Annotated in this window: 42 protein-coding genes and 8 tRNA genes (1 of these 50 running past the window's edge); 14 read left to right on the top strand and 36 right to left on the bottom strand. The window is 68.1% G+C overall.

Annotated elements, in window-relative coordinates:
• The 6 genes from EV683_RS07265 to rluD form a co-directional block, all read right to left on the bottom strand.
• Positions 1 to 603, bottom strand: partial view of a ParA family protein gene (locus EV683_RS07265; RefSeq protein WP_131862333.1) — the 5' portion only. It extends 432 nt beyond the left edge of the window; 603 of the gene's 1,035 nt are visible here — the first part of the coding sequence; its start codon is at positions 601 to 603; its stop codon lies off the left edge, out of view.
• 228 nt (positions 604 to 831) lie between these two features.
• Complete coding sequence (locus EV683_RS07260) at positions 832 to 1,923, bottom strand: ribonucleotide-diphosphate reductase subunit beta (RefSeq protein WP_207910418.1); 1,092 nt, start codon at positions 1,921 to 1,923, stop codon at positions 832 to 834.
• 42 nt (positions 1,924 to 1,965) lie between these two features.
• Positions 1,966 to 2,550, bottom strand: coding sequence for a hypothetical protein (locus EV683_RS07255; protein WP_131862332.1), 585 nt, complete (start codon positions 2,548 to 2,550; stop codon positions 1,966 to 1,968).
• Positions 2,551 to 2,698: 148 nt separating this feature from the next.
• Positions 2,699 to 5,545, bottom strand: a complete 2,847-nt coding sequence (locus EV683_RS07250; protein ID WP_131862331.1) for a ribonucleoside-diphosphate reductase subunit alpha — start codon at positions 5,543 to 5,545, stop codon at positions 2,699 to 2,701.
• Between the two features lie 469 nt (positions 5,546 to 6,014).
• Positions 6,015 to 6,794, bottom strand: a complete 780-nt coding sequence (gene pgeF / locus EV683_RS07245; RefSeq protein WP_131862330.1) for a peptidoglycan editing factor PgeF — start codon at positions 6,792 to 6,794, stop codon at positions 6,015 to 6,017.
• Positions 6,769 to 7,869, bottom strand: a complete 1,101-nt coding sequence (rluD, locus tag EV683_RS07240) for a 23S rRNA pseudouridine(1911/1915/1917) synthase RluD (RefSeq protein ID WP_131862329.1) — start codon at positions 7,867 to 7,869, stop codon at positions 6,769 to 6,771. Before rluD ends, pgeF begins: the two co-directional genes overlap by 26 nt.
• Between rluD and EV683_RS07235 the strand changes: the two genes are divergently transcribed.
• A complete protein-coding gene (locus EV683_RS07235) occupies positions 7,868 to 8,659 on the top strand; it encodes an outer membrane protein assembly factor BamD (RefSeq protein WP_131862328.1) in 792 nt (263 codons plus the stop codon). The two genes, rluD and EV683_RS07235, sit on opposite strands and share 2 nt — an antisense overlap.
• Before the next feature lie 62 nt (positions 8,660 to 8,721).
• Here the strand turns inward: EV683_RS07235 and pgaD (EV683_RS07230) are convergent, their stop codons facing one another.
• The 8 genes from pgaD (EV683_RS07230) to EV683_RS07195 form a co-directional block, all read right to left on the bottom strand.
• Positions 8,722 to 9,168 (bottom strand): poly-beta-1,6-N-acetyl-D-glucosamine biosynthesis protein PgaD, encoded by a 447-nt coding sequence (pgaD, locus tag EV683_RS07230; protein ID WP_131862327.1) that lies wholly within the window; start codon positions 9,166 to 9,168, stop codon positions 8,722 to 8,724.
• A 26-nt stretch (positions 9,169 to 9,194) separates the two neighbouring features.
• Positions 9,195 to 10,460 carry a poly-beta-1,6-N-acetyl-D-glucosamine synthase gene (gene pgaC, locus EV683_RS07225; protein WP_066609596.1) on the bottom strand — a complete coding sequence of 422 codons (1,266 nt, stop codon included), beginning with the start codon at positions 10,458 to 10,460 and terminating at the stop codon, positions 9,195 to 9,197.
• Between the two features lie 12 nt (positions 10,461 to 10,472).
• On the bottom strand, positions 10,473 to 12,428 hold the full coding sequence (pgaB, locus tag EV683_RS07220) for a poly-beta-1,6-N-acetyl-D-glucosamine N-deacetylase PgaB (protein ID WP_131862326.1): 1,956 nt from the start codon (positions 12,426 to 12,428) through the stop codon (positions 10,473 to 10,475).
• Between the two features lie 226 nt (positions 12,429 to 12,654).
• On the bottom strand, positions 12,655 to 13,095 hold the full coding sequence (pgaD, locus tag EV683_RS07215; protein WP_066609592.1) for a poly-beta-1,6-N-acetyl-D-glucosamine biosynthesis protein PgaD: 441 nt from the start codon (positions 13,093 to 13,095) through the stop codon (positions 12,655 to 12,657).
• The gene (gene pgaC, locus EV683_RS07210) at positions 13,092 to 14,366 is read right to left on the bottom strand and encodes a poly-beta-1,6-N-acetyl-D-glucosamine synthase (RefSeq protein WP_131862325.1); all 1,275 of its coding nucleotides are present in this window, start codon (positions 14,364 to 14,366) and stop codon (positions 13,092 to 13,094) included. The genes pgaD (EV683_RS07215) and pgaC (EV683_RS07210) overlap by 4 nt, the downstream gene beginning before the upstream one ends.
• A gap of 15 nt (positions 14,367 to 14,381) precedes the next feature.
• Positions 14,382 to 16,160: a poly-beta-1,6-N-acetyl-D-glucosamine N-deacetylase PgaB gene (gene pgaB / locus EV683_RS07205; RefSeq protein ID WP_131862324.1), complete on the bottom strand. Its 1,779-nt coding sequence runs from the start codon at positions 16,158 to 16,160 to the stop codon at positions 14,382 to 14,384.
• 2 nt (positions 16,161 to 16,162) lie between these two features.
• On the bottom strand, positions 16,163 to 18,598 hold the full coding sequence (gene pgaA, locus EV683_RS07200) for a poly-beta-1,6 N-acetyl-D-glucosamine export porin PgaA (RefSeq protein ID WP_131862323.1): 2,436 nt from the start codon (positions 18,596 to 18,598) through the stop codon (positions 16,163 to 16,165).
• A 194-nt stretch (positions 18,599 to 18,792) separates the two neighbouring features.
• Positions 18,793 to 19,131 (bottom strand): P-II family nitrogen regulator, encoded by a 339-nt coding sequence (locus EV683_RS07195; protein WP_066609581.1) that lies wholly within the window; start codon positions 19,129 to 19,131, stop codon positions 18,793 to 18,795.
• A gap of 154 nt (positions 19,132 to 19,285) precedes the next feature.
• On the opposite strand from EV683_RS07195, the gene purL reads away from it, so the two are divergent.
• Positions 19,286 to 23,230: a phosphoribosylformylglycinamidine synthase gene (purL, locus tag EV683_RS07190; protein ID WP_131862322.1), complete on the top strand. Its 3,945-nt coding sequence runs from the start codon at positions 19,286 to 19,288 to the stop codon at positions 23,228 to 23,230.
• Positions 23,231 to 23,353: 123 nt separating this feature from the next.
• The gene (locus EV683_RS07185) at positions 23,354 to 25,561 is read left to right on the top strand and encodes a patatin-like phospholipase family protein (protein WP_066609578.1); all 2,208 of its coding nucleotides are present in this window, start codon (positions 23,354 to 23,356) and stop codon (positions 25,559 to 25,561) included.
• Positions 25,562 to 25,637: 76 nt separating this feature from the next.
• Here EV683_RS07185 and trpC read toward each other — a convergent pair whose 3' ends face one another.
• From trpC to yjgA, 4 genes are read right to left on the bottom strand one after another with little or no spacing between them, the layout of a single operon-like run.
• Complete coding sequence (gene trpC / locus EV683_RS07180; RefSeq protein WP_131862321.1) at positions 25,638 to 26,426, bottom strand: indole-3-glycerol phosphate synthase TrpC; 789 nt, start codon at positions 26,424 to 26,426, stop codon at positions 25,638 to 25,640.
• On the bottom strand, positions 26,386 to 27,405 hold the full coding sequence (locus tag EV683_RS07175; RefSeq protein ID WP_131862320.1) for a YheT family hydrolase: 1,020 nt from the start codon (positions 27,403 to 27,405) through the stop codon (positions 26,386 to 26,388). Before EV683_RS07175 ends, trpC begins: the two co-directional genes overlap by 41 nt.
• Positions 27,402 to 27,983, bottom strand: coding sequence for a molybdopterin adenylyltransferase (gene mog / locus EV683_RS07170; RefSeq protein ID WP_131862319.1), 582 nt, complete (start codon positions 27,981 to 27,983; stop codon positions 27,402 to 27,404). The genes EV683_RS07175 and mog overlap by 4 nt, the downstream gene beginning before the upstream one ends.
• Positions 27,980 to 28,525 (bottom strand): ribosome biogenesis factor YjgA, encoded by a 546-nt coding sequence (yjgA, locus tag EV683_RS07165; protein ID WP_066609572.1) that lies wholly within the window; start codon positions 28,523 to 28,525, stop codon positions 27,980 to 27,982. The genes mog and yjgA overlap by 4 nt, the downstream gene beginning before the upstream one ends.
• Before the next feature lie 87 nt (positions 28,526 to 28,612).
• Here yjgA and pmbA point away from each other — a divergent pair, with 87 nt between their 5' ends.
• From pmbA to EV683_RS07145, 4 genes are all read left to right on the top strand, one after another.
• A complete protein-coding gene (gene pmbA, locus EV683_RS07160; RefSeq protein WP_131862318.1) occupies positions 28,613 to 29,956 on the top strand; it encodes a metalloprotease PmbA in 1,344 nt (447 codons plus the stop codon).
• Complete coding sequence (locus EV683_RS07155; RefSeq protein ID WP_131862317.1) at positions 29,956 to 30,579, top strand: DNA-3-methyladenine glycosylase family protein; 624 nt, start codon at positions 29,956 to 29,958, stop codon at positions 30,577 to 30,579. The genes pmbA and EV683_RS07155 overlap by 1 nt, the downstream gene beginning before the upstream one ends.
• A 108-nt stretch (positions 30,580 to 30,687) precedes the next feature.
• Positions 30,688 to 31,845, top strand: a complete 1,158-nt coding sequence (locus EV683_RS07150) for a patatin-like phospholipase family protein (protein WP_131862316.1) — start codon at positions 30,688 to 30,690, stop codon at positions 31,843 to 31,845.
• Between the two features lie 10 nt (positions 31,846 to 31,855).
• A complete protein-coding gene (locus EV683_RS07145) occupies positions 31,856 to 32,350 on the top strand; it encodes a disulfide bond formation protein B (protein WP_066609560.1) in 495 nt (164 codons plus the stop codon).
• A 79-nt stretch (positions 32,351 to 32,429) separates the two neighbouring features.
• Here EV683_RS07145 and EV683_RS07140 read toward each other — a convergent pair.
• The 7 genes from EV683_RS07140 to EV683_RS07110 all read right to left on the bottom strand — a co-directional run bounded on the left by EV683_RS07140 (position 32,430) and on the right by EV683_RS07110 (position 33,076).
• Positions 32,430 to 32,506: transfer RNA gene (locus EV683_RS07140), tRNA-Val, on the bottom strand.
• Between the two features lie 7 nt (positions 32,507 to 32,513).
• Positions 32,514 to 32,590: transfer RNA gene (locus EV683_RS07135), tRNA-Asp, on the bottom strand.
• 17 nt (positions 32,591 to 32,607) lie between these two features.
• Positions 32,608 to 32,684 (bottom strand) — tRNA-Val (locus EV683_RS07130).
• A gap of 7 nt (positions 32,685 to 32,691) precedes the next feature.
• Positions 32,692 to 32,768, bottom strand: a tRNA-Asp gene (locus tag EV683_RS07125).
• A 6-nt stretch (positions 32,769 to 32,774) separates the two neighbouring features.
• Positions 32,775 to 32,851, bottom strand: a tRNA-Asp gene (locus EV683_RS07120).
• 70 nt (positions 32,852 to 32,921) lie between these two features.
• A tRNA-Asp gene (locus EV683_RS07115) sits at positions 32,922 to 32,998 on the bottom strand.
• Positions 32,999 to 33,000: 2 nt separating this feature from the next.
• Positions 33,001 to 33,076, bottom strand: a tRNA-Val gene (locus EV683_RS07110).
• A gap of 290 nt (positions 33,077 to 33,366) precedes the next feature.
• Between EV683_RS07110 and EV683_RS07105 the strand changes: the two genes are divergently transcribed.
• Positions 33,367 to 34,332: an acetyl-CoA carboxylase carboxyltransferase subunit alpha gene (locus tag EV683_RS07105; RefSeq protein WP_066609559.1), complete on the top strand. Its 966-nt coding sequence runs from the start codon at positions 33,367 to 33,369 to the stop codon at positions 34,330 to 34,332.
• The gene (gene tilS, locus EV683_RS07100) at positions 34,304 to 35,650 is read left to right on the top strand and encodes a tRNA lysidine(34) synthetase TilS (RefSeq protein ID WP_131862315.1); all 1,347 of its coding nucleotides are present in this window, start codon (positions 34,304 to 34,306) and stop codon (positions 35,648 to 35,650) included. Before EV683_RS07105 ends, tilS begins: the two co-directional genes overlap by 29 nt.
• 45 nt (positions 35,651 to 35,695) lie before the next feature.
• On the opposite strand, the gene EV683_RS07095 is transcribed toward tilS, so the two are convergent.
• Complete coding sequence (locus tag EV683_RS07095) at positions 35,696 to 36,388, bottom strand: Bax inhibitor-1/YccA family protein (RefSeq protein ID WP_131862314.1); 693 nt, start codon at positions 36,386 to 36,388, stop codon at positions 35,696 to 35,698.
• A gap of 185 nt (positions 36,389 to 36,573) precedes the next feature.
• Here EV683_RS07095 and EV683_RS07090 point away from each other — a divergent pair.
• A tRNA-Leu gene (locus tag EV683_RS07090) sits at positions 36,574 to 36,658 on the top strand.
• 425 nt (positions 36,659 to 37,083) lie between these two features.
• Here the strand turns inward: EV683_RS07090 and EV683_RS07085 are convergent.
• The 6 genes from EV683_RS07085 to trkA are packed head-to-tail and all read right to left on the bottom strand — an operon-like array spanning position 37,084 to position 45,291.
• Positions 37,084 to 38,316 carry a 2-methylaconitate cis-trans isomerase PrpF family protein gene (locus tag EV683_RS07085; protein ID WP_131862313.1) on the bottom strand — a complete coding sequence of 411 codons (1,233 nt, stop codon included), beginning with the start codon at positions 38,314 to 38,316 and terminating at the stop codon, positions 37,084 to 37,086.
• The gene (locus EV683_RS07080; protein WP_131862312.1) at positions 38,313 to 39,545 is read right to left on the bottom strand and encodes a multifunctional CCA addition/repair protein; all 1,233 of its coding nucleotides are present in this window, start codon (positions 39,543 to 39,545) and stop codon (positions 38,313 to 38,315) included. The genes EV683_RS07085 and EV683_RS07080 overlap by 4 nt, the downstream gene beginning before the upstream one ends.
• Positions 39,545 to 40,492 carry a complex I NDUFA9 subunit family protein gene (locus EV683_RS07075; RefSeq protein WP_131862311.1) on the bottom strand — a complete coding sequence of 316 codons (948 nt, stop codon included), beginning with the start codon at positions 40,490 to 40,492 and terminating at the stop codon, positions 39,545 to 39,547. Before EV683_RS07075 ends, EV683_RS07080 begins: the two co-directional genes overlap by 1 nt.
• 26 nt (positions 40,493 to 40,518) lie before the next feature.
• Positions 40,519 to 42,375: a lytic transglycosylase domain-containing protein gene (locus EV683_RS07070; protein ID WP_131862310.1), complete on the bottom strand. Its 1,857-nt coding sequence runs from the start codon at positions 42,373 to 42,375 to the stop codon at positions 40,519 to 40,521.
• Positions 42,376 to 42,387: 12 nt separating this feature from the next.
• A complete protein-coding gene (locus EV683_RS07065) occupies positions 42,388 to 43,902 on the bottom strand; it encodes a TrkH family potassium uptake protein (protein WP_207910417.1) in 1,515 nt (504 codons plus the stop codon).
• A 9-nt stretch (positions 43,903 to 43,911) separates the two neighbouring features.
• On the bottom strand, positions 43,912 to 45,291 hold the full coding sequence (gene trkA / locus EV683_RS07060) for a Trk system potassium transporter TrkA (RefSeq protein WP_131862309.1): 1,380 nt from the start codon (positions 45,289 to 45,291) through the stop codon (positions 43,912 to 43,914).
• A gap of 203 nt (positions 45,292 to 45,494) precedes the next feature.
• On the opposite strand from trkA, the gene EV683_RS07055 reads away from it, so the two are divergent.
• Positions 45,495 to 46,232 (top strand): glutathione peroxidase, encoded by a 738-nt coding sequence (locus tag EV683_RS07055; protein ID WP_131862308.1) that lies wholly within the window; start codon positions 45,495 to 45,497, stop codon positions 46,230 to 46,232.
• A gap of 142 nt (positions 46,233 to 46,374) precedes the next feature.
• Positions 46,375 to 47,766: a dihydrolipoyl dehydrogenase gene (locus EV683_RS07050; protein ID WP_131862307.1), complete on the top strand. Its 1,392-nt coding sequence runs from the start codon at positions 46,375 to 46,377 to the stop codon at positions 47,764 to 47,766.
• Between the two features lie 68 nt (positions 47,767 to 47,834).
• Here EV683_RS07050 and EV683_RS07045 read toward each other — a convergent pair whose 3' ends face one another.
• From EV683_RS07045 to EV683_RS07035, 3 genes are read right to left on the bottom strand one after another with little or no spacing between them, the layout of a single operon-like run.
• Positions 47,835 to 49,154: an MFS transporter gene (locus tag EV683_RS07045; RefSeq protein ID WP_066609543.1), complete on the bottom strand. Its 1,320-nt coding sequence runs from the start codon at positions 49,152 to 49,154 to the stop codon at positions 47,835 to 47,837.
• Between the two features lie 47 nt (positions 49,155 to 49,201).
• The gene (ccoS, locus tag EV683_RS07040) at positions 49,202 to 49,405 is read right to left on the bottom strand and encodes a cbb3-type cytochrome oxidase assembly protein CcoS (protein WP_131862306.1); all 204 of its coding nucleotides are present in this window, start codon (positions 49,403 to 49,405) and stop codon (positions 49,202 to 49,204) included.
• Between the two features lie 18 nt (positions 49,406 to 49,423).
• Positions 49,424 to 51,910, bottom strand: coding sequence for a heavy metal translocating P-type ATPase (locus tag EV683_RS07035; protein ID WP_131862305.1), 2,487 nt, complete (start codon positions 51,908 to 51,910; stop codon positions 49,424 to 49,426).
• 84 nt (positions 51,911 to 51,994) lie between these two features.
• On the opposite strand from EV683_RS07035, the gene EV683_RS07030 reads away from it, so the two are divergent.
• Entirely contained in the window at positions 51,995 to 52,975 is a 981-nt protein-coding gene (locus EV683_RS07030) for an NAD(P)H-quinone oxidoreductase (protein ID WP_131862304.1), read from the top strand.
• A gap of 81 nt (positions 52,976 to 53,056) precedes the next feature.
• Here EV683_RS07030 and EV683_RS07025 read toward each other — a convergent pair whose 3' ends face one another.
• On the bottom strand, positions 53,057 to 53,689 hold the full coding sequence (locus EV683_RS07025) for a YceH family protein (RefSeq protein WP_066609539.1): 633 nt from the start codon (positions 53,687 to 53,689) through the stop codon (positions 53,057 to 53,059).
• A 271-nt stretch (positions 53,690 to 53,960) separates the two neighbouring features.
• Between EV683_RS07025 and katG the strand changes: the two genes are divergently transcribed.
• The gene (gene katG / locus EV683_RS07020) at positions 53,961 to 56,156 is read left to right on the top strand and encodes a catalase/peroxidase HPI (protein ID WP_131862303.1); all 2,196 of its coding nucleotides are present in this window, start codon (positions 53,961 to 53,963) and stop codon (positions 56,154 to 56,156) included.
• The last annotated feature ends 396 nt before the right edge of the window (positions 56,157 to 56,552 follow it).

Here is a 56,552-nt window from a genome sequence, read left to right as displayed (position 1 = left end):
TCTGTCTAGTATGGATGATAAGGTTTTAATCGCTTGAACATTAAATCTATCGGCGGCGACTGGAACGAAAAATGCATCGCATGCTAATACTAAGCTGCGAGTGAGAGCTCCTGAACTTGGGCCTACATCAATTAACACGCAGTCGATTTTGTTTTTCTCGGCAAAGCGCACAAGGAAGTCGCCCAAGGCAACGTAATTTCTTTTTTCGTGTGTTTTTGATGAGAAGCGCTGGATGTGTGACTCTGCGAGTTTATCCTCGATGGAGGATAGGTCGACGCTGCCCCGTATAAGTAATAGATTTTTATTTATTTCTATCGCTTGAGCGCGCTCTATATCCACGCTCGCCTCTTCGCCATCTAGGCGAGGAGATAGTATTTCAAGTAATGAATTGCCTGGAATTGCGATCGGCTTTGAGCTTGCCTCTTCTTCCTCATCAAGCTCATTTAATTTATTTGCTAATAGAAGTTCAGTAATGTTGCATTGAGGGTCGCCATCTACAACTAATGTTCGCTTATCATTTTTTGCTAAATAATGGGCAAGATTGAAGGTGGTTGTTGTCTTGGAGACGCCGCCTTTGTGATTGTATAGGCAGAAAATAATCATCTTGAAGTCAATTGCCTTATAGGTAAAGTAGATTAATTTTATTGGCTAGGGTTCTGGTTTGGGTGTGCTAGCTATGTAGATATTTTATGGTGGGTTTATGAAGATGTTTCCATTTTCAATCTGGTCCCGCCTTTCTGGCGGACTATATATGCCGTATTCCGATGGCAAATACAAAAGGCACACCATGGTGTGCCTTTTGCATATTTTATCTCGGAAAAAGATGTCAAATCAATCCCAGCTCAACGCCCCGCCGGTCTGGTACTCGGTCACGCGCGTCTCGAAGAAGTTCTTCTCCTTCTTCAGGTCGATCATCTCGCTCATCCACGGGAACGGGTTGGTCACGCCCGGGAACAGCGGGTCGAGGCCGATCTGCTGCATGCGGCGGTTGGCGATGAAGCGCAGGTATTCCTTGAACATGTTGGCGTTCAGGCCCAGCACGCCGCGCGGCATGGTGTCTTCGGCGTAGGCGTATTCGAGTTCGACCGCGTGCTTGAACAGGTTGGTGATCTCGGCCTTGAATTCCTCGGTCCACAGGCCCGGGTTTTCCAGCTTCACGGTGTTGATCAGGTCGATGCCGAAGTTACAGTGCATCGACTCGTCGCGCATGATGTACTGGTATTGCTCGGCGGCGCCGGTCATCTTGTTCTGGCGGCCGAGCGCGAGGATCTGCACGAAGCCGACGTAGAAGAACAGGCCTTCCATGATGCAGGCGAACACGATCAGCGACTTGAGCAGTTTCTGATCGGCTTCCGGGGTGCCGGTCGTAAAGTGGGGGTCGGTCAGCACGTCGATGAACGGGATCAGGAATTCGTCCTTGTCGCGGATCGACTTGATCTCGTGGTAGGCGTTGAACACTTCGCCTTCGTCGAGGCCGAGCGACTCGACGATGTACTGGTAGGCGTGGGTGTGGATCGCCTCGTCGAAGGCCTGGCGCAGCAGGAACTGGCGGCATTCCGGCGCGGTGATCTGGCGGTAGGTGCCGAGCACGATGTTGTTGGCGGCGAGCGAGTCGGCGGTGACGAAGAAGCCGAGGTTGCGCTTGACGAGGCGCATTTCGTCTTCGGTCAGCTGGCCGGTCTTCCACTGCTCGATGTCGCGCTGCATGTTCACTTCTTGCGGCATCCAGTGGTTGGCGCACTGCGCCAGGTACTTTTCCCACGCCCACTTGTACTTGAACGGCACCAGCTGGTTGACGTCGGTCTGGCCGTTGATGATGCGCTTGTCGGTGACGTTGACGCGGCCGGTGCCGTGCTCGTTCAGGCCGTTGCGCATTTGCGGGGCCGGAGCGGGGGTGGTGATGTCGCTGTCGAAGTCGAGCATGGGTTTTCCTTATCTGTTTCCGTTGTTTCGTGTGGGCCGCGCTCAGCAGCCGCCGCCGTCGGCGAGCGGGCTGACGCGGACCCGATTCAGATCGTCGGCGCCGACCTTCCAGACGCGCGCCATGTGGCCGAAATCGCGCGCCTGGCTGTTTTTCAGGATCAGCTCGGGCCGGTACGAGATGTCGACGCGGATCTCGCCGAGGTAGACCGTTTCGCCGGCGGCGACGCAGAAGTCGCGGCCTATCGGCAGCCGCACGCTGCGCGCCGAGCTGCCGCCGAACGGGAAGCCGCCGTCCGGGTCGTCTACGGTGGAGCCGAACGCCTCGACGAAGCGGTAGCGCCCCGGCGGCAAGGTCAGCAGTTCGAGCCGGCCTTCGACCGGGCTCGTGCCTTCGGGGCCGAACACGGTGTCGGTGTTGAGGCTCGTGTAGACGCTGCCCTGGACGCCGTTCGCTCCCCGGTAGGTGACCTGGGCGCGGGTGGCGTCGGGCTCGAAGGCCAGCGCGGTCAGCGAGACGACGGCGTAGCCTTGGCCGGCCGGCGGGTCGAGCCGCCCGTCGAGCTTGCTCGCCATGCTGGCGCAGCCGGTCAGGAAGGGCAGGGCAAGCAGGGTCGTTCGCAGCCACATGGCGGGCTCCTTCGCTGGTGTCTTGCATACCGTGCGCCGAGACGGAAGCGGGCTGGGGTCAGCCCGCTTGGGTATCGGGGCAAGGGCTCGGCCAACCTTGATTAGAGCGGCAAGGTTGGCCGAGGTTTTGCGCTGTGTTACGCCGGCCTTACTGGCAAGCCTCGCAGTCGGGGTTGTCGATCGAGCAGAACTTCGCGTCGGTCGCCGGGGTGGTGTCCACCGGCGCGGCGCCGGTCACGCCGCCGGCCACCGGCACCGCGTTCAGCTCGCCACCGCGGCCGGTCGATTTCTCGGCGTTGGACGCGGCCAGCGTGCGCAGGTAGTAGGTGGTCTTCAGGCCCTTGACCCAGGCGTGTTTGTACAGCTCGTCGAGCTTCTTGCCCGAGGCGCCTGCCATGTACAGGTTCAGCGACTGCGCCTGGTCGATCCACTTCTGGCGGCGCGACGCGGCCTCGACCAGCCACTTCGGGTCGATCTCGAACGCGGTGGCGTAGATGTCGCGCAGGTCCTGCGGCGCGCGGTCGATGCGGCCGAGGCTGCCGTCGAAGTATTTCAGGTCGGCGACCATCACCTCGTCCCACAGGCCGCGCGCCTTGAGGTCGCGCACCAGGTATTCGTTGGTGACGGTGAACTCGCCCGACAGGTTGGACTTGACGAACAGGTTCTGGTAGGTCGGCTCGATGCTCGCGGACACGCCGATGATGTTGGCGATGGTCGCGGTCGGCGCGATCGCGAGGCAGTTGCTGTTGCGCATGCCGTGTTCCTTCACGCGCTCGCGCAGCGCGTTCCAGTCCATGCGCTCGGTGCGGTCGACGTCGAGGTAGCCGCCGCGCTCGGCCGCCAGCAGGTTGTTGCTGTCGTGCGGCAGGATGCCGCGGTCCCACAGCGAGCCCTTGTACGACGGATAGCGGCCGCGTTCCTCGGCCAGCTCGGTCGACGCCCAGTACGCCCAGTAGGCGACGGTTTCCATCGACGAATCGGCGAACTCGACGGCTTCTTGCGACGCGTACGGGATGCGCTTCATGTGCAGGCAGTCCTGGAAGCCCATGATGCCCATGCCGACCGGGCGGTGCTTCAGGTTCGAATTACGCGCCTTCTTGACCGGGTAGAAGTTGATGTCGATCACGTTGTCGAGCATGCGCATCGCGATCTTCACGGTGCGGCGGATCTTCTCGCCGTCGAGCTGGCCGTCGGCGGTCATGTGGTTGACGAGGTTGACCGAGCCGAGGTTGCACACGGCGATCTCGTCTTCGTTGGTGTTCAGCGTGATCTCGGTGCAGAGGTTCGAGCTGTGCACCACGCCCATGTGCTGCTGCGGGCTGCGGATGTTGCACGGGTCCTTGAAGGTGATCCACGGGTGGCCGGTTTCGAACAGCATGGTCAGCATCTTGCGCCACAGCGAAAGCGCCGGGACCTTCTTGAACACCTTCAGCTCGCCGCGCTCGCCCTTGGCCTCGTAGGCGGTGTAGGCCTTCTCGAACGCCTTGCCGACCAGGTCGTGCAGGTCCGGGCATTCGGACGGCGAGAACAGGCTCCATTCGCCGCCTTCGATCACGCGCTTCATGAACAGGTCGGGAATCCAGTTCGCGGTGTTCATGTCGTGCGTGCGGCGGCGGTCGTCGCCGGTGTTCTTCCTCAGTTCGAGGAATTCCTCGATGTCGGCGTGCCAGGTTTCCAGGTAGGCGCACACCGCGCCCTTGCGCTTGCCGCCCTGGTTCACGGCGACGGCGGTGTCGTTGACCACCTTCAGGAAGGGCACGACGCCCTGCGATTTGCCGTTGGTGCCCTTGATGTGGCTGCCCATCGCGCGCACCGGGGTCCAGTCGTTGCCGAGGCCGCCGGCGAACTTCGACAGGAGCGCGTTTTCCTTGATGCCTTCGTAGATGCCGTCGAGGTCGTCGGCGATCGTCGTCAGGTAGCACGACGACAGCTGGCTGCGACGGGTGCCGGAGTTGAACAGCGTCGGGGTCGAGCTCATGAAGTCGAAGCTCGACAGCACGTTGTAGAACTCGATCGCGCGTTCTTCGCGGTTGACCTCGTTGAGCGCCAGGCCCATCGCGACGCGCATGTAGAAGGCCTGCGGCATCTCGATGCGGGTGCCGTCGATGTGCAGGAAGTAGCGGTCGAACAGGGTCTGCAGGCCAAGGTAGCCGAACTGCAGGTCGCGGCTGGCGTCGAGCGCGGCGCCGAGCTTCTTCAGGTCGTACTCGGCGAGGCGTTCGTCGAGCAGCTCGGCCTTGATGCCCTTTTTGATGTAGTCCGGGAAGTAAACCGGGTATTGCGCCGCCATCTCTTCCTGGCTGATCGCCTCGCCGAGGATCTCGAGGCGGATGTTTTCCAGCAGCAGGCGGGCGGTGACGTAGTTGTACGCCGGGTCCTTCTCGATCAGCGCGCGCGCGGCGAGGATCGACGACTTGTTGACCTCTTCTTCGGACACGCCGTCGTACAGGTTCTTCAGCGTTTCGGTCAGGATCGCGTCCGGGTCGGTCTCGGCCAGGCCTTCGCAGGCGGACACGATGGTCGCGCGCAGGCGGGCGATGTCGAGCACGCGGCGCGTGCCGTTCTTCTTCACCACGTTGATGGTGATCTGCGTCAGCGCCTCGCCGCGCGCGGCGCGTTCCTGCGCGCGCTGTTCGCGGTACAGCACGTAGGCGCGGGCGACGTCGTGTTCGCCGGCGCGCATCAGCGACAGCTCGACCTGGTCCTGGATGTCTTCGATGTGGATCGCGCCGCCCTCGGGCTTGCGGCGCATCAGCGCGGACACCACCGCCTCGGTCAGCGAGGCGACCTTGTCGCGGATGCTGGCCGAGCTGGCGCCTTGCGCGCCGACCACGGCGAGGAAGGCCTTGGTGACGGCGATCGAGATCTTGACCGGCTCGAACGACACCACGGCACCGTTGCGGCGGATGGTCTTGTACTGGCTGAAGTCGGCCTGCGGCGCGGCTTCGCGGCCCAGTTCGGCGGCGGTGTGCCCTTCGGAAGTGGTCAATTGCATGGTCTCGTGCCTCGTCGGGTAAAGAAGATTCGTGCTCGCGCCACCCGTTCCGGGCGGCGGGCCGTCCGCGCGGACGGCCTGTGGAAAACTGTGTGCACAAGCTGTGGGTCTCGTGTTGATAAACACAAGATATATGGCTTGATGCGTTTTTAGACCCAAATTCTAGTGGTCGGAGGGGGGCGCAACAAGTCTTGACAGTCCGCCAAAATGGGCCGGATTGCGCCAATTCCAGGCGGGGCAAGGCTTTGCGCCCGATTGAATTTTTTGTGATGTCCGCGGGGGTGTTCGCCACAGCCACGGGCCGGGCCCGGCCCGGCAAGGGCCCCGGTCGGCGGCCGGGTGTGGCGGCGCTTCGGCGCATGCGCGTCACTGTGGCGGGCGCGCCACCGCAGCACGGCGGCATCGCCGCTGCCGTGCCGCACGAAAAAGCCGCCCGGAGGGCGGCTTTGCGCAGGCCGCGGCCCCGTGTCTAGGGCTTGAGCCAGACGCAGCTGGCCATGCGGCCGGTGACCTTGTCGCGCCGGTAGGAGAAGAAGCGGTCGCGCTCGATCGCGGTGCAGGCGTCGCCGCCGGCGATCCGGGTGACGCCGAGCGCAGCCAGCCGCAGCCGCGCCAGCGCGTAGATGTCGGCGAGGTACTTGCCGTCGTCGATCGGCGTGAAGGCGGCGTCGGCCGCCGCGTCGTGCGCGACGAAGGCTTCGCGCACTTCGGGGCCGACCTCGAAGGCGTCCGGACCGATCGCCGGGCCGAGGTAGGCGACGAGCTTGTCGCCCGGCACGCCCATCGCGGCGACGGTGGCCTCGATCACGCCGCCCGCCAGCCCGCGCCAGCCGGCGTGCGCCGCGCCGACAACGGTGCCGTCGACGTCGGCCAGCAGCACCGGCAGGCAGTCGGCGGTCATGATCGCGCAGACGACGCCGGGCGTGCGGCTGACGCTCGCGTCGGCGTCCGGCACGGCTCGGCCAACCTTGTCGGCCGCGACGACCGTCACGCCGTGCACCTGGTTCAGCCACACCGGTTCGGACGGCAGCAGGGCGGCGAGACGGCGGCGGTTCTCGGCGACCGCGGCTGCCTCGTCGCCGACATGTTGGCCGAGGTTGAGGCTGTCGTAGGGCGCGGCGCTGACGCCGCCCGAGCGCGTGCTGACAAAGGCGCCGACGCCGGCCGGCGCGTCCCAGACCGGCGCGAAGCCGAGCGCGCCGTCGTCGGCCGGCGGCGTGCCGTCAGCGGACGTAATGAACTTCGACATCGTAATCATCGTCGTCCCACTCCTCGTCGTCGTCCTGCTCGGTCCACACCGGGCGCTCGGTGCTGTGCCCGCCGGCCATGCCGGCGTCGTCGCGCAGGATGGCCAGCAGGTGCTTCATGTCGGCTGGCAGCCGGGAGGTCCAGCTCATCGTTTCGCCGGTGGCCGGGTGGACCAGCGACAGCGAGAAGGCATGCAGCGCCTGGCGACCCAGCCCCTTGACGGCGGCGATCACGTTCTCGCCGGCCGGGTGGCGCGGGTTGCCGTACAGCGGGTCGCCGGCCAGCGGGTGGCCGGCCTTCTTCATGTGCACGCGGATCTGGTGCGTGCGGCCGGTTTCGAGCCTGCACTCGATGTAGCTGTGGTTGGCGTACTTCTCGAGCACGCGCACATGGGTGACGGCCGGCTTGCCGCCGAAGTTGACCACCGCCATGCGCAGCCGGTTGTGCGGATCGCGGCCGATCGGCGCGTTGATCACGCCGTCGAAGGGCACCACGCCGTCGGCGATCGCGCGGTAGATGCGCGACACGGTGCGCGCCTGCAACTGGCGCACCAGGTCGGTCTGCGTGAGCAGCGACTTGGCGACCACCATCAGGCCGCTGGTTTCCTTGTCGAGCCGGTGGACGATGCCGGCGCGCGGCACGGCGGCGAGCGCCGGGCAGTAGTGCAGGAGGCCGTTTAGCAGCGTGCCCGACCAGTTGCCGGCCGCCGGGTGAACGACGAGGCCGGCCGGCTTGTCGATGACCAGCAGATGCTCGTCCTCGTAGACGATGGCCAGCGCCATCGGCTCGGGCGCGAACGCCATTTCCTCCGGGCTGTGCGGAATCTCGAGCTCGAGTTTTTCGCCGCCGAGCAGCTTGGTCTTGGGCGCGGTCTGGACCGCGCCGTCGATTTTCACCAGCCCGTCTTTCACCCATTGCGCGAGCCGGCTGCGGGAGTATTCGGGCAGCAGGGCGGCGAGGACGGCGTCGAGACGGTTGCCGGCGAGGTTTAGCGGGACGGCCGACTGGCGCGTCTCGGATGTTTCGTTTTCCGACAGATCGTTATAATCTTCGGAATCTGCGTAAGGATCGCTCATGAAGAAAATTGTTGCTGCAACGTTGCTGGCGTTGGGTTTGGCCGCTTGCGCGACCACGGAACCCAAGGATGAAACACGGGGCTGGACGGTCGAGAAGCTCTACAGCGAGGCCCGTGACGAACTCAATAGCGGTAATTATACGCGCGCCATCAAGCTCTACGAAACGCTCGAGGCGCGTTTTCCGTACGGCCGCTACGCGCAGCAGGCCCAGATGGACCTGGCCTACACCCATTACAAGGACGGCGAGCCCGAGCAGGCGATCGCCGCGGCCGACCGCTTCATCAAGCTGCATCCGGCGCACGCCAACCTCGACTACATCTACTACCTGAAGGGGCTGGTCTATTACAACGACGACAGCTCGGTGCTGGCCAAGTGGGCCGGCCAGGATCTGTCCGAGCGCGACCCCAAGGCGACCCGCGAGGCCTTCCTGGCGTTCCGCGAGCTGGTGTCGCGCTTCCCGGACAGCCAGTACGCGCCGGACGCGCGCGACAAGATGCTCAAGCTGGTCAACGCGCTGGGCGGACACGAGATGCACGTCGCGCGTTATTACATGAAGCGCGGCGCCTACCTGGCCGCCGCCAACCGCGCGCAGTCGGTCGTCAAGGAGTACGCCAACACGCCGTTCGTCGAGGAGGCGCTGGCGCTGATGGTGTCCGCCTACGACAAGCTGGGCATGAAGCCGCTGGGCGACGACGCGCGCCGCGTGCTGGCGCTCAACTACCCGAACAGCGCCTATCTGCAAAAGGCGTGGTCGGTCGAGGAAATGCCGTGGTGGAAGTTCTGGAAGTAAGAACGTCGTAAGACGAAAGCCGACGGGGCCGCGCGAGCGGCCCCGTTGTTTTTGCGCCGCCGTCAGCGCGGGCGGGCTTCGATGGCGACGATGCGCCCCGTATTGTCGTGGTGGACGACGACGATGGCGGCGTCGCGGCCGGCCGCGACCTGGTCCGGGTCGGCGCCGAGATCGCGCGCGTAGTCGGTCGGCGACGGTTCCCGCTCATGGGGGCGCGGTTCGGCCGGCGGGCGACGCTGGCTCAGCCGGGCCCACAGCCCGAGCGCGCCGGCGGTCGCCAGCAGCGTCAGCAGGTGGCCGGACAGCGTGTGCGGCAGACGGTAGGCGGCCGGCTGAGCCACAAGGTACAGCAGGCCGCGCAGGCCGCCCAGCCGGGCGAGCAGGCCGAGTGCCGGCAGCCACAGCGAGAGCCACAGTCCCCACAGCAGCGCGGTGAGGCCGCGTGACAGCAGGCGCTGCGGCCGGGTCAGGTGGTGGCGGGCGTCGATGATCAGGCTTGAAGTTTCCATGGCGTCGGATTCGGGGTCGGTCGGTTTCAGGCGCGGATGCCGCGGTCGGGGCTGATCCAGCGCGCGCGCTGGCCGCGCCGGCGCAGCAGCGCCTTCGGGAGGGCGGCGACGGTGGTCGCGGTGTTGATGATCCAGAACACCAACGGGTACCAGATCATCCAGTAGTAATTGCGGCCCAGCCCGCGGTCGTAGCGGCTGTCCAGCCATTTGGACAGCGCGAACTGCGCCAGACAGGTGGCGCCGAGCAGCAGGCCGTTCGAGGCCGGCAGCAGCGGCGAGTCGAGCGCCGGCAGCAGGCCGGCCGGGGCTAACGCGTCGAGCAGCCACAGCAGCGTCAGCAGCAGCATCGCGTAGGACCAGGCGACGCTGAGGCTGTACTCGACGTAGAGCGGCCACAGGCTGGCGAGCCGGGGTTGGCCGAGCACGTCGGCGTTCTTCAGGAGCACCTGCGCGCCGCCCTGCGCCCAGCGCAACCGCTGCTTCCACAGACCCTTGAGCGTTTCGGGCATCAGGATCCACACCAGCGCGTTCGGCTCGAAGGCGATGTCCCAGCCGCGCCGCTGCAGCTTCCACGAGATGTCGATGTCCTCGGTCATCATGTCGCTGCTCCAGTAACCGACGTCGCGCAGCGCGCGCTTGCGAAAGGCGGTGATGACGCCCGACACGGTGAACAGCCGGCCGTAGCTCATCTGCGCGCGCTTGATCATGCCGACGATGGACGAGAACTCGCCGACCTGTACGCGCCCGAGCAGCGTCGAGCGGTTGCGGATGCGCGGGTTGCCGGTCACCGCGCCCATCCTCGGCTTGTCGACGAAGTGGCGCACCAGCCAGTGCGCGGCGCGCGCATCGAGCAGCGCGTCGCCGTCGATGCACAGCAGGATGTCGTACCGCGCGAGCAGACTGCCGCTGGTCAGCGCCACCGCCTTGCCCTGGTTCTGGGCCAGATGCACGACTTTCAGTCGTGGCTGTTGCGCGGCGAGGCGGTCGAGTACCGCGCCGGTGTTGTCGCGACTGCCGTCGTTGATCGCGATCACCTCGAACTCGGGGTAGTCGAGCGCGAGCGCCTGCAACACGGTCTCCTCGGCGTTGTCGCCCTCGTTGTAGCAGGGGATCAGCACGCTGACGGGCGGGCTGTCCGGCCGCCGCACCGGCTGGCGGAACGGCGGGTCGAAGCGTTCGCGCCGCCAGTAGTAGAGGGCCGCGCCGAGCATCCACAGGTAAGACATCAGCAGCGGGTAGTAAAAGACGTAGCCGAGCAGGAAGCCCCACAGCGACGAAAGGGTCGGATTCATCGGTCGGCGGCCTTACGGTTGCAACTGCCCGGTGGGGCTCATGGTCGCGAAGGCGTCGCGTAGCGTCGCCGGGTCCGGGTGGCCCTTGAACGGGTCGTCCGGGTAGTAGCCGACGTGGCGGGCGCCGCGCCGGTAGAGCGTGCGGATGGTCTCGGCCAACTCCGCGTTCGGCACCGCCCGGCCATGGCGCCAGTCGGTTGCCTGCAGTTCGAACACCGTCTTGTCGAGCGCGCCGGGGTGCTCGGCGACGCGCTCGAAGAGGTCCTGCATGAAGCGCGCCGGGTCTTCGGCATTTTCCATATACGGCATCGCCATGATCGCGGTGTAGTCGTAGTTCGCCAGCGAGTTGTCGAGCGACTGTGCGTACCAGGTTTCCGCGCGCGGGTTCAGCACGACCTGCGCGTACAGGTTGCGCGCGGTCTTGAGCGCCGGGTGGGAGATGCGCACCACGTCGGCCAACTCGCGTGCGAAGGCGTCGAGCGCGTTGATCTTGAGGATGGTCCAGCGGCCGAGCAGGTCGTCGTCGCCGCGCAGCGCCTCGATGTCGTCGGGCAGGCCCCAGCGACGGTAGGTGGCCAGCGCGGCCGGGCTGGCGTCCTCGTAGTCGGACAGCGTCACGTCGTCGTGGAACAGCAGGCCTTCGAACGGCGCGGCGCGACCCAGGTCGTCGAAAATCTCGCGGATGACGCGGCGCGCGCGCGGCGAGAACGGCGACAGGCGCGGATAGCCCATCGCGACGTGGCCGGTGGCCGCGTGCGGGCGCGTGACGACGACGTCGCGGGCGGCCGGATGGGCTTTGGGCAGCTCGAACGCCAGCATCGGCATCCATGCGTAGACCGCCTTGACCGGCGTGCGCTTCTTGATCTGCCAGGCGACGCGGTTGAACAGGTCGGCGCGGACCGGCAGGTGGCGGTTCGGGAAGTAGGCCGCGTCGGCCGCGCCGTTGCCGTCCGGGTCGGAAAAGGCCTGCAGGTAGACGGTGTTCACGCCCATCGCGGTGATGCGGTCGAGCAGCAGGCCGATATTGCGCTCGGTCTGCGCCGGGTCCGGGTCGTACAGATAGTCGAGGTCGACGTGCATGATCTTGCCGGGGCGTTCGCTGACGGGCGTGTCGCGCTCGCGCAGCGCCAGCTCGCGGGCCAGGTCGGGCAGCGTGGTCGAGCTCTCCATCAGCAGGCGGCGCAGCTTCCACAATGGCGTGGTGCGGTCGTTGGGGCCGTCGTCGAGCGTCAGGCCGACCGGCATGCCCTGGCGGTCAGCCGCCTCGGCGACGTCGCGGCTGTAGCTGCCGTACGGCCAGACCATCACGCGCGGGCTGCGGCCGGTCATCTTGCGCAGCAGCGCGTTGTTGCGCGCGAGGTCGGCCTCGACGCGTCGCAGCTGCTCGCGCGGCGTCTCGTAACGGCCGGCCCGGTAGCGGCGGGTCGTCGCCGCCGGCTGGCTGTTGCCCTGCGGGTTGGCCGAGACCCCCTCGTGCAGCGCGTAGCTATGGCTGGCGAATTCGACCAACCCTTCGGCCTGCATCTGGCGGATCTGCGCCCAGGACAGGAAGGCGCTGCGCGGCGCCATCTCGTCGCCGTAGCGAACCTGCCCGCCGGACGGTTCCAGCCAACTGCCCACCAGCGAAACCACGGCCGGCGCTCCGAACATCTTCAGCACCGGGTAGGCCTGGGTGTAAAAGTTCTCGTAGCCGTCGTCGAAGGTGATCAACACGGCTTTATCCGGCAGCGGCTTGCCGCCGGCGCGGTCGGCCAGCAATTCGTCGATGCCGACGAAGCGGTAGCCGTTGTTTTTCAGCCAGTCGAGCTGGCGCACGAAGTTGGTCGGCGAGACCGCGTAGGCGGGTATACGGGCGTCGGCCGGGTTGGCGATCTCGTGGTAGTTCAGGATGTGGAGCCGCTGGGCGTTGGCGGCTTGCAGGGTTGTCAGGGCCAGCAGGCCCAGAATGAGGGTCAGTATGCGTCGCATGTCGAGATGACCGGGGTCGGGTTGCGGGTGGCTGTTTGGCCGGGGTGGCGGGGGTGGTTGGGCGCCACGCCGGCGTCAGCAGTCCGCGCGGATTCTAGCAAGCCGGCGCGGCGCGCATGGTGGGGGACGGTATCCGATTGTTACCGGGGGCGAAGGCGAACGGGGAAGGGCGGCTGGCTGCGTCGTTGCGGCGACAAAATGCCCCGCCCGGTCGGGCGGGGCGGGCTCAGCGTCGGACAATCCTGACGACGTGGCCGCGGTCGGAATGGTGGACGACAACCGTCTGCGTCTGCTGTGCGGCGAGCAGGTCGGACGCGGAGAGCCGGTAGTCGGCAGCCAGCTCGTCGGGCGTCGCATCGGCGACCCGGCGCCGTTTCTCGCGATTGTGGAACCGCCGGTAGTTGAGGCGGGCCCACAGGATCAGCAGCCCGCTTGTCGCCCCGATCACGATGGCGTAGACGAGCATCAGGCTGAACAGCTTGTCGACGCCTTCGCGCACCAGCATCTCCTCGTAGAAGAGCTTGACGCCCGCCAGCCACGCCAGGACGCTCAGTACGGGCAGGCAGAGATAGGCCCACAGCAGCCAGAGCAGCGCGGTGAGGGAGCGTGCCGCGAAGCGTTTGGTTGCTCCGATCCGGTGCTCGGCGTTGATGATGGTGTCTTTCATGCTTTGACCCCCCTGTCGGGACTCGTCCAGCGTGCGCGCAGGCCACGGCTGTGCGTGATGGCTTGCGGCAGCGCGACGACGGTGGTGACGATGTGAATCATCCAGAACACCAGCGGATACCAGATCATCCAGAAGAAGTTGCGTCCGGTGCCGAAATCGTAGCGCCGATCCAGCCACTTGCTGAGCATGAACTGGAACAGGCAGGTCATCCCGAGCACCAGACCATGCCAGCCTGGAAGCAGCGGGGACGACATCTGCATCCACCCGAACTGCGGCAGCAGCAGACCGAGAGCCCAGACCACGACAAGCAGCGCCATCACGTAGGCCCAGATCGCGCTGAACAGATACTCGGCGTAGATCGGCCACATGCGGCGCTTCTGCCAGCTTCCGATGGCGCCCGCGTTGCGCAGGAGGACCTGCAGACCGCCCTTGGCCCAGCGCAGCCGCTGTTTCCAGAGGCCTTTGAGCGTCTCGGGCATCAGGATCCAGGCTTGGGCGTGGGGCTCGAAACGGACGTCCCAGTGCGCGAGCTGGAGCTTCCAGCTCATGTCGATATCCTCGGTCAGGACGTCGTCGCTCCAGTAGCCGGCCTGTCGCACCGCCGTCTTGCGAAAGCCGGCGATCACGCCGGAGAGGGTGAACAGGCGCCCGTAGGTGCGTTGCGCGCGCTTGATGATGCCGATGATCGACGAGAACTCGCCGACCTGGACCTTGCCGAGCAAGGTGGAGCGGTTGCGGATGCGCGGGTTGCCGGTGACCGCGCCGACCCGGGGGCTGCCGATGAGCTGCCTTACCAGCCATTTCGGGGCGTGCGGCTCGAGCAGGGCGTCGCCGTCGATGCAGACGAGGTGCTCGTGCTTCGCGAGCAGACAGCCGGTGTTCAGCGCGACCGCCTTGCCCTGGTTTTCCGCCAGATGGACGACGCGCAGTCTGGGGTCTCGTTGCGCCGCCTCGTCGAGCAGCCGGGCGGTGGCGTCGGTGCTGCCGTCGTTGATCGCGACGACTTCGAATTCCGGATAGTCGACGGCGAGGGCGTAGCGCAGGGTGTCGGCGAGGTTGTCTTCCTCGTTGAAGCACGGGATCAGGATGCTGATCGGCGGGTAGTCCAGCTCCGGCGGTTCATCCAGCGGCGGTTCTTTCCGCTCGTAGTGGAAGTAATAGTGCAGGGCGCCGACCATCCACAGATAGGCCATGAACAGCGGGTAGTAGAAGGCATAGCCGAGCAGGGCGACCCAGACCCAGTGCAGGAAATCTACGGGGAGCGGAAACATGGTCTATCCCTCCATTCATCGTTCGGGCTGGCTGCGCAGCGAGAAGGCCCGTTTCAGCGTTGCCAGGTGCGGCTGCCTGTCGATGCCTTCGTCGTGGGTGTAGGCGATGTGATGCGCGCCCAGGGTGTGCAGCGTGGTGATGGCGCGAGCCAGGCTGCGGCTGTCTAGCGCCCGCAGGCCGGAAGCGTCGCGGCTGGGCAGTCCGAACACGATCTTCCGGGACGGTTGCGGCGTGCTGGCCGATGCGACGGCGAATGCCTGCCGCAGCCAGGTTTCGTCGGCCGGTGTGCCGCTGGCCGGGGCCAGTTCGACGTAGTCGACGCGCGGCAGCGCCTTGGCCATGGCGTCGGAGAGGCGGGAGGCTTCACCATCGTTTCCCAGCCGGCCGGCGTAGACGGTGATCACCGATTTGAACTCGGGCTGGTAGGTGCGCGCGGTACTGAACTGTTCCGAGGCGAGTTCGAGCAGGGCGTTGGCGCCGGGCTCGGCCAAGGCGGGTTTGCCGGGGTCGTCGCGCAGCAGCAGGCCGGTGAAGCGCGCCGAGGCGCCGAGGTCTTCGACCAGTTCGCGGGCCACACGCCGCTCGCGTGCGCCGGGTGCTGCCGCGACCATGGTGCGGTCTGCGAGTCCGAACGATTGCAGGGGGAGGCTGGCGTAGACCTGGACCATCGCGCGGGTCCTCAGTTGCCAGGCGGCCCGGTTGAACAGGTCCGCCCGCATCGGTACGTGTCGGTTCGGGAAGTACACCGTGTCGGGCTGGCCGTCGCCGTCGGCATCGCCGTCCGCCTGCAGGTAGACGACGGTCGCGCCCATCTCCAGCACCCGGTCGAGGAGTTGGCCGAGCTTGTGTTCCTGCGCGGCCGGGTCGGGGTCGTATATCTGGTCGAGAGAAACGTGCATCGCGCGGGTGAAGGCGGGCGGAAGGCCGTCCTGCTCGTGTTCGCGCACCCGGATTTCGTTGGCGAAGTCGGTCAGCGTCATATTGGCGTCGACGAGTACGCGGCGCAGCTCGGCCAGCGGCGTCGAGCGTTCGTTGACGCCGTCGTTCAGGGTCAGCGTGATCGGCATGCCGTTGCGGCGAGCGATCTCGAGCAGCGGTTGCGAATAGCTGCCGTACGGCCAGACCATGATGCGCGGTTTCTTGCCGGTGAGCTTTTCGATGGTGGCGTTGTTGCGCGCCAGGTCGGTCGCGACGCGGCGTTGCTGGTCGGCGAGCGATTCGTAGCGTGTCCCCTCGAAGCGCAGCGCCGTGGCGGCCGGTTGCACGTTGCCCTGCGGGTTGGCCAGGATGCCGCGGTGCAGGTCGTGGCTGTGGTTGGCGAATTCGATCAGCCCGCTGGCCTGCATTTCGCGGATTTCCTCCGGCATCAGGAAATCCTCGCGGACCAGACGGGTACCCGGGATCTCGGCTCCCTTGGCTTCTTCGAGCCAGCCGCCGACGAGGGCGACCACGGCGGGTGCCTTGTAGAGTTTGAGGATGGGGAAGACATGCTTGTAGAGGCTGCGGTAGCCATCGTCGAAAGTCAGCAGGACCGCTTTCTCGGGCAGGGGGCGGCGCCCTTCGCGCTCGGCGAGCACGTCGTTCATGCCGACGAAGGTGTAGCCGTGCGCGCGCAGCCACTCCAGGTGGTCGACGAGGCTGCGGGTGTCGACGGCGAAGGGGTCGCTGGGCGGTTGATTGTGGACCACCTCGTGGTAGCACAGCGCGATCAGCTTCGAGGCCGCTTGTGCCGGGACGAAGGGGGCGATCCCCAGAGCGGCGATCAGGCAAAGTTTCCAGAGGCGGATTTTCATGATCAGAAGCGCCAGTCGAGGTTGAGATAGAGGCGGTTGCTCACATCGCTATCGCCGTCGTAGGGGTGGACGCTGTGGGCGAAGCCGTAACGTAGTCCGGCCCGCGGCGTCCAGCGCCATTCGTGCTCGTAGAAGACTGCCGAGGCGAGTTTGCTGCCGTAGCCCTCCTGCCAGTAATTGGCTGCGTACAGGCCAAGCCGGTGCCGGAGGCTGGTGTCGTAGCGGCGCCAGAGCAGCCAGTCCGGCAGCACGGTCACGCCGACTTCGCTGTCCTTGCCCGGGTTGAAGTAGTTGGTGCCGACGACGTTGCGGTTCTTGCTGGCGCCGGCCGAGAGAATGGTGTCCAGCGTATAGGTGGGTTGTGCGATCCAGCGCTCGGTCCACGAGGTGCGCAGGCGTTGCCGCAGGTTGCCGTCGCTGAGGTCGAGGCCGGACAGGGCCGCGTCGAAGCGGCGCTGGTCGTCGACGCGGTAGCTGAATTCAGCCGCCAGCCGTTTGCCGTCGACGTTGTCGCGGCGTGCGCGCATCGGGACCTCGTCGCTGTCGTGCTCGTAGCGCAGGCCGAGGCTGAACCTGTCGTCGAAGGTGCGGGTCAGCGCGAGCAGGCCGCCGGTGTCGTTGCGGCCGTCGAGGCTGCCGGTGAGCGCCGCCTCGGCCTGCCAGCGCGGATCGCGGTATTCGGCGCCGAAGCCCAGGGTGTCCCGGCTGAGCCGGCCATCGCCGACGTAGTCGGCGCGCGCGTTGTACGAGCGGGCGAAGATGCGCCATTGCGACGCGATCAGCGCGCTGTAGAGGCGGGTCTCGACGGCCCAGCCGCTGTCCAGCCCTTCGCCTTGCCCGCCCGACAGCTCGTGTTCGGCGTCGACGACCAGCTGCGGGCGGTTGCTCCACCGCCAGCGTTCGGACAGGCGCTGGGTTGCGCGGCTTTCCGGCGCCAGCGCGACGACGTCGGCAATCAGCGCCGGTGCATCAGAATAACGGTGGGTGTCCAGATAGGCGACGGCAAGGCCGCGCTTGGCTTCTACCGCGCGTGGCTCGTCGACCAGCCGGCGGGCGAAGATGCCTTCCGCCGTGCGCGGGTGACCGCGCAGCAGTTCCAGTTCGCCGTCGTTCTGCCGCAGTTCGCCGTTGAACGGCGCGTCGTCGAGCAGGGTGTCCAGCTTGGCCCGTGCGACGTGGGTTCGGCCAACGTAGGCGTCCAGCATCGCGTCCAGCAGCATGACCTGCTGGTAGTCGGGGTTGTAGCGGTTCTGGCCGCTGGCGGCGTCGTGGCGGATGCGCTGCACGTCTTGCTTGAGCCGTTCGACCTCGTCGCGCGCCTCCTTGGGTTGTTCGGCCTCGAGATGGGCGTAGACGAGGACGATACGCCAGTCGATGGGGGCGCGCTGGCGCGGCATGTCGGCCATCGCGAGCTTGGACAGGCGGATCGCCTCTTGCGGATTTTCCTCGGCCAGATACGCGCTGGCCGCGGCGGCCAGCGCGTAGGCGGGCAAGGCATCGTTCTCGTGTTGCCGGTAAAGGGCGACCGTATCGCGATAACGGGCGCGCTGCTCCAGCATGACGAGCCGGTCCGCGATCGCGGTTTTCATGTAGGTCGCGTCTTCGGGGTGGAGGCTCCGGGTGATGCCCTCGTTGAGCGCCAGCGCGGCATCGGTCTGCCGGAAGCGGCTCTCGCCGACTTCCAGCCGGGTCTCGCTGCGTCCCCAGCGGGTGGCGGTTGCCGCCTTGTCGAGGGAGAGCTGCTTGTAGAGCTCGGGTGCTTCGACACGCCGGCTTTTCAGGTAGGCGTAGGCCTGGTGCGGGGCGCCCATGCGCACCAGCAAGGTGGTGTAGGCGCGGGCGAGCTCGGGGTCGTCCGGGTGTCGTTCGAGCAGGGTTTCGAGCTGGCCGAGCGCGGCCGTGTGCTCCTCGGAGAAGGTCAGCAGGTAGGCTCTGGCGCGGTCCAGGGTCAGCCGGTCGGCCGGGGTACGCGCCGGCGTCGCGTCGAGTAGGGCCAGGCCGGCGCCGGCCTGGCCCGCTTCGGCCAAGGTCATCGCCAGGCCGGCCTGGGCGGTGGCGGTCGGCCGTCTGGCCAGCGACGCTCTGTACAGCGCTTCGGCTTGCGCAAGCCTGTTTCGATCGCGCTGGTAGCGCGCCAGTGTGTTCAGCGCGTCTTGGCCGAGGGAGGCGGGCGGGTAGCGGTGCTCGAGAAGGGCGATGGCCTCTTCGCCGCGCTGGTCCCAAACGAGCAGGGTCAGGTAGTCGTCGAGCAGTGGCTGCTGCAGCGTGCCCGCCTGGTGGAGCGGCTCGAGCATGGCGAGCGCGGCGGACGGGGCGCCGTCGCGTGCCGCGCGGATCGCCTGTTCGTAGCCGGGTTGTTTCCACAGCGGTGCGGCGAACGTCGGCAGCGACAGACAAACCAGGCTGGCTGCGACCCCCTTCACGATGAACTTCGGCATGGCGCGCCTCTTGACAATTGGTTTTTTGGGCGATCTCTCTTTAGTCAAGATAGTTCAGTAATGACAGAGTAGTTAGCCAGAAATGGTTTTTCGATTGATTCGGAAGTCGTTGTGGGTATTTAAATCAAGCCGTTATGGGGGCGGGCATGAAAAAGCCCGCGAAGCGCGGGCTGTGGGGAGGGTAGGGGGAGCGTCTAGATCGCCGCTTCGTTGGTCTCGCCGGTGCGGATGCGCACGACTTGCTCGACCGGGGTGACGAAGATCTTGCCGTCGCCGATCTTGCCGGTGCGGGCGGCGTTGATGATGACCTCGATCGCGCGCTCGACCAGGTCGTCGGGGATCACGACCTCGATCTTGACCTTGGGCAGGAAGTCGACCACGTACTCGGCGCCGCGATACAGTTCGGTGTGGCCCTTCTGGCGGCCGAAGCCCTTGACCTCGGTGACGGTCAGGCCGTTGATGCCGATGTCGGAAATCGCCTCGCGCACTTCGTCGAGCTTGAAAGGCTTGATGATCGCTTCGACCTTTTTCATGTCGCTTCTCCTTGTCCTGTGGGTTTCGGTTCGATTGTGGGCAGTCGTGCGGCAGGGCGGCAAACCCGCGCCGTCCAAGGGTTTTACCGCCTGATGCGAAGGCAGGGGATGGCGTATTATTACGTGCTTTCCTGGTCCTTGTCGCGGGTGTCGAATGTCCGTCATTCTCACGTTGCGGGGCGGGGTCGCCCTGTCTCGTTTCCGTCTGGAAAAACTCCTTGCCGCGGCCCAAGCCGCGCGTCTTCCCGAGTTGTCCCTCTCTGCCGAATTCTGGCACTTCGTCGAAAGCGAAAAACCGCTCTCTCCCGAACATTCCGAACGCCTGTCGGCCTTGCTCGATAGCGGCGACGCGCGTCTGTCCGAAGCCGATGCATCGGGCGAACTGTTTCTCGTCACGCCGCGCCCCGGCACCGTGTCGCCGTGGGCGTCCAAGGCGACCGACATCGTCCGTCACTGCGGCCTGGGTGAGGTGCGGCGCATCGAGCGCGGTACCGCGTTCTGGGTCAAGGCCGCCGCGCCGCTGTCGGCCGACGAGCGCGCGCGCCTGGCCGCGCTGCTGCACGACCGCATGACCGAGTCGGTGTTCGACTCGCTCGACGCGGCGGAGCGGCTCTTCGTGCACGTCGAGCCGACCAGCTTCGCCACCGTGCCGGTGCTGGCCGAGGGCCGCGCCGCGCTCGAGCGCGCCAACGCCTCGCTCGGCCTTGCATTGTCCGACGACGAGATCGACTATCTGGTCGAGAACTTCGTCAAGCTCGAGCGCGACCCGAGCGACGTCGAACTGATGATGTTCGCGCAGGCGAACTCCGAGCACTGCCGCCACAAGATCTTCAACGCCGAATTCGTCATCGACGGCGAAAAACAGGCCAAGTCGCTGTTCCGCATGATCCGCGACACGCACGATGCGCACCCGGAAGGGACCCGCGTCGCGTACAAGGACAACGCGTCGGTGATCGAGGGCGCGACCGTCGAGCGCTTCTACCCGCAGCCGGGTAGCCACGCCTACGCCTACCACCGCGAGCCGACCCACATCCTGATGAAGGTCGAGACGCACAACCATCCGACCGCGATCTCCCCGTTCCCGGGCGCTGCGACCGGCGCCGGCGGCGAGATCCGCGACGAGGGCGCCACCGGCCGCGGTTCGCGCCCGAAGGCGGGTCTGACCGGCTTCACCGTGTCGAACCTGAACCTGCCGGACATGCCCGAGCCGTGGGAAAACTACCGCGACACCGGCGCGGGCTACGGCAAGCCGGGGCGCATCGCGTCGGCGCTCGACATCATGATCGAAGGGCCGATCGGCGGCGCGGCGTTCAACAACGAATTCGGCCGCCCGAACCTCGCCGGCTACTTCCGCACCTTCGAGGAGGAGTTCGGCGGCGAGATGCGCGGCTACCACAAGCCGATCATGATCGCCGGCGGCCTCGGCAACATCCAGGAACGCCAGATCCACAAGGCCGGCATTCCGCCGGGCGCGCTGCTGATCCAGCTGGGCGGCCCCGGCATGCTGATCGGTCTCGGCGGCGGCGCGGCCTCCAGCATGGGTACCGGCGACAACAGCGAGGCGCTCGACTTCGACTCGGTGCAGCGCGGCAACCCGGAAATCGAGCGTCGCGCGCAGGAGGTCATCGACCGCTGCTGGCAGATGGGCGAAGCCAACCCGATCCTGTCGATCCACGACGTCGGCGCCGGCGGCCTGTCCAACGCCTTCCCCGAGCTGGTCAACGACGCCGGCCGCGGTGCGATCTTCGAGCTGCGCGAGGTGCAACTCGAGGAAAAGGGCATGAGCCCGATGCAGATCTGGAGCAACGAGGCGCAGGAGCGCTACGTGCTCGCGATCCTGCCCGAATCGCTCGAGCTGTTCACCCGCTTGGCCGAGCGCGAGCGCTGTCCGTTCGCCGTGGTCGGCACCGCGACCGACAACGGCTGGCTCGAGGTGCGCGACGAGGCGTTCGGCAACAACCCGGTCGACCTGCCGCTCGACGTGCTGCTCGGCAAGCCGCCGAAGATGGTGCGTGACGTCAAGACCGCCGAGACCCCGGTGGCGCCGTTCGACGCCTCCGACCTGGACCTCAAGGACTCGGTCTACCGCACGCTGCGTCTGCCGGCGGTGGCGAGCAAGTCCTTCCTGATCACCATCGGCGACCGTACCGTCGGCGGCATGACCGCGCGCGACCAGATGGTCGGCCCGTGGCAGGTGCCGGTGGCCGACGTCGCGGTGACGACGATGGGCTTCGACACCGACCTGGGCGAGGCGATGGCGATGGGCGAGCGCACGCCATCCGCGCTGATCGACGCGCCGGCCTCCGGCCGCATGGCGTTGGCCGAGGCGATTACCAACCTGTCGGCCGCGCACTACGGCACGCTGTCCAAGGTCAAGCTGTCGGCCAACTGGATGGCCGCCGCCGGCCACCCGGGCGAGGACGTCAAGCTGTACCGTACCGTCGCGGCGGTGTCCGAGCTGTCGCAGGCGCTCAAGGTCAGCATCCCGGTCGGCAAGGATTCGCTGTCGATGAAGACCAGCTGGCAGGACGGCGAGACCGCCAAGTCGGTGACCGCGCCGCTGTCGCTGATCGTCACCGCCTTCGCCGCGGTGACCGACGTCAAGAAAACCGTCACCCCCGACCTCAAACCGGTCGACGGCAGCGAGCTGGTGTTCGTCGACCTGGCCGGCGGCCGCCAGCGCCTCGGCGCCTCGGCGCTCGGCCAGGTGCACAAGCGCATCGCCGGCGCCGCGCCGGACCTCGACGACGCGGGCGCCTTCGCCCGTGCGATCGAGCTGGTGCAGGGCCTGATCGCGGAAGGCCGCGTGCTGGCCTACCATGATCGCGGCGACGGCGGCCTGATCGCCACCGTGGCCGAGATGGTATTCGCCGGTCGTCAGGGCGTGACCGTGACGCTCGACTCGTTGATCGAGCGCGCGACGCAGACCGACGCGCCGGCCGGCCTGTCCGCCGACGCCGCCCGCCGCGACGCGGTGGCCCGCGCGCTGTTCAACGAGGAGCTGGGTCTGGTGCTGCAGGTCAGCTCGGCCAACCTGGTCGAGCTGGAAGCGCGCTTCGCCGCCGCCGGCCTCGCCGCCGCGGTGCACCGCCTCGGCCAACTCGCGGCCGGCGAGAGGCTGACCGTGACCGTCGCCGGCCAGACCGTGCTGTCGGAGTCGCGCGCCGAATTGGAGGCTGCCTGGAGCCAGGTCAGCCACCGCATCCAGAAGCTGCGCGACAACCCGGCCTGCGCCGACGCGGAGTTCGCCGGCATCGCCGCCGAGCGCCGCGGCCTGTTCGCCGAACTGACGTTCGACGTCAACGACAATCCGGCCGCGCCCTTCGTCGCGACCGGCGCGCGTCCGAAAATCGCGATCCTGCGCGAGCAGGGCGTCAACGGCCAGATCGAAATGGCCGCCGCCTTCGACCGCGCCGGCTTCGCCGCCGTCGACGTGCACATGAGCGACGTGATCGCCGGCCGCGTGAATCTGGCCGACTTCAAGGGCCTGGCAGCCTGCGGCGGCTTCAGCTACGGCGACGTGCTGGGCGCCGGCGAGGGCTGGGCCAAGAGCATCCTGTTCAACGCGGCCGCGCGCGACGCGTTCGAGGCTTTCTTCGGCCGCGACGATACCTTCGCGCTGGGCGTGTGCAACGGCTGCCAGATGATGTCGAACCTGGCCTCCATCATCCCGGGTGCCGAGCACTGGCCGCGTTTCCGCCGCAACCTGTCCGAGCAGTTCGAGGCGCGCTTCGCGATGGTCGAGGTGAGCGACAGCCCGTCGATCTTCCTCGCCGACATGGCGGGTAGCCGCCTGCCGGTGGTGGTCAGCCACGGCGAAGGCCGCGCGGTGTTCGCGCCGGGTCACCAGGACGCGGTCCGCGTCGCGCTGCGCTATATCGACGACGCCGGCCGGCCGGCCGCGGCCTATCCGGCCAACCCGAACGGCTCGCCCGACGGCATCACCGGCGTGACCACGGCCGACGGCCGCTTCACGATCATGATGCCGCACCCGGAGCGCGTGTTCCGCACCGTGCAGAACAGCTGGCATCCGGCGAACTGGGGCGAGAACGGCGCCTGGTTCCGCATGTTCGCCAGCGCGCGCCGCTGGGTCGGTTGATCCGCCGTGTGCCTGCAAGGCCGCCCTTCGGGGCGGCTTTTTCGTGTCCGGCGGCTCGGCCAACGTTCGCAGCGCGCGAACAGTCGCTAAAATGCCGCCATGATATTTACGGGGTTCGTTCTGATGAAACGCTGGCTTGTCGCGGGCGGCTTGGCGCTGTCGCTGTCGCTCGCCCACGCGGCGCCATCCCCCGAGGTCACGCCGCGCATCGGCGTCGTGCTCGGCGGCGGCGGCGCGCGCGGCTTCGCCCACCTGGGGGTGCTTCGGGAGCTCGAGCGGCTGCGCATCCCGGTCGCCTGCATCGCCGGCACCAGCGCCGGCTCGTTGATCGGCGGCATGTACGCCAGCGGCGTGTCGCTCGACGAGATGGCGCGTGCCTTCCGCGCCGCCGACTGGGAGCAGATGCTGTCCGGAAGCCCGCGCCGCGCTTCGGTACCCTACGACCGCAAGCGCGACGACTACAAGAACTACTTCAACCTGACGCTCGGTCTGCGCGACGGCGCGATCCGCGTGCCGCGCAGCGCGATCAACTCGCAGGAGATCGACCTTTTCATCCGGCGCCTGGTGCGCGACCGCAGCGCGCCGGATTTCGATACGCTGCCCATTCCGTTCCGCGCCGTCGCGACCGATCTGGAAACCGGCGACGCGGTGGTGTTCGACAAGGGCGACCTCGCGACCGCGATGCGCTCCAGCATGGCGGTGCCCGGCGTGTTCGACCTGGTCGAAACCGGCGGGCGGCTGCTGGTCGACGGCGGTCTGGCGCGCAACCTGCCGATCCGCGAGGTCAAGGGGCGCTGCGCCGACCGGGTGATCGTCGTCGACGTCAGCTCGCCGACGCTGAAAAAGGACGAGATCAACTCGCTGTTCGACATCGTCGCGCAGACGACCAACCTGATGGTGTCGCGCAATATGCGCGAGGAGCTCGCGCGCCTCGAGCCCGGCGACATCGTGATCCGGCCCGAGCTCGACGGCTACAGCGCGGCCGACTTCGCCAAGAACGCCGAAATCGCCGAGCGCGGCCGGCTGGCGGTTGCGCCGCTGGCGGCGCAGTTGGCCGAGCTGTCGGTGCCCGAAGCCGCCTGGCGCGCGTGGCAGGCGCGGCTGACACCGGTCGAGCCCAAACCGATCGACGCGGTGCGGGTGGCGCCGACCCGCTTCGTCAACGCCGCGGTGATCGAGCGCCAGCTAAACGACGAGGCGGGCCGACCGCAGGCGCTGGAAACGCTGCAGGGCAAGCTCGAGACGGTATTCGCCGGCGGCGACTTCGACCGGCTCGGCTACCAGCTCGGCGAGGAGGACGGTCGCCGCGTGCTGACGGTGACGCCGACCGAGCGCACCGTCGGCCCCAACTATCTGCGTTTCGGCCTTGATCTCAAGAGCAGCACGCCAGGCGACGCCGACTTCACCTTTCTCGCCGCTCACGAGCGGGTCTGGGTGAATCGCGCGGGCGGCGTGTGGCGCAACGACGTGCAGCTGGGCGACGACAAGCTGTTCCGCACCAGCTTCCGTCAGCCGCTCGAGGCCGGCAGCCCGTGGTTCGGCTACGCATCCTACCAGCTCAGGAAGGAGCGCTTCCCGGTTTTCCTCGGCGGCCACGTACGCCTTGCCGACTTGCAGATCGATACCAACCGCCTCGAGTTCGGCGGTGGTGCGGGCCTGGGCGAGTTCGGCGAATTCCGCGTCGGCGCTTACCAGCAGCGCCTGTCCGCCGGCGTCCGGGTCGGCGACCCGGCGACCTTCGAGGCGCTGACGGCCGAGCCGACGCGGTCGCTCGGTCTGTCGGCCAGTCTGGTCGCCGACCAGTTCGACAATCCGCGCTGGCCGCGGCGCGGTTACTACGTCAGCGGCGCCTACGATTACGAAATCGACCGCGATTCGCGGCGCAGGACGCAGTTGCTCAACGGTATGGCCGACGGGGTCTACACGCTGGGCGACAACAGCTTCCGGCTGACCGCCAAGTACAAGGACAACCTCGGCGGCGAACTGGTGAGCAGCGTGCCGCCGACGCTGGGCGGCTTCCTGAACCTGTCCGGCTACCAGCAGGACGAGCTCTTGGGCGAGCGCGCCGCGCTGGCGCGGCTGATGCTGTACCGCCGCGTCGCCACGCTGCCGTCGGCGCTGGGCAGCGGCCTGTACGTCGGCGCCTCGCTCGAGGCCGGCAAGGTGTGGGGCTGGTTCGGTGGGCCGGTCGAAGGCGGCGACACGCGCTGGATCACCGGCGGTTCGCTGTTTGTCGGTGCCGACACGCTGCTCGGCCCCTTCTTCGTCGGCGTCGGCAACGCCAAGGGGGGGCAATTGACCAGCTACCTCTTCCTCGGCGTCGACTACTGAGCCGGCGCGAGGTGCCGCCAAACACAACGCCCACCGTTTCCGGTGGGCGTTGTGTTTTAAGCGGGCCGTTTCGGGCTTAGCCGAAGAAGCGCTTAAGCGCGGCGCCCGGCTCGGTTTCGCGCATGAAGGCTTCGCCGACGAGGAAGGTGTGCACCGCGTGATCGCGCATCAGCGCGACGTCCTCGGGCTTGAGGATGCCGCTTTCGGTGACGACGATGCGGTCGTCGCCGATCTGCGGCAGCAGGTCGAGCGTGGTCTGCAGGCTGACGTCGAAGGTGCGCAGGTTGCGGTTGTTGACGCCGACGAGCGGCGTTTGCAGCTGCAGCGCGGCGTCGAGTTCCTCGGCGTTATGCACCTCGACCAGCACGGCCAGGCCCAGCTCGCGCGCGAGCGCCTCGAAGTCCTGCATCTGCGCGAGCGGCAGCGCCGCGGCGATCAACAGGATGGCGTCGGCGCCCATCGCGCGCGCCTCGTAGACCTGGTAGGCGTCGACCATGAAGTCCTTGCGCAGCGCCGGCAGCGCGCAGGCGGCGCGCGCGGCCTGCAGGTAGTCGGGCGAGCCCTGGAAGTAGGGCGCGTCGGTCAGCACCGACAGGCAGGCGGCGCCGCCCGCCTCGTAGCTGGCGGCGATCGCTGCCGGGTCGAAGTCGGCGCGGATCACGCCCTTGGACGGGCTGGCCTTCTTCACTTCGGCGATCACCGCCGCGGCGCCGGCGGCGTGTTTGGCGCGGATCGCGCCGACGAAGTCGCGCGCGTCGCGGCGCGCTTCGGCTTCGGCGCGCACGGCGGCCAGCGGGGTCTTGAGCTTGGCCGAGGCCACTTCCTCACGCTTGGTGGCGAGGATCTTGTTCAGGATGTCGGACATGGTTCTGTGGCGGATCTATGGGCCGGCGCGCGGCCGGCGGGTCTTCGAAAAAGGCGAGCAGCCGCTCGGGCAGCCAGTTCAGCCGCCCCGGAAAGCGCCCGGTCACGAAACCGACGTGGCCGCCCTCGGCCGGCAGCTCGAGCGTGACGGCGTCGCTGACCTCGTGCGGGCGCGGCAGCGCGTCCGGCGGCAGGAAAGGGTCGTTGACCGCGTTCAGGAGCAGCGTCGGGCGCGCGATGTGGCGCAGCAGCGGTTTGCTGCTGGCGCGCGCCCAGTAGTCGCGCACGTCGCGGTAGCCGTGCAGGGGCGCGGTGACGAGGTCGTCGAACTCGCCGAAGGTGCGCGCGCGGCGCACGCCGTCGCCGTCGAACAGGTCGGGGTGGCGGATCAGCTGCGCCATCGCCTTGGGCTTGAGCGTGCCGAGGAACATACGGGTGTAGACGTGGCGGCCGAAGCCGGCGTCGAGCCGCGTGCTGGCGGCGGCGAGGTCTAGCGGCACCGACACCGCGGCGCAGGCGGCCGGCAGCGCCGCGGCGCCGGCCTCGCCGAGATATTTGAGCAGCATGTTGCCGCCCAGCGACACGCCGGCGGCGAACAGGGGTTGGCCGAGGTCGGCGAATTTTTCCAGCAGCCACGCGACTTCGGCCGAGTCGCCGGCGTGGTAGGCGCGCGGCAGGGTGTTGCTGACGCCGCCGCAGCCGCGAAAGTGCGGCACCGCGCCGCGCCAGCCGCGCTCGGCCAAGGTGGCCATCAGCGCGCGCGCGTAGTGGCTGTCGCTGCTGCCTTCGAGGCCGTGGAACAGCACCACCAGCGGCGCGCTACGCGGGCCGTCGACGAAGTCGACCGCGATCTGGCCGCCGTCGGGCGTCGGCCACAGCTCGCGCCGGTAGGGCGGGCGCGGCAGCGTGATGCCGACGGCGGGCCAGATGGTCTGGGCGTGGCCGCCCCTGAGCCAGCGCGGCGCGCGGTAGTGGCTCATGCCTTGGGCTTTTGCGCCGACTTCGGACGGAAGGCCTTGACCACCGCCTCGTCGGTTTCGATGTAGGGGCCGCCGATCAGGTCGATGCAGTAGGGCACCGCGGCGAAGATGCCGGACACCGCGACCTGGCCGTTCTCGTCCTTGAGGCCCTCGAGCGTCTCGCGGATCGCCTTCGGTTGGCCGGGCAGGTTGAGGATCAGCGACGACTTGCGGATCACGCCGACCTGGCGCGACAGGATCGCGGTCGGCACGAACTTGAGGCTGACCTGGCGCATCTGTTCGCCGAAACCCGGCATTTCGCGGTCGGCGACCGCCAGCGTCGCCTCGGGGGTGACGTCGCGCGGCGCCGGGCCGGTGCCGCCGGTGGTCAGCACCAGATGGCAGCCCTCGTCGTCGACCAGCGCCTTGAGCGTCGCCTCGATCACGGCCTGCTCGTCCGGGATCAGGCGGGTGACGGTCTCGAACGGCGAGGTCAGCGCGCGCGCGAACCATTCTTCGAGCGCCGGAATGCCCTGATCCTGGTAGACGCCCTGGCTGGCGCGGTCGGAGATCGAAACCAGACCGATTTTCAGCGTCATGCTTCTTCGTCCTCGTCTTTCTGGCGGGTCGGCAGACCCGGTTCGGGAATCACGTCCTTCATCGCCTGGAACAGCGCGCGGTAGGACTTGGGCGGCTTGTTGTCCTGCTTTTCGCGGCGCGCGTTGCGGATCAGCGTGCGCAGCTGCTGCGCGTCGGCGCCCGGGAAGTCGGCGATGAAGGTCGACAGCATCGCGTCGTCGCTCATCAGGCGGTCGCGCCAGCGCTCCAGAAGGTGCAGCCAAGCGTTGTGTTCGTTCGATTCGCCCTTGACGATCGACAGTTGCTTCTCGATCGGCTCGGGGTCGACGTCGCGCATCAGCTTGCCGATGTACTGTTTCTGGCGCTTGATCGCGCCGTGGGCGGTGAAACGCTTGCAGTCGCGGATCGCCTGGAACAGGTCCTCGGGCAGGTCGAATTTCTTGAGCGTGTCGATCGACAGCTTGACCAGTTCTTCGCCCAGGTCCTGGCGCGCTTCGACGTCGCGCTTCTTCTGGCTCTTGCTGACCCATTCGTCCTGATCGTGCGGCTTGGTATCGCTCATCGTTGTTGCATCTCACAAAGATTCAAGGCTGGTATGATACAAGAAGCGTAGCCCCTCGGGCTTGTCGACGGCGACTCGAAAGCGAACATGGCAGACTCCTCCTTCAGTTTTTCCCAGACCCAATTGCAATCCCTCGCGCAGGACGCGCTCGACCTGGCGAAGAAGGCCGGTGCGAGCGCCTGCGAGGTCGACGTTTCCGAAGGGCGCGGCCAGACGGTCACCGTGCGGCTGTCCGAGGTCGAGACCATCGAGTACAACCAGGACAAGGGCGTCGGCGTCACCGTCTACTTCGGTCAGCGCAAGGGCCACGCCAGCACGTCGGATTTTTCGCCGACGGCGCTGGCCGACACGGTCGCGGCGGCGGTCAACATCGCCCGCTTCACCGCCGAGGACGATTGCGCCGGTCTCGCCGAGGCTTCGTCGATGGCGACCGAGTTTCCCGATCTCGACCTCTACCACCCGTGGGGTGTGTCGGTCGAGGAGGCGATCGAGCTGGCGCGCGAGGCCGAGCGCGCCGCGCTGGCGGTGGACAAGCGGATCGCCAACTCCGAGGGCGGCACCGTGTCGACGCAGACCAGCCAGTTCGTCTACGCCAACAGCCATGGTTTTCTCGCCGGCTTTCCGACGTCGCGTCACAGCCTGTCGGTCGCCGCGGTCGCCGAGGCCGGCGGCGCGATGCAGCGCGACTACTGGTACAGCGTCGCGCGCCACGTCGACGACCTCGACAGCGCGCTGGCGGTCGGCCGCAAGGCCGGCGAGCGCGCGGTTGCGCGCCTGAACGCGCGCCGGGTGAAAACCGGCCGCTACCCGGTGCTGTTCGAGGCGCCGGTCGCCGCGTCGCTGATCGGCCACTTCGTGTCGGCCGCCAGCGGCGGCAGCCTGTACCGTCGTTCGAGCTTCCTGCTCGACGCGCTCGGCCAACCGGTGTTCTCCGATCGCGTCACCATCGACGAGGACCCTTTCCTGCTGCGCGGCCTCGGCAGCAGCGCGTTCGACAACGAGGGCGTGGCGACCAACGCGCGCCGTCTGGTCGACGCCGGCGTGCTGGAAGGGTATTTCCTGTCGAGCTATTCGGCGCGCAAGCTCGGCGCCGCCACCACCGGCAACGCCGGCGGCCCGCATAACCTGATCGTGCACAGCACCGGCGAATCGTTCGACGAGCTGTTGGCCGAGCTCGGCACCGGCCTGCTGGTCACCGAGCTGATGGGGCAGGGCATCAACCTCGTCACCGGCGATTATTCGCGCGGCGCGTCCGGCTTCTGGGTCGAGAACGGCCAGATCGTCTACCCGGTCGAGGAGATCACCATCGCCGGCAACCTGCGCGACATGTACCGGCAGATCGTCGCCGTCGGCGACGATGCCCTCAACCGCGGCGCCAAGCTGGTCGGCTCGATCCTGGTCGAGTCGATGACGGTGGCCGGCGAGGCCTGATGACGCCGGCGGACTGGCAGCGCGCCGCCACCGAGCTGGCCGCGCGCGATGCGCGGCTGGCGGCCCTGATCGAACGCTTTCCCTCCTCGCGACTCGTCACCCGCGGCGAGCCGTTCCAGACGCTGCTGCGAGCCATCGTCGGCCAGCAGATCTCGATGCGTGCCGCCGACGCGATCTGGTCGCGTCTTAGCGTCGCCTTCGATCCGCGCGACCCCGCCGCGTGGGCCGCTGCCGAGGTCGAGACGCTGCGCGCCTGCGGCCTGTCGCAGCGCAAGGCCGAGTACGTACGCGACCTGGCGAGCCATGCCCTGGCCGGCGGGGTCGACCCGGTCGCGCTCGCAGCGCTCGACGACGAGGGCGTGGTCCGGGTGCTGACCGGCGTACGCGGCCTCGGGCGCTGGAGCGCCGAGATGTTCCTGATCTTCAACCTGGCGCGGCCCGATGTGTGGCCGGTCGGCGACGTCGGCCTGCAAAAGGCGCTGTGCGTGCACGGCTGGCTCGCGCCCGGCGACAAGCCGCGCCGCGCCGAACTGGTCGCGCTCGGGGAGCCGTTCCGGCCGTGGCGCACCGTCGCGACCTGGTATTTGTGGCGCAGTCTCGATCCGGTCGAAACCGTCTATTGACCGGTCGCGACTCGACCGGGCTGCCGCGTCGGCCATCAATCTGGCATGATCGGGCTATGAATCCAACAACCATGTCACAGTAATGACGTCGTGGGCAGGAGAGGGCGTATGGCAGCCAATACCGCGTTGATCCTGGCCGGGGGCGGCGCGCGCGCGGCCTACCAGGCGGGGGCGCTGATGGCGATCGCGCGCATGCATCCCAGGGGGGCGCCCAGCCCGTTCGACATCCTGTGCGGCACGTCGGCCGGCGCGATCAACGCCGCCGCGCTGGCGTCGGGCGCGCACAATTTCCGTCGTGCCAGCGTCTACCTGGCCAATGTGTGGCGCGAGTTGCACGTCGAGGATGTCTACCGTAGCGAGTTGCCTTACTTCGTCAAGGCCTTCCTGCGGCTGGGGGCGTCCATCGTCACCGGCGGCCGGCTGGTCGCCAGCCCGCACAGCCTGCTCGACAACGCGCCCTTGCGCGGCCTGCTCGAACGGGTGATGGACTTCGACGCGGCCGAGGCGGCGATCGAGGCGGGCAGGCTGCGCGCGCTGGCGCTGACGGCGTCCTGCTACAGCTCGGGCATGTCGGTCACCTTCTTCGACGGAGGCGAGGGTGTCGAGGGCTGGCAGCGGACCTTGCGCGTCGGCACGCGCACGCGCCTGACGGTCGACCACCTGATGGCGTCGGCGTCTATCCCGGTGCTGTTCCCGTCGGTGCGGGTCGGCGATCTGTACTTCTGCGACGGTGCGATCCGGCAGATGGCACCGCTGTCGCCGGCCCTGCATCTGGGGGCCAGCAAGTTGTTCGTGATCAGCCTGGTCGGGCGCGCTCAGTCGCTCGGCGCCGAGCGCCCGGGCGGTGCGGAATACCCGACCTTGGCCCAGGTGTTCGGCCACTTGCTCAACAGCATCTTCCTCGACGGCATGGCGACGGACATGGAGCGGCTGATCCGTATCAACCATACCGTGTCGCTATTGAGCGAGGAGGCGAAACTCGAGCACAAGACCGCGCTCAAACGCGTGGAGGTCTTCACCTTGTCGCCGAGCCGCTCGCTCGAGGAGATCGCCTTCCGGCACGCCGAGTCCTTTCCGCGCGTGCTGCGCTTTTTCATGCGCGGCGCGGGGGCGATGCGGCAGCGCGGCGCGACGCTGGCGAGCTATCTGTTGTTCGAGCCGGCCTATTGCAAGGAACTGGTCGATCTGGGCTATCGCGACGCGATGGACCAAAAGCAGGCGATTCTCGCCTTTCTGAACGGCGAGACAGCCCGCGAGGGTTTTTGAAGGGGGAAACATGACGAAGACGATAGGCGTGCGCGCGGTTTTCGCGCTGCTGACGCTCTCTTGCGCGGCGGCGCTTGCGTTCGCGCTCTACTTGCAGCATGCGGTTGGCCTCGAGCCTTGCCCGCTGTGTATCTTCCAGCGGGTCGGCGTGATGGCGCTCGGCGTCTTCAGCCTGCTGGGCTGGCTGTTTGCCGGCAGCCTGCGCGCCGCGCGGCCGTGGGCGGCGCTGTCCGCCTTGTCGGCGCTCGGCGGCGGCGCGGTGGCGGCCTGGCACGTGCGCCTGCAGCACCTGCCGGCCGACCAGGTGCCGTCCTGCGGACCCGGGCTCGACTACATGATCGAGACCATGCCGTTCACGGCGATGCTGGCCAAGGTGTTCAAGGGTAGCGGCGAATGCGCCGTGGTCGACTGGACCTTCGCCGGTCTGTCCTTGCCCGAGCTGACCGGCCTCTTTTTCGCCGGTGCGCTGGCGCTGGCGGCATGGAATCTGTTCCGGCGAGCCTGAGGGGGAGGGAGGCTTCATGCCTCCCGATTTTTGGCGGGGGAAAAAGCGAAAAGCCTGGTCGAAGACCAGGCTTTGCGTTTGGTGGGTGATACTGGACTCGAACCAGTGACCTCTGCCGTGTGAAGGCAGCGCTCTACCAACTGAGACTAATCACCCGAATTGTTGGCGGAGTGGACGGGACTCGAACCCGCGACCCCCGGCGTGACAGGCCGGTATTCTAACCAACTGAACTACCACTCCAGTACCGCTACAAGCTTTGGTGGGTGATACTGGACTCGAACCAGTGACCTCTGCCGTGTGAAGGCAGCGCTCTACCAACTGAGACTAATCACCCGAATTGTTGGCGGAGCGGACGGGACTCGAACCCGCGACCCCCGGCGTGACAGGCCGGTATTCTAACCAACTGAACTACCGCTCCAGGTGTTGGCGGAGTGGACGGGACTCGAACCCGCGACCCCCGGCGTGACAGGCCGGTATTCTAACCAACTGAACTACCACTCCGCTAACGGTAAAACTTGCTTGCCGGGCGCTGAATCGAGCGCCCGCCAAGGAATGCTGCATTGTGCGAGGTTGGCGGAGTGGACGGGACTCGAACCCGCGACCCCCGGCGTGACAGGCCGGTATTCTAACCAACTGAACTACCACTCCGCTGGTGGGTGATGACGGAGTCGAACCGCCGACATTCTGCTTGTAAGGCAGACGCTCTACCAACTGAGCTAATCACCCGAAACCTTCGTCTTTTCTCGCTGTTTCGCTGTTGCGTCTTGCGAGGAGGCGAATTAAATCACAGGCGACTGGGCTGCGCAAGCGTTTTAGTGAAATTTTTTGAAATGCCCATTTTTTGAGCAATAAATAAAGCGATCGCCCGCGGTCTCGTCGTCATTCATGGCGAAACGGGCGCGGTTTTCACTCTATAGATGCGGGCAATGGCGATTGCATTTTGTCGGACATGCGCGTGACGCCGTCGCAGACCCTCATGTATGATTTCGCGATTCCCTTATCGGACGACCAGAAGCATGAAGCCGACCTTTCTCGATTTTGAGCAGCCGATTGCCGAGCTCGAGAACAAAATTGAAGAGCTGCGATTTGTCCAGGACGACTCGGTGCTGGACATCTCGGAAGAGATCTCGCGCCTGCAGAAGAAGAGCCAGGAGCTGACGCGCGCCGTGTACGCGAAGCTGTCGCCGTGGCAGATCTCGCAGGTGGCCCGCCATCCGCAGCGCCCTTACACGCTCGACTACCTGGCTGGCCTGTTCACCGACTTCCACGAACTGCACGGCGACCGTGCCTTCGCCGACGACCCCGCGATCGTCGGCGGTCTGGCGCGTCTGAACGGCCAGGCGGTGATGGTGATCGGCCACCAGAAGGGCCGCGACACCAAGGAAAAGATCTACCGCAATTTCGGCATGCCGCGCCCCGAGGGCTACCGCAAGGCGCTGCGCCTGATGAAGTTGGCCGAGCGCTTCGGCCTGCCCATCCTGACCTTCGTCGACACGCCGGGCGCCTACCCGGGCATCGGCGCCGAGGAGCGCGGCCAGTCCGAGGCGATCGGCCGCAACCTGTTCGAGATGCCCAAGCTCAAGGTGCCGGTGATCTGCACCGTGATCGGCGAGGGCGGCTCGGGCGGTGCGCTGGCGATCGCAGTCGGCGACTACGTGAACATGCTGCAATATTCGACCTACTCGGTGATCTCGCCGGAGGGTTGCGCGTCCATCTTGTGGAAGACCGCCGAGCGCGCCAACGAGGCCGCCGAGGCGCTGGGCATCACCGCCAGCCGCCTCAAGACCCTCGGCCTGGTCGACAAGGTGGTCGACGAACCGCTCGGCGGCGCGCACCGCGACCACGGTCAGATGATGAACAATCTGAAGCGCGTGCTGCAGGAGCAACTGAAGGAGCTGCGCGGCAAGCCGATCGAGACGCTGCTGGATGCCCGCTTCAAACGCCTGATGAGCTATGGCCGCTTCAAGGAAGACGCCGCCTGACCTCGTCGAGTGCCTGACCCAGACCTGGCCGGACCGCGTGTCCGGCCATTCTGTTTTGGCGCTCGGCCTGTCGGGCGGGCTCGACTCGGTCGTGCTGCTGCATCTGATGCGCCGCTGGCGAGACGCCGGCGGGCCGGCCTTTTCGGCGCTGCACGTGCACCACGGCCTGAGCGCGTACGCCGACGACTGGGCGGACTTCTGCGCCGCGCTGTGCGCCGACTGGGACGTGCCGTTCGCCGTCGCGCGCGTCGAGGTTGGCCGAGCCGGCGGCGAGAGTCTGGAGGCCGCCGCGCGGCAGGCGCGCTACCGGGCCTACGCGGCGGGTTCGGCCGACGTGATCGCGCTGGCCCACCATCTGGACGACCAGGCCGAAACGGTGCTGCTGCAACTGTTGCGCGGCGGCGGCCCGCACGCGCTGGCGGCGATGCCGGTCTGGCGGCGCGAGGGGGGGCTGGCGCTGTGGCGGCCGTTGCTCGGCGTCGCGCGCGGCCAGTTGCGCGCCTACGCCGAGGCGCACCGGCTGGGCTGGGTCGACGACGACAGCAACGCCGACCCGCGCTGGCGACGCAACTGGCTGCGCCTCGTCTGGCTGCCCGAACTTGCGCGCTCGCAGCCGGACTACCGCCAGGCCTTGGCACGGGCGGCGTCGAACATGGCCGACGCGGCGGCGATGCTCGACGAGTTGGCCGAGCAGGATACGGCGGCCTGCGTGCGCGACGGCCGGGTCGAGCTGGCGGCGCTGGCCGCGCTGTCGGCGCCGCGGCAGCGCCAGCTGCTGTTGCGCTGGGCGCAGGCGCAGGGCCTCGGCGAATCGTCGCCCGCCGCGCTGGAGGAATTCCGCGCCCAACTGTGGTCGGCGGCGCCGGACCGCAACCCGGGCTGGCGTCTGTCGCGCGGGCAGGCGCAGCGCTATCGCGGCGAGGTGTGGCCGCTGCCGCTCAGGATGGCGGTCGCGCCGGACGCCGAGACGGTCTGCTTCGCGCCGGGCGCCGAACTCGTCCTGCCGGCCTGGTGCGGGGCGCTGTCGTGGCAGCGGCGGCCGGGTGGCCTGCCTCTGCTCGAAGGACAGCCGTTGCTGCTGTGCCGCCGCCGTGGCGGCGAACGGCTGCGGCAGGCCGTCGGCGCCAAGCCGGTCAAGACCTTGTTGCAGGAGGCCGGCGTACCGCCGGCCTGGCGCGAGAGCTGGCCGCTGATCCACGACGCGGCCGGGCGCCTGCTGGCGCTGCCGTCGGTGGCGGTGGACTCGGAATCTGCGAGGGCGGAGGAAGGCTGGTGGCCGGTATGGCGGCTGCGCACCGGGGCGGTCGAGGAGAAATAAAAAAAGCGCCGGGCTTGCCGGCGCTTTTTTCGTGGTGGAGCAGGGTCAGTCGCGTTCGCCGCCGAAGGCCATCAACAGTTGCAGCAGCGAGCTGAACAGGTTGTAGATGCTGATGTACAGGGTCAGCGTGGCCGACACGTAGTTGGTCTCGCCGCCGTCGACCACGGCCTTGACCTGCCACAAGATCATCAGCGAGCTGAACAGCGCGAAGCCGGCGCACAGCGTCAGGTGCAGGGCGGGCAGTTGCAGGAAGAGGTTCGCGATCACCGCCACCATCAGCACGATGGCGCCGACGGTCAGGAACTTGCTCATGCCGCTCAGGTCGCGCTTGGTGGTGGTGGCGATGCCGGCCATCACGAAGAACACCGCGGCGGTGGAGCCGCCGGCGAGCATCACCAGCTCGGCGCCGTTCGACAGCTTGAGAGCCACCTGCAGCAGCGGGCCGAGCAGCACGCCCATCACCAGCGTCAGGAGCAGCATCAGCGCGACGCCGAGGCCGCTGTCCTTGTTTTTCTCGATGGCGAAGAACAGGCCGTAAATGACCGCCAGCATCAGCAGGCTGGACACGATCGGGCTGCCGGCCATGAAGGCGAAGTTCATGTTGGTGCCGACGACGGCGCCGATGACGGTCGGTACCAGCGAGAGGGCCAGTAGCGCGTAGGTGTTGCGCAGAACCTTCTGGCTGGACCCGGCGGCGACGGTGGTCGTCTGGTAGGCCGTGTTGAGGTTCGGTTGCATAGTTGCAGTCTCCATCGACTAGGGGTTGCAAATTGTGTGTATTGACAGGGGTTGTCAGCGATTAGTTTCTTAAAGACCTGCGCCAAAAGCAAGCGACCTTGCCGCGAAACCGTCGCTTCATGTATGCTTGCGGCCTTGCCGGTCGCATGACAGTATCGGCGGCGCGTTCGCGCATTTCACCCGATGCGAGGGTGGCGGAATTGGTAGACGCACTGGATTTAGGTTCCAGCGCCGCAAGGCGTGAGAGTTCGAGTCTCTTCCCTCGCACCACGGATGTAATTCAATACCAATAAAATCTCTGCAAATCCGCTTCCGACCACGTCGGCGCGGCAGCCGGCGCATTCCGTAGGCCAACGTCGTCGACCGTGTCGCCGCCACGGCCTCGCCCCAGCCTGGTCGCCGCCATGGCGACGACGCCGGCCCCGTCCGTCAGCCGCCTGTTCGTGCGCGGCGTCCGCCCTCCCTTGCCGCCGCTGCCGGCCGGGATCGCCCGCCGCGATCGCTTGCTCGTCCGCGCTGCGCGTTCGGGCGGACGAGCCGCACAAGGCGGTGGCGGCGTGCGCCTTGCTGCCTGAACAAGCGTATGCGGCAGCGCCCGCGAGTGGGCGCCGGATCGAACGGCAGGGTTAGAGCCGTACCGGCATGAGCACGGTCGCTCAAACGGCTCGGCCAACCTTGGCGGTTGGCCGAGCCGTTTATTTGCCGTCGGGCTTGGGTCGGGATTTGGGCTTGCGCGCCGCCGGCTTGCGTTTGGGCTTGGCCGGTGCGGCTTCGGGCGCCGTGCCGGCGCCCGCCTCGGCGGCCTCGACGGCGGGGGGCGGCGCCGGTACGAACACTTCGCCGGCCATCAGCGGGCGCGCGGTGCGCGTCATCACCACCTCGGCGACGCGCCAGCCGCGGCCGTGGCGCTTGACGATGGCTTCGAGCGTCTGCGTGCCGCTGGCGTGGCTGAACGGCAGCGGTTTGCCGCGCCACGGTTGGCCGAGCATGTCGCTGACCACGGTGTCCTTCATCGCGGCGGCGGTCGCCAGCGCGATCGCGCCGGTGCCGGTGTAGGCGTGGTGCAGCTTGCCCATCGACACGATGCGCGCGTTCAGTTCGGTGCCCTCGACGCGCGCCGGACTGATGAAGCTGATCTTCGGCACCGCCGGGCGTTCGAAGGTCGCCTCGGCGACGGTCTTGGCCAGCCCCATCTTGACGGCGGCCTGCGCGCGCAGCGACTCGAGCTCGTCGAGACGCGCAAGGTCGAGTTCGGCGGCGGTCTCGAAGCCGCTCAGTTCGAGGTCGGCGGCGCGCACAAACACGGTCGGGTTGCCGGCGTCGATCAGCGTCGCCTCGACCTTGCGGCCGTCGGGCAGCTTCAGCGTGTCCTTGGGCGAGCCCGACGGGAACAGCTTGCCGGCGACGCCGCCGGCCGGGTCGAGAAAGCGCAGCGTGATCGGCGCGGCCGGGAAGGCGACGCCGTCGACGCGAAAGTCGCCGGTCAGCACCGGTTCGCCGTCCTTGACCGCGAGTTCGGCGACGATCTTCTTGGCGGTGTTGGCCTGCCAGATGCGGATCTCGGCGGCGCCGTCGGGCTTGCTGGCGAGTTTTTCCATCAGCGCGAACAGCGGCACGGCGGCGGTCAGGTTGCCGCAGCTGCCGGTCCAGTCGATCAGCGGCTCGCCGATCGCGACGTGGCCGAACAGGTAGTCGACGTCGCAGTCGGGCTGGCTCGACGGGCCGATGATGGCGACCTTGCTGGTGCTGGAGATGCCGGTGCCCAGGCCGTCGATCTGGCGGCCGTAGGGGTCGGGGCTGCCGATGGCGCGCATCAGGAGTTGCTGGACCAGCGCCGGGTCGTCGGGCAGGGCGTCGGCGCGAAAGAACAGGCCTTTGCTCGTGCCGCCGCGCATCAGGCTGGCTTTGAGACGGTAATAGTCGGTCATGAACGGGCCGGAAGGGGATGGGCGTTTTTGTAGTCGGTGAGCGCCGCGACACGCGCCGCGTCAACCGCCTTGGGGATGTCCTGGGGCGCGGCGCAGCCGCGCGCGATCGCACCGGCGTCGACGGCACGCGCGACGGCGAGCGCCGCGGCGAGCCAGTCGGCCTGCGGGTAGTCGCAGGCTTCGAAGCCGAGCCGGCCGCGCGCGTCGGCCAGGCAGGCGTCGAGCAGCATCGCGAAGCGTTCCGGGCGGCGCAGCGCGTCGCAGTCGCGGAACAGCTTCAGGAGCGTGTCGGGGCGCAATTCGCCGGCGCGGTGCACCAGCGTGTGGTATTGCGCGGTGATCAGCGCGAGGTCGCGGCAGTCGGCCGGCGCGCGCAGGCGCTCGCACAGCGCGAGGATAGGTGCCTTGCCGCGCGCTTCGTGGCCGATGTGGCGCGGCAGCACGTCGGGCGGCGTCAGCGCCTTGCCCAGGTCGTGCAGGAGCGCGGCGAAACGCACCGGCAGCGGCGCCTTGGCCGCCGCGGCGTAGTCGACCACGCGCATCACGTGGTCGCCGGTATCGATCTCGGGGTGGTAGTCGGCGCGCTGCGGCACGCCGAACAGCGCGTCGACTTCGGGCAGCACGCGCGCGAGCGCGCCGGCCTCGCGCAGCACGAGGAACATGCGCGACGGCGTGTCCTCCATCAGCCCCTTGGCGACTTCCTGCCAGACGCGTTCGGGCACCAGCGCGTCGACCTCGCCCGAGTCGACCATCTGGCGCATCAGCGCCATCGTCTCGGGCGCGACGGCAAAGCCGTAGCGCGCGGCGAAGCGCGCGACGCGCAGGATGCGCACCGGGTCCTCGGCGAAGGCGGGGCTGACGTGGCGCAGCACGCCGGCGGCGAGGTCGGCGCGGCCGCCGAAGGGGTCGGTGACGTTGCCGTGCTCATCCTCGGCCATCGCGTTGATGGTCAGGTCGCGGCGCGCGAGGTCGTCCTCGAGCGTCACGTCGGGCGCGGCGTGGAAGGTGAAGCCGTGGTAGCCGCGGCCGACCTTGCGCTCGGTGCGCGCCAGCGCGTACTCCTCGTGCGTTTCGGGGTGCAGGAAGACCGGAAAGTCGCGGCCGACCGGCCGGAAACCGGCCGCCAGCATCGATTCCGCGCTTTCGCCGACCACGACCCAGTCGCGGTCGGCGACGGGGCGCCCCAGCAGGCGGTCGCGCACCGCGCCGCCGACCACGTAGACCTGCATCAGCGGCCGGCCCCGGCGCGGTAGCGCGACAGCGTGGCGTTGAACTCGGCCTGGCTCAGGTAGCCGGGCGCGACGGTCTCGAGCGCGGCCGGCGCGAAGCCGAGCGCCTCGCTCGGGAAGGGCTGGCTGCTGACGTTGTCGATGGCGAGCGAGCGCACGTTGTCGCGGCTGATCAACGTCGGGCCCGGCAGCGCCTCCATCAGCGCCGCCTGCAGCATCGCGACGCCGGACGGCAGGCCGACCACGTGGCGGGGGTGGCCGGCGAGGACGTTGGCGTATTCGGCCAGCTCGCGCAGCGTGTAGGTCTTGGGTCCGGTCAGCTCGTAGCGTTGGCCGATGGTCGCGTCGCGCTCGAAGCAGGCGACCACCGCGCGTGCGACGTCGTCGGCCCAGACCGGTGCGAAGCGGGTGTCGGCGCCGGCCAGCGGCAGCAAGGGCAGCGCCCGGCCCAGGCAGGCGAACATGTTCAGGAAGCGGTCGCCGCGGCCGAACACGACCGACGGGCGCAGGATGGTCCAGTCCAGGCCGCTTTCCATCACCACCTTCTCGCCGCGGCCCTTGCTCTGCTGGTAGAGGCTGGGGCCCTTCTCGTCGGCGCCCAGCGCGCTGATGTGCACCAGGCGGCGGATGCCGTTGGCCTTCATCGCGTCGACGATCTTCCTGACCAGTTCGACGTGCGCGGCCTCGAAGCGGCGCGCGTCGCCGTGCAGGATGCCGACCATGCTGACCACCGCGTCGTGGCCGGCCAGGAGGCGGCCGAGCGCGGCGGCGTCGTTGACGTCGACCTCCTCGAGCTGCGTCTTGGGCAGCAGGATCAGTTCGGGTTTGTGGCGTTCGCGGCGGCGGCTCGGGATGGTCAGTTCGACGTCCTGTTCGACCAGGCGTTCGGCGATGTAGGTGCCGAGGAATCCGCTGCCGCCGACGAGGGCGATGCGCTGGAATTTCATGTCAACTCTCTTCTTGTCTTGAAAAATCAACGGGCGGCGATGGTGCCCAGGCGGGCCTTCAGCGACAGGTTGGCGTGACCGAAGCCGCTGGCGTAATAGGCGGCGTTGGCCATCACCTTCTGCACGTAGTCGCGCGTTTCGTTGAAGGGGATGGTCTCGGCGTACACCGCGCCTTCGAGCGGCACGCCGGCTTGCCAGGCGCGGGCGCGGCCCGGGCCGGCATTATACGCCGCGGTCGCGAGTACGGGTTGGCCGAGGGTGTCGAGCACGTGGCGCAGATACCAGGTGCCGAGCTGGATGTTGGTGTCGATGTCGTCCACCGAGAAGCTCGACAGGCCGACCTTGCCGGCGACCCAGCGCGCGGTGGCCGGCATCAGCTGCATCAGGCCGGAGGCGCCGACGTGCGAGCGCGCGACGTGGACGAAGCGGCTTTCCTGGCGGATCAGGCCGTAGATCCACGCCTCGTCGACGCCGAGCTGGCGCGCGTAGCGCTGCGTGACGTCGCGGTAGGGCGACAGGTAGCGCAGGCCGAAGTCGTGGTTGTCTCGGGTGCGCTCGGCGCTGAAGATCGCCATGTCGTAGAAGCCGGCGCGGCGCGCCAGCTCGGCCGCCGCCAGCAGCTCGGCGTCGCTGCGGCCGCGCATCGCCCAGCGCCATTCGCGGCGCGCGTCCTCGCGGATCTCGGCGACGCCGCGCGAGCTGGAGATGTCGAATAGTCGCAGCGCACGGCGGATGGCCGCCTCGTTCGACAGCCGGTCGATCTCGGCCTGCCCCGGCCGCGCGCCGTTCGTCGGCGCGTCGAGCACGTTGCCGAGTTCCTCGAGCGCGAGCAGCGAGTAGTACTGGTTGCCCTGGCTGGCGCGGACCAGCAGCGGGTTGGCCTCGCCGATCCGGCCCTGCGCCTTGAGCGCGCGCGCGCGCCAGTACTGCCAGCCGGGCTTGTTCTCCAGCTCGTCCGGCATCGCGCGCACGATGCGTTCCACACGCTGCCAGTCGCCCTGGCGCAGCGCGGCGCGCGCCCACCATTCCCACTGCTCGGTGGTCAACTGGCGGCGGTCGGCGCGCTCGAACCATTGCAGCGCGACCGCCGTGTTGAGCCGCTTGGCCGAGGCGAGCGCGAGCTGGCCCCAGACGAAGCCGGCGCGCGCGCTGCCGAGCGCGTCCTCGACGCCGGCCAGCTCGACCGCCGCGGCGTCGACGTTCTGTCGCGCCTTTTGCAACAGCCGGCCGACCGTCGCCTCGCGGCCGGCGTCGCTGTCGAGGTTGGCCGAGCCGGCGACCGGCAGGTTGGTCGCCAGCGCCAGCTCGCGCGCGGCGGTGGCGAAGTTGCCGGCCAAGAGCAGCCGGTGGCGCTGCAGCAGCCAGTCGCGGTCGACGAGCTGGCGGTTGCCGGCGGCGTAGATCAGCCGGTTGCAGCCCTCGGGCAGGCTGCGGCTTTGCAGGAAACGGTCGAAGTTGCCGGGCGTGCGGCCCTGGCGCAGCAGCATCAGCTCGCCCAGGCAGGTGCTTTCCTCGTCGCGGCCGGCCTCGGGCAGGCGCGACCATTCGTCGGCGAAACGCTCCCAGTCGCCGCGCTTGCCGAGGCGCTTGAGCCATTCGTTGCGGACGCGCTCGCTCAGCGCGCTGGCCGGCTCGACGGACAAAAAGCGCGCGACGGTCGCGTCGTCGTCGCGTTCGAGCGCGCGCCAGGCTTGCCAGTAGCGCGGGTAGACCGCGAGGGCGTCGTCGCGCATCGCCTGCGCGTAGGCGGCGAGCGCCGCGTCGTCCTTGCGGCGGAAGGCGTCGCGCGCGGCGACCAGGTCGTCGGCCGGCGCGGCCTCGGCGGCGACGCCCAGGCCCAGCAGCACGGCGGCCAGCAGGGGGCGGAAAAACAGCTTTGTCATTGTCATGTTGCCTTATTTGCGCCAGAAGGCCGGGGTGAACAGGATCAACAGGGTGAATATCTCGAGGCGGCCCAGCAACATCGCGAGGCTGCACACCCAGGTTTGGAAATCTGTCAGCGACTGATAGTTCGCCGCCGGACCCACCTGGCCGAGCCCGGGGCCGGCGTTGTTGATGCAGGCGACGATGGCCGAGAAGGCGGTCAGGAAGTCGAGGCCGCTGGCCAGGAGCACGAAGGTCAGCAGCACGACGCTCATGAAGTAGACGAAGATGAAGCCGAGCACCGAGAACACCAGCGTGTCCGGCACGCGCTGGCCGTTGGCCCGGAGCGGAATCACCGCGTTCGGGTGCAAGAGCTGCTGCATCTCGCGCTGGCTCTGGCGCGCCAGCGTCAGCGTGCGGAACATCTTGATGCCGCTGCCGGTCGAGCCGGAGCTGGCGGTGACGCACGACAGGAACAGGATCCACAGCGGCGCGAAGATCGGCCACTGGCCGTAGTCGACCGTCACGAAACCGCTGTCGGTGGCGATCGACACGAGGTTGAAGCTGACGTGCCGCAGCGCGGTCGGGAAGTCGTACACGCCCTCGATCGCCAGGTAGAAGCTCAGCATCAGGACGCTCGCGGTCAGCAGCAGCAGGATGGCCTTGGCTTCGGAGTCGCGCAAGTAGGCGCGCACCGAGCGCTGCTGCCAGGCGACGAAGTGGGTCGCGTAGTTCAGCGCCGCCAGCACCATGAAGCCGGTCATCACCATCTCGATCGCCGGCGAGTCGAAGTGGCCGACGCTGGCGTCGTGCGTGGACGCGCCACCGAGCGCGATGGTGGTGAAGGCGTGGCAGACGGCGTCGAACCATTCCATGCCGGCGATCTTGAGCGCGACCGCGCAGGCGACCGTCATGCCGCAGTAGACGTACCACAGGCTCTTGGCGGTGCTGTCGATGCGCGGCGCCAGCTTGTTGTCCTTGATCGGCCCGGGCATCTCGGCCTTGTAGAGCCGCATGCCGCCGATGCCGAGCATCGGCAGGATGGCGACCGCCAGCACGATGATGCCCATGCCGCCCAGCCAGCTCGAGAAGTGGCGCCAGAAGTTGAGGCTCCGGGGCAGCGTGTCCAGCCCGGTCATCACCGTCGCGCCGGTGGTCGACAGGCCCGACATCGCCTCGAAGAAGGCGTCGGTATAGCTCATCGCCGGGAAGTGGTACTGGAACGGCAGCGCGGCGATGCAGGTGAAGCCGAGCCAGACCAGCGCAACCAGCAAGAAGCCGTCGCGGGTGCGCAGTTCGCGCTGGTAGCGGAAGCTGATCGCCCACAGCGCCGCGCCCAGGGCGAGGCCGGTCAGCGCCGCCTGCAGGAAGTGCCGCGCGCTACCGTCGTCGTACCACAGCGACACCAGCGCCGGTACGGCCAGCAGCAAGGAAAACAGCATCGCCAAGCGGGCGAACACGTTGACGACCGGCAGCAGCTTGTTCGCGGTGACGTGGCGCGCGGTGTCGGGCCGCGGGGCGGTCGGGGAGAGGGTCCTGGGGAACATCCTGCGATTCTAGAAAAAGCCGAAGCTGGGTTGGATGAGTTTTTCGACCTCGCGGATCAGGCGCTTCTTGGCGACGAAGATGATCAGGTGGTCGCCGTCCTCGACGACGAGGTCGTGGTGTGCCATCTGCACCGTCTCGCCGCGCACGATGGCGCTGATGTGGCAGCCGGCCGGCATCGCGATCTGTTCGAGCCGGCGCCCGACGACCTTGGACGTCTTGCGGTCGCCGTGCACGACGATTTCCATCGCCTCGGCCGCGCCGCGCCGCAGCGAATGGACCTCGACCACGTCGCCGTGGCGGATGTAGGCGAGGATCTCGCTGATCGTCGTCAGGTGCGGCGAGACGACCACGTCGATGCGGTCGCCCTCGAGCAGGTCGACGTAGCTGCCGCGGTTGACCAGCGCGACGACGCGCTTGGCGCCGAGCTTCTTGGCCAGCAGACAGGACATGATGTTGTCTTCGTCGTCGTTGGTCAGCGCGCAGAACATGTCCATCTCGTCGACGTTCTCGTCCTCGAGCAGCTCCTCGTTGGTCGCCTCGCCTTGCAGCACCAGCGCGCCGGAAACCTGCTCGGCCAACCACTGGCAGCGCTCGGGCCGGCTCTCGATGATCTTGACCGCAAAGCGCGCCTCGAGCGCGCGCGCGAGCCGGTGGCCGATGTTGCCGCCGCCGGCGATCATCACCCGCCTGACCGGCTGCTCGCTCTTGCGCATCTCGCGCAGCACCAGCGCGACGTGCCGGCGCGGCGCGAGGAAGAACACCTCGTCGGCGTCGAGCACCACCGTGTCGCCGTCGGGGATCACCAGTTGCTCCTTGCGGTAGATCGCGCAGACGCGGCAATCGACGTCGCCCGGCAGGTCGTCGCGGATGTGCTTGAGCGCCTTGCCGACCAGCTGGCCGCCTTCGACGGCGCGCACCACCACCAGTTGCACGCGGCCGTCGGCGAAGTCGAGCACCCGCAGCGCGCCGGGGTAGTCGAACAGCTGCGACAGCTGGTGGGTGACCAGCTGCTCGGGGCAGATGCTCTGGTCGACGCCGAAGCGCGCCAGCGCGTCGTCGTCGCCGCCGAATTCGACGTAGTCGCTCGAACGCACGCGCGCGATGCAGGTCGGCACGTTGAACAGGTCGGACGCGAACTTGCTGGCGACCAGATTGGTTTCGTCGTTGCGCGTCAGCGCCAGCATCAGGTCGGTGTCCTCGGCGCCGGCGCGTTGCAGCACCGACGGATGCGCGGCGTTGCCGGCCACGGTGCGGATGTCGAGCCGGTCCTGCAGTTGCTTCAAGAGCTTGGCGTCGAGGTCGACGACGGTGATGTCGTTGTTCTCGGAGACCAGGTTTTCGGCCACCGTCGAGCCGACCTGACCGGCGCCGAGAATCAGGATCTTCATAGGGTGTTGTCATGCGCTGGGTGTGGTCCGCCATTCTAAAGCGCCACGCCGCATGCCGACAGACTTGATGTCCGTGTGTTGAAAAATCCTATTAAATCGATTTTGACAATAAATTAGACGAATTTGTCCTTGGCTATCAGAATCTCCGCATCGATTGAGATGTTTCTCGATCACCCATCCCAACCGACTGCAAGGAGAGCATCATGACCCAACTGCAAAGCCGTGAAGGCCAACGCGTCCCCAACGTCGTTTTTCCGGTCCGCGAAGGCAACGACTGGAAGCAACTGAGTACCGACGAGCTGTTCGCCGGCAAAACCGTGGTGGTGTTTTCCCTGCCGGGCGCCTTCACGCCGACCTGCTCGTCGACCCACCTGCCGCGCTACAACGAGCTGGCGCCGGCCTTCTTCGAGAACGGCGTCGACAGCATCCTGTGCGTGTCGGTCAACGACAGCTTCGTGATGAACGAATGGGCCAAGGACCAGGAAGCGCAGAACATCGTGATGGTGCCGGACGGCAACGGCGCGTTCACCGAGGGCATGGGCATGCTGGTCGACAAGGCCGACCTCGGCTTCGGCCGCCGCAGCTGGCGCTACTCGATGCTGGTCAGGGACGGCGTAGTCGAGAAGATGTTTATCGAGCCGCAGAAGGACGGCGACCCGTTCGAAGTGTCCGACGCCGACACCATGCTGGCCTACATCAACGAGCACGCCAAAAAGCCGGACCAGATCGTCGTGTTCAGCAAGGTCGGCTGCCCGCACTGCGCGCGCGCCAAGGCCGTGCTCGAGGGTCGGGGTCTGGACTATATCGAGCTGCCGCTCGACAACAAGGTCCGCGGCAAGGTGCTCGGCGCCGTGTCCGGCAGGATGACCGCGCCGCAGGTCTTCATCAACGGCGCGCTGATCGGCTCGGCCGACGACGTCGAGAGCTACTTCCAGCGCTAAGTGCCCGAACCCGGCGGCCCTGACCCGCCGGGCCCTTGCCGGGCCGGCTCGCCGGCCCGTTTTTTTTCGACCGCCGCCAGACGCGGGCGCCCCCCGCGAGGACGCCGCCGTCTGCCCGCGGCCCACCAGACAGGAGTCAAGCATGCGCAAGTTGAACGTGGATGTAGCCGTCATCGGCGCCGGCACCGCCGGCCTCGCCGCCTACCGCGCCGTCAAGGCGCACGGCCAATCGGCCGTCATCATCGAGGGCGGCGCCTACGGCACCACCTGCGCGCGCGTCGGCTGCATGCCGTCCAAGCTGTTGATCGCCGCCGCCGATGCCGCGTTTGATGCCCGCCACACCGCGCCGTTCGGCGTGTACGTCGACGGCGAGGTGCGCGTCGACGGCGTCGCGGTGATGGCGCGCGTGCGTCGCGAGCGCGACCGTTTCGTCGGCTTCGTCGTCAACGGCGTCGACGCGATCCCGGCCGACGACAAACTGGTCGGCCACGCGCGCTTCATCGACAACACCGTGCTCGAGGTCGGCGGCCACAGCGAGGTGCACGCGCGCCGCGTGGTCATCGCTACCGGCTCGAGCCCGAAGGTCCCGGCGCCGTTCCGCGCGCTCGGCGACCGGCTGATCGTCAACGACGACGTGTTCGCCTGGCACGATCTGCCAAAGCGCGTCGCGGTGTTCGGCCCGGGCGTGATCGGGCTGGAGCTCGGCCAGGCGCTGTCGCGGCTCGGCGTGCGGGTGCGCCTGTTCGGCAAGGGCGGCGCGGTCGGCCCGCTGACCGACCCGGCGGTGCGCGCCGCCGCCGCGGCGACCTTCGGCGCCGAGCTCGACTTCGACGCCGACGCGCGCGTGCTGGAAATGAAAAAAGACGGCGACGAGGCGGTGCTGCGCTACGTCGACCATGACGGGCGCGAGATCACCGAGCGCTTCGACTACGTGCTCGCCGCCACCGGCCGCGAGCCCAACGTCCACCACCTGGGGCTGGAGAACACCACGCTGGCACTCGACGCGAACGGCGTGCCGCTGTTCGACAAGGCGACCTTGCAGTGCGGCGCGAGCCCGGTGTTCATCGCCGGAGACGCGAACAACGTTCTGCCGCTGTTGCACGAGGCGGCCGACGAGGGCCGGACCGCCGGCGACAACGCCGCGCGCTACCCGGACGTGCGCCCCGGCCACCGTCGCGCGACGATCGCCGTGGTGTTCTCCGACCCGCAGATTGCGATGGTCGGCCAGCGCCATGTCGATCTCGCGCCGGGCAGCTTCGTCACCGGCGCGGTCAGCTTCGAGGACCAGGGCCGCAGCCGCGTGATGCTGAAGAACAAGGGCCTGATGCACGTCTACGCCGACAAGGCCACCGGCCGCTTCCTCGGCGCCGAATGGCTGGGGCCGCGCGCCGAGAACATCGCGCACACGCTGGCGTGGGCGGTGCAGATGGGGCTGACGGTCGACGAGATGCTGGCCATGCCGTTCTACCACCCGGTGGTCGAGGAGGGTGTGCGCACCGCGCTGCGCGACGCGGCGGCGAAGCTGGCCGGCTGACGCCCGACCTGAAAAAGGCTCGGCCAACCTTTGAGGGTTGGCCGAGCCTTTTTGCGTGCCGCGCGGCTTCAGCCGCGCCAGCCGCGGCGGCGCCACCAGCTGGCGCTCGCCTCGCGCAGGGTCGGCGAACCCGCCGTCAGATGCCACAGCGCGGCCACGTTGGCCAGCGCGACGGCGAGGAACAGGATGGCGATATTGTCGAACAGCGCCAAGAGCACCGCGCTGGCGACCGCCGAGCCGACCATGTAGCAGCCGTTCAGGATGTTGTTGGCGGCGATCGCCTGCGAGCGGAAGTGCTCCGGCGCCGCCGTCTGCAGCCAGGTGTAGAGCGGCACGGTGAAGAAGCCGCCGAAGAAGCCCAACAGCGCGATGTCGGCCAGCGCTCGCCAGTGGCGCGGCTGGGCGAGGAAGTCGGCCAGCCCCACGAGCGCGTGGCCGTTGCGCGCGAACGCCGACAGCGCGAGGTCGGCGCCGAACACCGTCATGCCGGCGCCGCCGACCAGCACCAGGCCGAGCTCGAGCTTGCCGCGCGACAGCTTGGCGCAGGCGATCGAGCCGGCGCCGATGCCGACCGAGAACAGCGCGAGGCCCAGCGTGTAGACGGTCGCGTCGCCGCCCAGGTGCAGCCGCGTGAAGGTCGGCAACTGCGTGGTGTAGACCGCGCCGAGCAGCCAGAACCACGAGATGCCGAGCATCGCCGAGCGTACCTCGCGCTGCGCCCACGCCGCCTTCATCAGCCCGACCGAGTCGCGCCAGACGTTGAATGACAGCGCGAGGCCCGGGTTGGTCGCCGGCGCCGGCGGTATCGCGCGGCTGGCGAGGTAGCCGAGCGCGGCGGTCGCGAAGGTCGCGCCGGCCATCAGCCACGGGCCGCCGTCGACCATCAGGCTGCCGCCGATCTGGCCGAGCAGGATCGCGAGGAAGGTGCCCATCTCGATCAGGCCGTTGCCGCCGACCAGCTCGTGCGCGGGCAGGTGCTGCGGCAGCACCGAGTACTTGAGCGGGCCGAAGAAGGTCGAATGCACGCCCATCAGGAACAGCGACGACAAGAGCAGCGGCGCCGAATGCAGGAAGAAGCCGGCGCCGGCCAGCACCATGATGGCGATCTCGACCAGCTTGACCGCCCGCGCCAGCCCCGCCTTGTCGACGCGCTCCGACAGCTTGCCGGCGGTGGCCGAGAACAGGAAGAACGGCAGGATGAAGACGCCGGCGGCGAGGTTGACCAGTTGCTCGGGCGGCAGGCCGCCGACGGCGAGGCCGTGGTAGCTGATCAGCACCACGATCGCGGTCTTGAGCAGGTTGTCGTTGAAGGCGCCGAGGAACTGCGTCGAAAAGAGCGGGAAAAAGCGGCGCTGGCCGAAGAAGCCGAAGCTGGTGTTGGCGTTCATGCAGGGTCCGGTGGGTGGGGTTGGCCGAGGCGCGCACCCGGTGCGCTTCAGTCGGTTTTCTGGGTGGCGTCGCGGTCCGCTTCGTCGGCGGCGTTCAGGTCGCCGGTGTGCTTCTCGTCGTCCATCAGGATACGGTGGCCGGGGCCCTCGAGGTCGTCGAACTGGCCCGAGCGCGTCGCCCACCAGAACAGGGCGCCGATCACGAAGACGAGCACGATGCTCATCGGGATCAACAGGTACAGGCTTTCCATCAGGGTATCCGGGGTCGGTTAAGCGCCGGTGACGGCGGTCTTGGCGTCGCAGGCGGGCGAGGGGGCGTCGGCCGGCGCGCGCCGGCGCACCAGGCGCAACGCGTTGCCGACCACCAGCAAGGAGCTCATCGCCATGCCGAGGCTGGCGAGCCACGGCGTCACGAAACCGGCCATCGCCAGCGGCAGCGCGACGAGGTTGTAGCCGGCGGCCCAGACGAGGTTCTGGCGGATCACCGCCAGCGTCTTCTTCGCCAGCGACAGCGCCGCCGGCAGCGCCGCGAGCGCGTCGTTGAGCAGCACCATGTCGCCCGAGGCGCGCGCGACGTCGGTGCCGCCGCCCATCGCCAGCGACACGTCGGCGCGCGCCAGCACCGGCGCGTCGTTGACGCCGTCGCCGACCATCAGCACGCGCCGGCCTTGCGCCTGCAGCGCACCGACGTAGGCGAGCTTGTCCTCGGGCGTGGCGCGCGCGCGGTGGCGGTCGACGCCGAGCGCGGTGGCCAGCGCGGCGACCGCGCCGTCGGCGTCGCCGCTCAACAGGTGCACCGTCTTGCCGTCGCGTTGCAGCGCGGCGACCAGCGCGGCGGCGTCCTCGCGCGGCGCGTCGGCCAGCGCGAACAGCGCCTGCCAGCCGGCGTCGCCGCCCAGCGCGATCACCGTCGCGCCGTGCTGCCAGTTCGCAAAACCGGCCGGCAGCGCGCCGGCCAGCCCGGCGACGAAGTCGACGCGGCCGAGCCGCCAGCGCGCGCCGGCGATCACGCCCTCGACGCCCTGGCCGGGCAGGTTGACGAGCTCGGCCAACGTTGGCCGGGGCGCGTCGCACGGCGCGGCCAAGAGAGCGCGCGCGATCGGGTGTTCGGAGCCGGCCTCGAGCGCCTGCGCGACCGCCAGCTGCGCGTCGGCGTCGCCGGCGAAGGCGTGGCGGGCGACGAGGCGCGGCGCGCCGTGGGTCAGCGTGCCGGTCTTGTCGAACACTACGGTATCGACGCGCGCGAGCGTCTCGATCGCGTGGCCGCGCGTGGTCAGCACGCCGAGCGTCGCGAGGTGGCCGGTGGCGGCGGTCAGCGCCGCCGGCGTCGCCAGCGACAGCGCGCACGGGCAGGACACCACCAGCACGGCGACGGTCACCCACAGCGCGCGCTCGGCGTCGGTCGGCAGCCAGACGAGGTAGGTCGCCACCGCGGCGACCAGCAGCGCGGCGACGAACCACGCGGCGAAGCGGTCGGCCAGCTGCGCGAGGCGCGGCTTGTCGGCCAGCGCCTTGTCGAGCAGCCGCACGATGGACGACAGCCGCGTGTCGGCGCCGGTCTGCGTGACCTCGACGTACAAGGGGCTGGCGGTGTTGACGCTGCCGGCGATCACCGTGTCGCGCGCGCGCTTGTCGATCGGCCGGCTCTCGCCGGTCAGCAGCGACTCGTCGAGTGCGCTCGCACCGTCGAGCACCACGCCGTCGGCCGGCACGGTCTCGCCCGGCTTGACCAGCAGCACGTCGCCGACGGCGAGCTCGGCGACCGGCGCCTCGTGCGCGTCGCGCGCGGCGGGCCAGCCGGGCACGCGGTGCGCGAAGGCCGGCAGCAGCTTGACGAGGCTGTCGGTCGCCTCGCCGGCGCGGCGCCGCGCGATGCCCTCCAGGTAGCGGCCGCCGAGCAGCAGGAAGACGAACATCGACACCGAATCGAAGTAGATGCCGTGGTCGATATGGTTGAACAGCGCCCAGCTGCTGGCGGCGAAGGCGACCACGACGCCGATCGCGACCGGCACGTCCATGCCGAGCCGTCGGGCCTTCAGGTCGCGCCAACTGCCCTTGTAGAACGGCAGCGCCGAATAAAGCACCACCGGCAGCGTCAGCGCGAAGCTCGCCCAGTGCAGCAGCCACAGGAATTCCGGGTCGATCTCGCCGGCCGGCGCCATGTAGACCGGCACCGCGTACATCATCACCTGCATCATCGACAGGCCGGCGACCCACAGCCGGTTCAGCGCGCCCTTGCGCTCCTTCTGCGCCAGCGCCTCGGAACGGGCGGCGTCGTAGGGGTGGGCGCGGTAGCCGATCGCGGCGACCGCCTCGAGGATGGCCGACAGTTTCACGCGCGCGTCGTCCCAGCGCACGCGCGCGCGGTGGGTGCTGTAGTTGATGTCGACCGAGACGACGCCGGGCAGGCGCTTGAGCTGCCGCTCGTTCAGCCACACGCAGGCGGCGCAGGTGATGCCCTCGAGGATCAGCGCGGCCTCGCGCAGCGAGCCGTCCTCGACCCTGACGAAGCTCTTTTGCAGCGCCTCGTTGTCGTACAGGCGGATCTGCTCGACGAGCTCCGGCGGCAGCGGCTCGGCGCGGCGCGCCTCCTCGGTGCGGTGCGCGTAGTAGTCGGCGAGGCCCGCGTCGACGATGGTCTGCGCGACCGCCTGGCAGCCGGCGCAGCAGGCGCGTTCGGTGCGTTCGCGGTAGCGGATGGGGAAGTCGGCGTGCGCGGGAACCGGCAGGCCGCAGTGGAAACAGGGGTCGCTCATGGCGTGGTATTGTAATCCAAACCCCCGCGCCGCGTGCCGGCGCGGGGGCTGTCCTTGTTTCAGCTCAAATCGAACGGAGTCGCCATGCTTGCCATCGTCCAGCGCGCCCCGGGCGGGGTCGACACCCTTGCCGTCGGCGAAGTCCCGCTGCCCGAACCCGGGCCGGGCCAGCTGCGCGTCAGGGTGCGCGCCGCCGGCGTCAACCGCGCCGACCTCGTGCAGCGCGAAGGGCGCTACCCGCCGCCGCCGGGCGTGACCGCCATCCTCGGCCTCGAGGTCGCCGGCGAGGTCGACGCCGCGCCGGCGGGCAGCCGCTTCGCCGTCGGCGACGCGGTGTTCGGTCTCGTCGCCGGCGGCGGCTATGCCGAATACGCGCTGCTCGACGAGGCGCTGGCGGTCGAAAAGCCCGCCGCGCTCGACTGGGCGACGGCGGCGAGCCTGCCCGAGGCGTGGATGACCGCGTGGCTGAACCTCGTCGAAGTCGGCCGCCTCAAGGCCGGCGAAACGCTGCTGGTGCACGCCGGCGCCAGCGGCGTCGGCGCGGCGGCGATCCAGCTGGCGAATCTGCTCGGCGCGCACGCGCTGGCCAGCGCCGGCTCGCCGGCCAAGCTCGCCTTCTGCCGCCAGATGGGCGCGCGCGACGCGTTCGACTACCGCGCGCTGCCGTCTTTCGCCGCCTGGGTCAGGGAGCGCGGCGGCGCCGACGTGGTGCTCGACCCGGTTGGTGCCAGCCACCTCGCCGACAATGTCGCCGCGCTCAGGCCGGACGGGCGGCTGGTGCTGATCGGCGTGATGGGCGGCGCCAGGGGCGAGCTCAACCTCGGTCAGGTGCTGGTCAAGCGCCTGTCGCTGATCGGCTCGACGCTGCGCAGCCAGCCGCTCGAGGTCAAGGCGGACTTGGCCGAGGCGCTGCGCACGCGGGTGTTGCCGGCCTTGCTCGACGGCCGCCTCAGGCCGACGCTGGACGCCGTGTTTGCTATCGCCGACGTGAGGGCGGCGCACGAGTACATGGCGGCGAACAGGAACCTGGGCAAGGTCGTGCTGAGCGGCTTCGACCCGACCTAGAAAACGGTTCGGCGCCGTGGGTCAGGCCGGCAAAAGGCCGCGGACGGTCGCCGGTGTCTTGACCGCGTTCAACGTGGCGGCTCAGTCGCCCGACTGCGCCTCGAGCGCCGCCAGTCGGGCTTTGAGCGCGGCGACCTCGGCCTCGAGCGCGGCGACGCGGCCGGCGAGTCCGGTGTCGCCATCTGTGCCCGCGAGCGGTGCGGTTGCAGCCGGCTCCCCGCACAGACAATGCATCCAGCGCGCCTCGCGTTCGCCGGGCTGGCGCTCGAGCTTGGCGACCAGCGGCGGGTATTTGTCGGCCAGCGCGTTCAGCGCGGTCTCGACTTCGTCGACGCCGCTGAACGGGTAGACGCGACCGGCGCGACTCTTGATCTCCGCCGAGGTCTGCGCGCCGCGCAACAACAGCAGCGCCAGGGCCGCCAGGCCCGCGCCCTCCAGCCGCCATTCCCAGCCGAGCCGATGCTCGTACTTGGCCACCCGGCTGCCCGCCGGCAGCCGTTCGGCGACCAGCCGGGCGGCGATCAGCGCGTCGAGCGCGGCGCTGACGCGGCTTTCGGTCAGCGTCATCACCGGTTCTCGGCTGGTCAGCTGGTTGCAGGCGCCAAGCAGCGCGTTCAGCGTCAAAGGATAGGCGTCCGGCGTCAGCGCCTGCTTCTCGATGAGCGCGCCGAGCACGCGTACCTCGACCGGGTCAAACTGGTATCGATCGTCCATCGCCTTGCCTTTCTTCGTGGTCCTGATGATTGCGCCGATGATCGCACCGAGCGCCGCTGATGGCCAACGTGACCGCTTCCGGACGCGTGTTTTCACCCGACGATTCCAGCTCCGGTGCGCGCGCGGGCCTGGGGCGGAGTCGGGCAGTCAGGCACGGCTGCCCCAGCCGTGTAGGCTATAAAAACCATTAGTAAAATTTATTTGTTCGATCGGCAGCCGGACACCAAACTGGATCGAGCAGTGTGGGTGTAAACAGCCAGAGGATAAAACCATGTCAAACGAAGCAAAATGCCCGTTTTCGGGCGGCGCCGGCATGCACACATTGGCAGGCGCTCCCTCGAATGCAGACTGGTGGCCGAATCAGCTCAACCTGAAAATCCTGCACCAGCATTCCCAGCTGTCCAACCCGATGGGCGAGGCGTTCGACTACGCCAAGGAATTCAAGACTCTCGATCTGGACGCCGTGATCAAGGACCTGCACGCGCTGATGACGGATTCGCAAGACTGGTGGCCTGCCGACTACGGCCACTACGGACCGCTGTTCATCCGCATGGCCTGGCATGCAGCGGGTACCTACCGCGTCGGCGACGGGCGCGGCGGCGCGGGCACAGGTAACCAGCGTTTCGCGCCGCTCAACAGCTGGCCCGACAACGGCAACCTCGACAAGGCGCGCCGGCTGCTGTGGCCGATCAAGCAGAAGTATGGCCGCAAGCTGTCCTGGGCCGACCTGATGATCCTTGCCGGCAACGTCGCGTTGGAGTCGATGGGTTTCAAGACCTTCGGTTTTGGCGGTGGCCGCCCGGACATCTGGGAGCCGGAGGAGGACATCTACTGGGGGCCCGAGGCCGAGTGGCTCGGCGACAAGCGTTACACCGGCGACCGTGAGCTCGAAAACCCCCTTGCCGCGGTGCAGATGGGCCTGATCTACGTGAATCCGGAAGGCCCGAACGGCAATCCTGACCCGCTCGCCTCGGCGCGCGACATCCGCGAAACCTTCGCCCGCATGGCGATGAACGACGAGGAAACCGTCGCCCTGACCGCCGGCGGCCATACCTTCGGCAAGGCGCACGGTGCCGGCGATCCGGCCAACGTCGGTCCCGAGCCCGAGGGCGCCGACATCGAGGAACAGGGGCTGGGCTGGAAGAACAGCCTGGGCAGCGGCAAGGGCGAGTACACGATCACCAGCGGCATCGAGGGCGCCTGGACACCCACGCCGACCCAGTGGGACAACAGTTACTTCGAGACGCTGTTCGGCTACGAGTGGGAACTGACCAAGAGCCCGGCCGGTGCTCACCAGTGGAAGCCCAAGGACCCCGCCGCGGCGAGCGCCGTGCCCGACGCACACAATCCGGCCAAGCGCCACGCCCCGATGATGACCACGGCCGACATGGCGATGCGTATGGACCCGGTTTACGAGAAGATCTCGCGCCACTTCATGGCCAACCCGGATGCGTTCGCCGATGCCTTCGCCCGCGCCTGGTTCAAGCTGACGCACCGCGACATGGGGCCACGCGCCCGCTATCTGGGCAAGCTCGTGCCGAAGGAGGAACTGATCTGGCAGGATCCGATCCCCGCCGTGGACCACGCGCTGGTCGACGGGCAGGACATCGCCGCGCTGAAGGCCAAGATCCTTGCGTCCGGCCTGTCCATTTCTCAGCTGGTGTCGACGGCCTGGGCATCGGCGTCGACCTTCCGCGGCAGCGACATGCGCGGCGGCGCCAACGGCGCGCGCATCCGCCTTGCCCCGCAGAAGGACTGGGAAGTCAACCAGCCGGCCGAGCTGGCGAAGACGCTGGCGACGCTGGAAGCCATCCAGAAGGACTTCAACGCCTCGGCTGCCGGCGGCAAGAAGGTCTCGCTCGCCGACCTGATCGTGTTGGGTGGCTGCGCTGCCGTCGAAGCCGCCGCGAAGAAGGCCGGCCACGACGTGACCGTGCCATTCGTGCCGGGCCGCATGGACGCCTCGCAGGCGCAGACCGATGTGGTGTCGTTCTCCGTGCTGGAGCCGAAGGCCGACGGTTTCCGCAACTACGCCCGCAAGGGCTTGGAAGGCGCGGCGGCGGAACTGCTGATCGACAAGGCGCAGTTGCTGACCCTGACCGCGCCCGAGATGACGGTGCTGATCGGCGGTCTGCGCGTGCTAAATGCCAACTTCGATCAGTCCCGGCACGGGGTGTTCACCCAGCGGCCGGAAGTTTTGAGCAACGACTTTTTCGTGAACCTGCTCGACATGGGGACGAAGTGGCAGCGCTCCGCCGGCGACGAGAACGTGCTCGAAGGACGCGACCGGGCGACGGGCGACCTCAAGTGGACGGGGACCGTCGTCGATCTCGTCTTCGGGTCGAATTCCCAGTTGCGGGCCTTGGCCGAAGTCTATGCGTGTAGCGACGCGCAAGCGAAGTTCGTCAACGACTTCGTGGCAGCCTGGAGCAAGGTGATGAATCTCGATCGCTTCGACCTGGCGTGACAGGGGCTCGGCGGGCAAGGGGCTTGCCCTGAACGGCCCCGGGCTGGCTCCTGGTGTGGTTCGGAGTCAGACTCGGGGCCGGTTCGCGTCTGCCGTGCGCCGTCTCGTCGCGGCCGGCTCTGGGGCGAGCCGGGCGGGTGAGTGCGCGGCTCCCTCCGTCAGCGGTCTTGCCGCCAAGGCGCCGTCTGCCCAAGGCCGGTGGGGAGCCCCTGCAAGATTTTTGGTTCTTCACGGAATAATGGGAACGTGAGGTAAAAGCCGGATGTGAGAACGGCGGTGCAAGGTAAGCTGTTTGTGCGACCTGACCTGCCCCCAGGATTAGGGCCAAGACCTACTTGGTAAAGTCGGTTAAAAATTTCTGCTCCTGCTCCGCTTGTTCCCTCATGCGGAAGCCTG

The sequence above is a fragment of the Crenobacter luteus genome, assembly GCF_004345725.1.
Classification (GTDB): Bacteria; Pseudomonadota; Gammaproteobacteria; order Burkholderiales; family Chromobacteriaceae; genus Crenobacter; species Crenobacter luteus.
The sequence above is the reverse complement of the archived record's forward strand: the minus strand, read 5'-3'. Positions and strand labels throughout refer to the sequence as shown.

Excerpts from the sequence above, each read along its gene's own strand:
- pmbA (WP_131862318.1), top strand. The coding sequence starts at position 28,613 with ATGGCAGACTCCTCCTTCAGTTTTTCCCAGACCCAATTGCAATCCCTC.
- EV683_RS07070 (WP_131862310.1), bottom strand. The coding sequence starts at position 42,375 with ATGACAAAGCTGTTTTTCCGCCCCCTGCTGGCCGCCGTGCTGCTGGGC.
- EV683_RS07035 (WP_131862305.1), bottom strand. The coding sequence starts at position 51,910 with ATGAGCGACCCCTGTTTCCACTGCGGCCTGCCGGTTCCCGCGCACGCC.
- EV683_RS07155 (WP_131862317.1), top strand. The coding sequence starts at position 29,956 with ATGACGCCGGCGGACTGGCAGCGCGCCGCCACCGAGCTGGCCGCGCGC.
- pgaD (WP_066609592.1), bottom strand. The coding sequence starts at position 13,095 with ATGAAAGACACCATCATCAACGCCGAGCACCGGATCGGAGCAACCAAA.
- mog (WP_131862319.1), bottom strand. The coding sequence starts at position 27,983 with ATGACGCTGAAAATCGGTCTGGTTTCGATCTCCGACCGCGCCAGCCAG.
- pgaC (WP_066609596.1), bottom strand. The coding sequence starts at position 10,460 with ATGAATCCGACCCTTTCGTCGCTGTGGGGCTTCCTGCTCGGCTACGTC.
- pgaB (WP_131862324.1), bottom strand. The coding sequence starts at position 16,160 with ATGAAAATCCGCCTCTGGAAACTTTGCCTGATCGCCGCTCTGGGGATC.
- pgaC (WP_131862325.1), bottom strand. The coding sequence starts at position 14,366 with ATGTTTCCGCTCCCCGTAGATTTCCTGCACTGGGTCTGGGTCGCCCTG.
- EV683_RS07150 (WP_131862316.1), top strand. The coding sequence starts at position 30,688 with ATGGCAGCCAATACCGCGTTGATCCTGGCCGGGGGCGGCGCGCGCGCG.
- EV683_RS07025 (WP_066609539.1), bottom strand. The coding sequence starts at position 53,689 with ATGGACGATCGATACCAGTTTGACCCGGTCGAGGTACGCGTGCTCGGC.
- trkA (WP_131862309.1), bottom strand. The coding sequence starts at position 45,291 with ATGAAGATCCTGATTCTCGGCGCCGGTCAGGTCGGCTCGACGGTGGCC.
- pgeF (WP_131862330.1), bottom strand. The coding sequence starts at position 6,794 with ATGTCGAAGTTCATTACGTCCGCTGACGGCACGCCGCCGGCCGACGAC.
- EV683_RS07080 (WP_131862312.1), bottom strand. The coding sequence starts at position 39,545 with ATGCAGGTCTACGTGGTCGGCGGCGCGGTGCGCGACCGCCTGCTGGGG.
- EV683_RS07145 (WP_066609560.1), top strand. The coding sequence starts at position 31,856 with ATGACGAAGACGATAGGCGTGCGCGCGGTTTTCGCGCTGCTGACGCTC.
- EV683_RS07085 (WP_131862313.1), bottom strand. The coding sequence starts at position 38,316 with ATGACCGACTATTACCGTCTCAAAGCCAGCCTGATGCGCGGCGGCACG.
- EV683_RS07255 (WP_131862332.1), bottom strand. The coding sequence starts at position 2,550 with ATGTGGCTGCGAACGACCCTGCTTGCCCTGCCCTTCCTGACCGGCTGC.
- EV683_RS07260 (WP_207910418.1), bottom strand. The coding sequence starts at position 1,923 with ATGCTCGACTTCGACAGCGACATCACCACCCCCGCTCCGGCCCCGCAA.
- EV683_RS07235 (WP_131862328.1), top strand. The coding sequence starts at position 7,868 with ATGAAGAAAATTGTTGCTGCAACGTTGCTGGCGTTGGGTTTGGCCGCT.
- EV683_RS07045 (WP_066609543.1), bottom strand. The coding sequence starts at position 49,154 with ATGAACGCCAACACCAGCTTCGGCTTCTTCGGCCAGCGCCGCTTTTTC.
- trpC (WP_131862321.1), bottom strand. The coding sequence starts at position 26,426 with ATGTCCGACATCCTGAACAAGATCCTCGCCACCAAGCGTGAGGAAGTG.
- EV683_RS07195 (WP_066609581.1), bottom strand. The coding sequence starts at position 19,131 with ATGAAAAAGGTCGAAGCGATCATCAAGCCTTTCAAGCTCGACGAAGTG.
- EV683_RS07250 (WP_131862331.1), bottom strand. The coding sequence starts at position 5,545 with ATGCAATTGACCACTTCCGAAGGGCACACCGCCGCCGAACTGGGCCGC.
- tilS (WP_131862315.1), top strand. The coding sequence starts at position 34,304 with ATGGCCGCTTCAAGGAAGACGCCGCCTGACCTCGTCGAGTGCCTGACC.
- katG (WP_131862303.1), top strand. The coding sequence starts at position 53,961 with ATGTCAAACGAAGCAAAATGCCCGTTTTCGGGCGGCGCCGGCATGCAC.
- EV683_RS07065 (WP_207910417.1), bottom strand. The coding sequence starts at position 43,902 with ATGTTCCCCAGGACCCTCTCCCCGACCGCCCCGCGGCCCGACACCGCG.
- EV683_RS07030 (WP_131862304.1), top strand. The coding sequence starts at position 51,995 with ATGCTTGCCATCGTCCAGCGCGCCCCGGGCGGGGTCGACACCCTTGCC.
- pgaB (WP_131862326.1), bottom strand. The coding sequence starts at position 12,428 with ATGCGACGCATACTGACCCTCATTCTGGGCCTGCTGGCCCTGACAACC.
- pgaA (WP_131862323.1), bottom strand. The coding sequence starts at position 18,598 with ATGCCGAAGTTCATCGTGAAGGGGGTCGCAGCCAGCCTGGTTTGTCTG.
- rluD (WP_131862329.1), bottom strand. The coding sequence starts at position 7,869 with ATGAGCGATCCTTACGCAGATTCCGAAGATTATAACGATCTGTCGGAA.
- EV683_RS07055 (WP_131862308.1), top strand. The coding sequence starts at position 45,495 with ATGACCCAACTGCAAAGCCGTGAAGGCCAACGCGTCCCCAACGTCGTT.
- pgaD (WP_131862327.1), bottom strand. The coding sequence starts at position 9,168 with ATGGAAACTTCAAGCCTGATCATCGACGCCCGCCACCACCTGACCCGG.
- yjgA (WP_066609572.1), bottom strand. The coding sequence starts at position 28,525 with ATGAGCGATACCAAGCCGCACGATCAGGACGAATGGGTCAGCAAGAGC.
- purL (WP_131862322.1), top strand. The coding sequence starts at position 19,286 with ATGTCCGTCATTCTCACGTTGCGGGGCGGGGTCGCCCTGTCTCGTTTC.
- EV683_RS07185 (WP_066609578.1), top strand. The coding sequence starts at position 23,354 with ATGAAACGCTGGCTTGTCGCGGGCGGCTTGGCGCTGTCGCTGTCGCTC.
- EV683_RS07175 (WP_131862320.1), bottom strand. The coding sequence starts at position 27,405 with ATGAGCCACTACCGCGCGCCGCGCTGGCTCAGGGGCGGCCACGCCCAG.
- EV683_RS07050 (WP_131862307.1), top strand. The coding sequence starts at position 46,375 with ATGCGCAAGTTGAACGTGGATGTAGCCGTCATCGGCGCCGGCACCGCC.
- EV683_RS07105 (WP_066609559.1), top strand. The coding sequence starts at position 33,367 with ATGAAGCCGACCTTTCTCGATTTTGAGCAGCCGATTGCCGAGCTCGAG.
- EV683_RS07095 (WP_131862314.1), bottom strand. The coding sequence starts at position 36,388 with ATGCAACCGAACCTCAACACGGCCTACCAGACGACCACCGTCGCCGCC.
- ccoS (WP_131862306.1), bottom strand. The coding sequence starts at position 49,405 with ATGGAAAGCCTGTACCTGTTGATCCCGATGAGCATCGTGCTCGTCTTC.
- EV683_RS07075 (WP_131862311.1), bottom strand. The coding sequence starts at position 40,492 with ATGAAATTCCAGCGCATCGCCCTCGTCGGCGGCAGCGGATTCCTCGGC.